We start from the raw sequence: 56,592 nt of genomic DNA on the forward strand, positions 1-56,592 counted from the left end.
GGTCGCCCAGGTAGCTGTTGCGGTCCACGTAGGCGTGGCGCATCGCCTCGATCTGATAGTGCATGCCCTGGGCCGAGTGGTAGCCCAGGTCCTTCATCGGATAGCCTTCGAGGATGTTCATGATTTCGCAGATCACCACGCCGCCGGAGCTCGGTGGCGGTGCGGAAACCACGTGGTAGCCACGGTAGTCGCACTCGATGGGCGCCAGTTCACGGGTCTTGTATTTGTCGAGGTCGGCCTGGGTGATGATGCCCTTGTTGGCCTGACTGGAGGTGACGATGGCGTCGGCCACCCAGCCTTTATAAAAACCGTCGGCGCCTTTCTCGGAGATCTCCCGCAATGTCTTGCTCAGGTCCTTTTGCACCAGTTTCTGGCCGACCTGCATCGGCTCGCCTTTGCTCAGAAAGATTGCGCCGGAATCCTTGATGTCCTTCTTGAACATGTCAGTGGCGTAGTCCAGCAGATCGACGTCCCCCTGCTCCAGCATGAAACCGTCTTCGGCCAGCTTGATGGCCGGGGCGATGATTTCCTTGCGCGGTTTGGTGCCGTACTTGGACAGCGCCAGTTCCATGCCCGAAACGGTGCCCGGCACGCCCACGGCCAGGTGGCCACGGGTGCTCAAATCGGGAACGACGTTGCCCTCCTTGTCCAGGTACATGTTGGCGGTAGCGGCCAGCGGCGCTTTTTCACGGAAGTCGAGGAAGGTCTTGCGCCCGTCCGCCAGTTGAATGGTCATGAAACCACCGCCGCCGAGGTTGCCTGCCGCGGGGTACACCACCGCCAGCGCATAGCCGACCGCGACCGCCGCATCCACGGCGTTGCCGCCGTTCTTCAGCACATCCACGCCCACATGGCTGGCCAGGTGCTGGGCCGTGACCACCATGCCGTTTTCCCCGGTAGCCGGGGCCACGGAGGCGGCATGGGCGGTCAGGCAGCTGAGCGCCAACGAGGTCGCAATCAGCGATTTGGCAAAAGGTTCGTACTTCATGAGTCGGTCTCTTCTTGTCATTAAACGGGGAAACGTTTCAAAAGCCGTTGCCAAGTATGGTCGGGATTACGTATTGCGCCTCCCCGTCGAGGCAGTATCCTTAACGCCTGTTCAGCAATTTTGCGCGAGCCCTGGCATGACCTATACCTGCACCACCGTGGCCTCCCCCGTGGGCCAGTTGAAGCTGGTCGCGAACGGTTCACGACTGGCGGCCATCCTCTGGGAAAACGACAAACCCGGCCGGGTGCGCCTGGGACCGATGAGCGAAGCGCCGGACAACCCGATCCTGGTGCGCACGGCTGCGCAGTTGCGCGAATATTTTTCCGGCACCCGCGATCGCTTCGAACTGGATCTGGATTTTGCCGGCACGGAATTTCAGAAGAAGGTCTGGGCGACGCTGTTGACCATCCCGTTCGGCGAAACCCGCAGCTACAGCCAGATCGCCGAACAGATCGGTAACCCGACGGCGGTCAGGGCGGTGGGTGCGGCGAATGGCAAGAACCCGATTTCGATCGTGGCGCCGTGTCACCGGGTGATTGGCGCGTCGGGGAAGTTGACCGGGTTCGCCGGTGGGCTTGAGGCGAAGGAGAAGTTGCTCACCCTTGAAGGCGGGCAATGGCCCGGCACCGCGCGTCTGCCAGGCTTTTAACCCTGTAGGAGATTGCGTTTAATTGAAGAGGTTTTTCATCGCCGCATACTGCAACAGCATGATGGTCTTGGCGTCGCAGATTTCGCCGCGATAAAACGCTTCGAGCGCGTCCTCGAACGCCCACTCCAGCACTTCCAGCTCTTCGGTTTCCGCCTCCAGCCCGCCACCGTCGCTGACTTTCGACTTCGCATCATATTCGGCAATGAAGAAGTGCAATTTTTCCGTCACCGAACCGGGGCTCATGTACGCCTCGAACACCTTCTGCACATGGTGCACGCGATACCCCGTCTCTTCCTCCGCTTCATCGCGGATCCGGTCTTCAGGCGCTGCGCCTTCGAGCAGCCCCGCAGCCACTTCGATCAACAGCCCATCGTGACCGTTGACGAACACCGGCAGGCGAAACTGCCGGGTCAGTACCACGGTCCTCTTTTCGCGGTTGTACAAGAGAATCGCCGCGCCATTGCCACGGTCGTAGACTTCCCGCGTCTGGCGTTGCCACTCGCCGTTGTTGCGGCGGTAATCGAAGGTGATTTTCTTGAGCAGGTACCAGTCGTGGGACAACACCTGAGACTCTAGGATGTTGACCCGCTCGGCTGTGTTCGACATGACAACGCGTCCTGTTATTGGTCTGAGGGTCCATATATTAAGTGAAAACGGACAGCCTTTGCCCCCTCAGGCAAGTTGCGCGTTGGCGACGGTTCAACTTTTCCGGGGATGGAACAATCGCTGCAACCGGGATAGGCTGCGGCTTCAATGCCATATGGATATAGCCATGAACCTGCGTATCGAACTGTCGCATAACCCCACGGATGAACAACGCCAGGCCATCCTCAAACCGCTGCGCGCCTACAACGGCTCGAAGGCTGAAGGTAACGTGCCTGAGCACATCGCCTTGCTGGTGCGCGACGACAACGACGAGATCCTCGGCGGCCTGCATGGCCGATTGTTTTACCAGTGGCTGTACATCGACTTGCTGGTGGTGCCGGAGCAGGCGCGGGGACAGGGCCTTGGTTCGAAATTGATGCAGATGGCCGAAGACCTGGCGCGGGAGCGGAAATGTGTCGGGCTGTGGCTCGACACCTTTGAATTCCAGGCACCTGAGTTCTACAGGAAATGCGGCTACAGCGAGATCGGGCACATTGCCGATTACCCGCCGGGGCACAAGCACTTCTTCTTCCAGAAGCGCCTGAATTACTGACCAGCACACAAACCAATGTGGGAGCGGGCTTGCTCGCGAAAGCGTCAGGTCAGTCAACATCAATACTGACTGAACAGCCGTCTTCGCGAGCAAGCCCGCTCCCACAGGGGACTTGCGTTAGCCATCAGATCACAGACAAGTCGCCAACGCCGCCAACCGGCGCTTGGCCACGAAATCGTCCTTCTGTGCGTAGTAGCTCAACACCGTGCCCGAGGCATCGGTGGTCACGTCGACGAAAGACTCCGCGGAACGGGTGTAAACCGTCGTACCGCCCTTCTCCCCCGGCTCCAAATACGCAGCGGCATCGACACCGAACACGGCCTCGTCCTGCCAGGAAAACTGCACGCACTGGGCGACGTCTTTTCCCGGTTTTTCCGAGTTCAGGGTCTTGTACGGGGCCTTGGTGCGGGCATCGTTCATCGCCGAGCCGGCGCATCCCGCCAGCAACGTCACGGCCAGCGCCGCCATCAGAATTCGCATTGCATTCACTCATCAGGAAAAAGCGGACTTTATCACCCCGGCAGCCCGTATCGTTCTGCTTTACTGCATTTATACCGCGACAGCGCGCAACGATTCGCGCACCCTGTCGCGCCAATAACGCCCCATCGCACCTCTGACTGGAAACCCGATGACACCTAATGCCGAGTTCTACAAACCGAGCACTGAATATGCCGACAAGCTGATCAGCCAGATCGGTCAGACGCCTTCCTGGATTGCCAAGCGAATCGGCGTCACCGACAAGCGGATTCGCTACATCCTCGACGGCGAAAGAACCGTCAAAGGCGAAACCACGCCGATCCAGATGACCTACACCGAACAGTTTGCCCTCGAATGCCTGGCGGCAGCGGCCAAGGCCGGCAAGAAGCAATCCTCGTAATCCGTTCTCAAGGAGCGACCATGGCGGCAACCGAACTGCAGCATGAGCAAGCACTGAAGCGGTTTCTCGATGCGCGCCCCGAGTTGCGCGAAGAACTCGACCACCTCAACCCGCTGCTGGCTCAGGCCAAGGGCGAAACGGCGGAACAGTATCGCGAGGAACGGTTGCACGAAGCGTTTGAAGCTGAAGCAGAACGCCAGCAGTTGTTCGCCTGGGAACTGACGTTGCAGTTAACCACCGCCACACCCCAGGAGTACGAAGCGCAGCGCCTGGAAGTGCACCGGGAAGTGGCGGAAATGGCCGGCATGGACTGGCTGGAATATTGCGAGTTGAATGGGATAAAACCCTAAGCACAGTTCAAGGATGCCGTCGCCGATGCTGCCTAATACCGCCAGGACCCACGCCAGCCCCGGTCACTTGCACACGCAGAAATGGCGCGGGCGCATCGGCCTGAGCCTGGTGGCCATGCTCTCGGTCCTCGCCGGCATGACCGACGCCATCGGTTTCATGGCCAGCGGTGACTTCGTCTCGTTCATGAGCGGCAATACCACGCGGATGGCGGTCGCCATCAGTGCTGGCGACCTTGGGTTGACCCTGCGCCTGGTGATCCTCGTCGCCACCTTCATCGTCGGCAACGCGCTGGGCATCATCGTTAGTCGACTAGGTGGCCGCCGGGCCCTGCCGCTAATGTTGTGCATCGCCACCCTGCTGTGCGCCGCCGCGGCCTGGCCTTATGACGAGCAGCTGCCAGCACTGCTGGCGGCGATCATCGCAATGGGCATGCTCAACGCTGCGGTGGAAGAAGTGAACGGCCTGCCGGTTGGCCTGACTTACGTCACCGGCGCCCTGTCGCGTTTCGGCCGCGGGCTGGGTCGCTGGATGCTCGGCGAGCGCCGTAGCGGCTGGCGCGTGCAACTGATCCCCTGGACCGGCATGTTCGCCGGCGCGGTACTCGGTGCCTTGCTGGAACACCACCTGGGACTCAAGGCGTTGTTTGCCAGTGGCCTGCTGGCTGCCGGACTCGCGGTGTTGTCGTTGAAGATCCCGCGGCGCTGGCAGTTAGGGTATATGCCGCGTTGAGCTTGGCGGTGCCTATGCGGGCCTCATCGCGAGCAAGCTCGCTCCCACAGGGGATCGGTGTCGAATACAAAATTGAAATCCACCACGAAACAATTGTGGGAGCGAGCTTGCTCGCGATGGGGCCAGCATAGACAACATCACTTTAGCCGCCCCGCCGATAAAGCTTTATCATGGCCGCAGTTTCGCTGATCGAGTGCACCATGAAGTTCGCCATCGCCGTATTTTCCGCCGCTCACGCGCCCTCCTCGCGCCGCGCCCTGCTGTTCGCCCAGGCCGCGCTAGCTGACGGGCACGAGATTGTCCGGCTGTTTTTCTACCAGGATGGCGTCTACAACGCGTCCGCCAGCGTGGTCACTCCCCAGGATGAACTGGACTTGCCCAAACAGTGGCGTGCCTTTGTCAGCGACCATCAACTCGATGGCGTGGTGTGCATCGCCGCTGCCCTGCGGCGTGGTGTGTTGAACGAGGAAGAAGCCAGACGCTATCAGCGCGAGGCGGTAGCCGTCGGTGCGCCGTGGGAATTGTCCGGCCTCGGCCAATTGCATGACGCTGCGCAGGATGCCGACCGTCTGATCTGTTTCGGAGGCGCATGACATGGCCAAATCCATATTAATCATCAGCCGCCAGTCGCCATGGTCCGGCCCAGGCGCGCGGGAAGCGCTGGATATCGTGCTGGCCGGGGGCGCCTTCGACCTGCCGATCGGCCTGTTGTTTCTCGATGACGGCGTGTTCCAGCTGGCCGCCGGTCTGAACGCCAAGGCCCTGCAACAGAAGGACCTGAGCGCCAACCTGCAAGCCCTGCCGATGTTCGGTGTCGAGGAACTGTTTGCCTGCGGCGACAGCATTACCCAGCGCGGCCTGGACCCGAGCGGCCTGTCGCTGGAAGAAGCCCAGGTGTTGGCCGCCCACGAAATCACCGCCCTCATTGACCGTTACGATCAGGTGATCACCCTCTGATGTCGACTTTGCATGTGTTGTCTCAATCCCCGTTCGGCGACGAACGCCTGACCAGTTGCCTGCGCGTGATCGGCGCCAACGATGGGTTGCTGTTGTCCGGAGATGCAGCCTATGCGTTGCAGCCAGGCACCGCGCCGTTCACGGCGCTCAGCGCACGCGGCCTGAAGCTGTTCGTCCTGGCTGAAGATGCCCAGGCCCGGGCGCTTGCGGTTCCAGACTGGGCCAAAGCCATCGATTACCCGGCCTTCGTCGAACTGTCGATTCACTACGACAAGGTCAACAGTTGGCTATGAATGCATTGACGGTCGGTGCCCGCGCCATCGAACTGGACAAGGACGGTTTCCTGGTCGAACTGAGTGACTGGTCTGCGGATGTGGCCAGTGCCCTGGCGGCTGCCGAAGACATCGAGTTGACGCCCGAACACTGGGAAGTCCTCGAACTGCTGCGCAGTTTCTACGCCGAATTCCAGCTGTCACCGGCCACCCGCCCGTTGATCAAGTACACCGCCCTGAAACTCGGCCCGGAAAAAGGCAACAGCCTGCACCTGAACCGACTGTTCAAAGGCACTCCCGCCAAACTCGCCGCGAAACTGGCGGGCCTGCCCAAACCGACGAATTGCTTATGACCGACTACCCAGCACTGACACTCGAAACGCCCGCCGAGCATCCGTTCGCCCAGTTCGTGCGGATCCTTGGCAAAGGCAAGCGCGGCGCCCGTGACCTGACCCGGGTCGAGGCCCGCGAGGCCATGGGCATGGTGTTCGATGAAAAAGTCGAGGAAACCCAACTCGGCGCATTCCTGATGCTGTTGCGGCACAAGGAAGAAAGCGCGGAAGAGATGGCGGGCTTCACCGAGGCCTTGCGTGAGCGTCTGAATCCTCCGACGCTGGCGGTGGATCTGGACTGGCCGACCTACGCCGGCAAGAAACGCCATCTGCCGTGGTATCTGTTGGCGGCCAAGTGCCTGGCGCAAAACGGCGTGCGGATTTTCATGCACGGCGGCGGCGCCCACACGGCCGGTCGCCTGTACAGCGAACAACTGCTGGGCGAACTGAACATCCCGCTGTGCCGCAACTGGCAACAGGTGGGTTCGGCGCTGGATAACGGCTGCCTGGCCTTCATGCCATTGATGGACTGGGCGCCACAGCTGCAACGCATGATCGACCTGCGCAATACCCTGGGTCTGCGCTCGCCGATCCACTCCCTGGCGCGGATTCTCAATCCGCTGGGCGCCCGTTGCGGCCTGCAGAGCATTTTCCACCCGGGTTATCAGGCGGTGCATCGCGATGCCAGCGGCCTGCTGGGTGACACCACCATCGTGATCAAGGGCGATGGCGGCGAGATCGAGATCAACCCGGACGCCGACAGCCACCTGTACGGCACCACCGGCGGCGAGAGCTGGGACGAGGAATGGCCGCAGTTGTCGGCGCAGCGTCACGTCAAACCAGCCTCGCTTGAGCCTGAACATTTGAAAGCGGTCTGGCGTGGCGATGTGGTCGACAGCTACCCGCAAATGGCCCTGATCTCGACCATGGCCCTGGCCCTGCGTGGCCTCGGACAGAGCCGCGATCAGGCCTTCGAAACCGCTGAAAAATACTGGGCTGCGCGGGACAAATCGATTTAACCGATCATTCGCGCCCGATCTTTGCGCTTTTTGTTCGAACTCATCGGAATAGACTCGACTCCATCGATTATGGGTTTCGGGAGTCTTGAACATGGGTTTGTTAGTGGATGGCCGCTGGCAGGACAAGTGGTACGAAAGCAGCAAGGACGGCGCGTTCCAACGTGAACAGGCGCAGCGTCGCAACTGGTTGACCGCTGACGGCAAGCCGGGACCGACCGGCGTCGGTGGTTTTGCGGCCGAGCCCGGGCGCTATCACCTGTACGTGTCCCTGGCCTGTCCGTGGGCCCATCGCACGCTGATCCTGCGCAAACTCAAAGGCCTCGAAAAGCTGATCGACGTCTCGGTGGTCAGCTGGTTGATGCTGGAAAACGGCTGGACCTTCGACCAGCACCTCGGCTCGACCGGCGACAAGCTCGATCACTTCGACTTCATGCACCAGCGCTACACCGCCGACACCGCCGACTACACCGGCCGCGTCACCGTACCGGTGCTGTGGGACAAACAACAGAATCGCATCGTCAACAATGAATCATCGGAAATCATCCGCATGCTCAATGGCGCCTTCGACGATCTGACCGGCAATGACCTGGACTTCTACCCGGCGCCGCTGCGCGGAGAGATCGATGCGTTGAACGAGCGGATTTATCCGGCGGTGAACAATGGCGTGTACCGCGCCGGGTTTGCCACCTCGCAACAGGCTTATGAACAAGCCTTCGATGAGGTGTTTGCCGAACTGGACCGCCTGGAACTGCTGCTGGGCGCCAACCGCTACCTGGCTGGCGAGTACCTGACCGAAGCGGACATCCGCCTGTTCACCACGCTGATTCGCTTCGATGCGGTGTACTACGGGCACTTCAAGTGCAACCTGCGGCGCATTGCCGATTATCCGAACCTGTCGAACTGGCTGCGGGAAATTTATCAGTGGCCGGGGATTGCGGAGACGGTGGATTTCACCCACATCAAGCATCACTACTACGCCAGCCACAAGACCATCAATCCAACCGGGATTGTGCCAAAAGGTCCAGAGCAGGATTTCACCGCGTCCCATGATCGGGAGCGGTTGAGTGGGAAAGGGATTTGGCGCAGGGCCTGAGATTTGCGTAGGTTTTGAAGGCCCCATCGCTGGCAAGCCAGCTCCCACAGTGATCTATGTGATGTTGAAGACTGCAGCTTCAACACAAAACCTGTGGGAGCTGGCTTGCCAGCGATGGGGACACCCGGTTTTCAGAGTTGCCCCTGAGCCCCTTCAAACCACGCCAGTTTCTCGCGCAGTTGCACCACTTCACCCACGATCACCAATGTCGGCGCATGCACTTCATGCTCCGCCACCAGCCGTGGCAGGTCCGCCAGGGTGCCGGTAAACACCCGCTGGTTGACCGTGGTGCCCTGCTGGATCAACGCTGCCGGGGTATCGGCACCGCGACCATGCTTGATCAACTGCTCGCAGATGATCGGCAAGCCCACCAGCCCCATGTAGAACACCAGGGTTTGCGCCGGGGCCACCAGGTCAGCCCAAGGCAAATCGCTTGAGCCGTCCTTGAGGTGCCCGGTGATGAAACGCACCGACTGCGCATAATCGCGGTGGGTCAGCGGAATCCCGGCATAGGCCGCGCAACCACTGGCCGCCGTAATCCCCGGCACGACCTGGAACGGGATGCCATGGGCCGCCAGTTCTTCGATCTCCTCACCACCACGACCGAAGATGAACGGATCACCGCCCTTCAACCGCACCACACGCTTGCCCTGTTTGGCCAAATCCACCAATTGCTGGTTGATCTGATCCTGCGGCACCGCGTGATCGGCTCGTCGCTTGCCGACGTAGACCCGCTCGGCGTCGCGACGGCACAGCTCGAGAATCGCCGGTGCCACCAAACGGTCGTACAGCACCACGTCGGCTTGCTGCATCAGACGCAATGCCTTGAACGTCAGCAGATCCGGGTCACCTGGCCCGGCGCCCACCAGATAGACCTCACCGGTCGCCACTGGCGCTTCGCCATCGATTTTCGCCTGGAGCAAGCGCTCGGCTTCACCGCCCTGCCCGGCCAGCTGGCGGTCGGCAATCGGGCCCTGGAAAACATCTTCCCAGAACGCCCGACGCTGCTGCACATCCGGAAACAGGCCTTTGACCTGATGGCGAAAACGCGCCGCCAGACCGGCCAGTTGACCGTAGGTGGAAGGAATCCAGGTTTCGATCTTGGCGCGGATCAAACGTGCCAACACTGGCGCATCGCCGCCGCTGGACACTGCAATGATCAACGGAGAACGGTCGACGATCGCCGGAAAGATCACGCTGCACAGGGCTGGCGCATCCACCACGTTGACCGGCACGCAACGCCGATGGGCATCGGCGGAGACTTGTGCGTTCAGCGTTTCGTCGTCGGTGGCGGCAATGATCAGCCCGCAACCGTCCAGATCCGCCTCGGCGTAGCCACGTAGCAGGCACTCGCCACCGCTGCCGGCAACCAGTTCGCGCAGTTGCGCTTCGATTTCAGGTGCAACCACCCGCAGCAGCGCACCGGCATCGGCCAGCAGGCGGGATTTGCGCAAGGCAATCTCCCCCCCGCCGACGACCAACACACGACTGCCGCGAAGGTTGTGAAACAGCGGCAGATAGTTCATTTAGCCAATAACCTCGAGGCCACCCATGTACGGCTTGAGGACTTCAGGTACGCGGATCGAACCGTCGGCCTGCTGATAGTTCTCGAGCACCGCCACCAGGGTACGACCGACTGCAAGACCGGAGCCGTTCAGGGTGTGTACCAGTTCCGGCTTGCCGGTTTCCGGGTTGCGGAAACGCGCCTGCATGCGGCGGGCCTGGAAGTCGCCGCAGTTGGAGCACGACGAGATTTCGCGGTACTTGTCCTGGCTCGGGATCCACACTTCCAGGTCGTAGGTCTTGACCGCGCTGAAGCCCATGTCGCCGGTGCACAGCGCCAAGGTGCGGTAAGGCAGTTCCAGCAGTTGCAGGACCTTCTCGGCGTTGGCGGTCAAGCCTTCCAGCGCTTCCATCGACTTCGATGGCTCGACGATCTGCACCATTTCAACCTTGTCGAACTGGTGCTGGCGGATCATGCCGCGGGTGTCGCGGCCCGATGCGCCGGCTTCACTGCGAAAGCACGGCGTGTGAGCGACGAACTTGATCGGCAGCAGTTTCGAATCGACGATTTCGCCGGCGACGATGTTGGTCAGCGACACTTCGGCGGTCGGGATCAGGTACAGATCGGCTTCGCCTTCGCGCGCGATCTTGAACAGGTCTTCTTCGAACTTCGGCAGCTGGCCGGTGCCTTGCAGCGCCGGGGCCTGGACCAGATAAGGCGTGTAGGCCTCTTCGTAGCCGTGCTCGGTGACGTGCAGGTTGATCATGAACTGCGCCAGGGCGCGATGCAGACGAGCGATCGGGCCGCGCAGGAGGGCGAAACGGGCGCCGGACAGCTTGGCGGCGGTTTCAAAGTCCAGCCAGCCGAATTTCTCGCCCAGGGCCACGTGGTCCTGAACCGGGAAATCGAAGGCCGTCGGGGTGCCCCAGCGGCGCACTTCGACGTTGCCGTCTTCGTCTTCGCCGACCGGTACCGATTCGTGCGGCAGGTTGGGGATACCCAGCAGGATCGAGTCCAGATCGGTCTGGATCGCGTCCAGTTCGACTTTACCGGCGCTCAATTCGCCCGCCATGCGCTCGACGTCCGCCATCAGCGGCGCGATGTCTTCGCCGCGCTGCTTGGCCTGACCGATGGATTTGGAGCGCGCATTACGTTCAGCCTGCAGTGCTTCGGTGCGGGTCTGGACGGTCTTGCGCTGTTCTTCCAGCGCTTCGATGCGCGCAACATCCAGGGTATAGCCACGGGATGCCAGGCGGTCCGCTACGTCCTGAAGGTTGCTACGTAACAGTTTGGAATCGAGCATGTCGGTTTCTCGTTTATCAAAGTTTGGTCAAGGACAGGCCGGCCCAGGTGGCAAGCAGCCCGCCGAATACGCTGAGCGCCGCATAGCCCAGGGCCAGCGGCACTTGCCCGCTTTCCAGCAGGCGCACCGTATCCAGTGAAAAGGATGAAAAAGTCGTCAGCCCCCCGAGGAAGCCGACGATCAACCCGGCACGCACCTCGATGGGCACCTCCGGGCGTATCAAAAACAGACCGTATAGAACGCCGATCAGCAAACAGCCCACGATATTAACGGCCAGCGTCGCGGTATAGAAGTGCCGCGGCCAATTCGCGTTGATCCAGTTGCCCGTGGCAAAGCGCAACAACGTACCGGCCATCCCGCCGACGGAAACCGCAACGATCAAGGGAAGCACTATTTTCTCCGCTGCCTTGGGCTTAAACGGTCGAGTTTTGCCAGGTGATTGAGTTTTTCGCCGATCTTCAATTCCAGGCCTCGGGGCACAGGCTGATAGAACGGGATCGGGTCGAGTTCTTCCGGGAAATAGTCTTCGCCAGCGGCATAAGCGTCCGGCTCATCATGGGCATAACGGTACTCATCGCCGTAGCCCAGTTGCTTCATAAGCTTGGTCGGCGCATTGCGCAGGTGCAGCGGCACTTCCAGCGAACCGTGCTCGGCGGCGGCGCGCAATGCGGTCTTGAAGCCCATGTACACCGCGTTGCTTTTCGGCGCGCAGGCCAGATAGGTAATGGCCTGGGCCACCGCCAGTTCGCCTTCGGGGCTGCCGAGGCGCTCCTGCACTTCCCAGGCCGCCAGGCACAGGCTGAGGGCGCGCGGGTCGGCATTGCCGATGTCTTCGCTGGCCATGCGCACCACGCGCCGGGCCAGATACAGGGGGTCGCAACCGCCGTCGATCATCCGTGCGAACCAATACAAGGCGCCGTCGGGGTTGGAGCCGCGCACCGATTTATGCAGCGCGGAAATCTGGTCGTAGAACGCTTCGCCGCCCTTGTCGAACCGCCGGCGGGTATCACCGAGCAGGCTTTGCAGGAGGTCGGTGCCGATTTCGCTGTTGTCTTCCGCCAGGTCCGAAGCGTTTTCCAGCAGATTGAGCAAACGCCGACCATCGCCATCGGCGGCCGACAGCAGCATCTGGAAGCCTTCGTCGCTGAGGGTCAGGTTGCGCTTGCCCAGACCGCGCTCTTCGGTCAGCGCGCGGTGCACCAGTTTGCGCAGGGCCGCTTCGTCGAGGCTTTTCAGCACATAGACCCGCGCCCGTGACAGCAAGGCGTTGTTGAGCTCGAACGAGGGATTTTCCGTGGTTGCGCCGATGAAAATCAGCGTGCCGTCCTCAACGTAGGGCAGGAACGCATCCTGCTGGGACTTGTTGAAGCGATGCACTTCGTCGACGAACAGGATGGTGCGGCGGCCGTACTGAGCGGCCTGCTGCTTAGCGATTTCCACCGACTGGCGGATCTCCTTGACCCCGGCCAGCACCGCCGAGACCGTTTCGAAGTGCGCATCCGAGACTTCCGCGAGCAATCTCGCCAGGGTGGTTTTGCCCACACCCGGCGGCCCCCAGAAAATCATCGAATGCAGGGCACCCTGCTCCAGCGCCTCGCGCAGGGGCTTGCCGCGAGCGAGCACGTGTTCCTGACCGACGTACTCGTCCAGATTGGCCGCACGCAGACGGGCGGCCAAGGGCTGGGCGATGGGGGTGCTGCGAAACAGATCCATGGTTACCTAAAAAACCTCACTGCCTATCAGCCAAATCATTAAACACCGCAAGCCCCTGTGGGAGCGAGCTTGCTCCGGGCGGCGTTCCGACGATAGCGTCAGGTCAGTCGACATTGCTGTTGAATGTTATGCCGCCATCGCGAGCAAGCTCGCTCCCACAGGTTATCTGTCTTATTCCTGAATTACGTCAGCCCCTTTAGGGATATCGAACTTGAACTTGGAAGCCGGGATCGGCACGTTGGCCTTTACCCCGGTGAACAGGATATTGGTGCGTTGGCCGACGCTGTCGATCAGTTGCATATCATTGACCAGACCATTGCGGAACGACAGGCGCAGGCTGTCGAACAGGGTGTCCTTGGTTTTCGGCTTGAGGGTGAAATCGATCACGCCGCCGGCTTCCTTGGAGCTGATGTCGAAGCTCTGGCTGATCTTGGACACGTCACCGGACAACAGCAAGGCCGGGGTCTGGGTCAGGCGCTGGTCGAGGTTCTTGATGGTGGCCTGTTCCAGGTCCGGGTCCCACAGGGTGACTTTCTTGCCATCGGAGATCATGGTCTGTTCGGCCGGCGCATCGGTGTGCCAGTAGAACAGACCCGGACGCTGCAGCGACATCTCACCGGCGGTTTCCTGCAACTGGGTGCCGGTGCCATCAAGGGTCAGTTGCGAGAAGCGTGCAGTCAGGGTCTGGGATTTTTCCAGCAGTTGGGTCAGGCGTGCCACGTCCTTGTCATCGGCGTGAGCCTGGAGCGTGGTCAAGGCCAGTACCGGCAGCAACAGCATGCGGATCAGACGCATGGGAGTCCTCATAACATTCGTGGGAGTGCGGGTGGGGCCAAAGGCACCACCCTTTTCATACTCGGGTCAGTCGCGCACCGGGCCCGGGGCCAGGACTTCACGCGAACCGTTGGTGTTCATGGACGTCACGACCCCGGCCATTTCCATGGCTTCGATCATGCGCGCGGCGCGGTTGTAGCCGATCTTCAGCTTGCGCTGAACCGCGGAAATGGAGGCGCGACGGCTTTCCAGCACGAACTGCACCGCTTCGTCGTACAGCGCGTCGGCCTCGGGATCGTCTCCGTCGCCGCCACCGCTGCTGCCTTCGAAGCCGCTGCCCGCCTCTTCGACGCCATTGAGAATGTCGTCGTTGTACTCCGGCGCGCCCCGCAGTTTCCAGGCTTCCACCACGCGGTGAACCTCATCGTCGGACACGAAAGCACCGTGAACACGAATCGGCAGGCTGGTGCCCGGCGGCATGTAGAGCATGTCACCGTGGCCCAGCAGTTGTTCGGCGCCGCCCTGGTCGATGATGGTCCGCGAGTCGATCTTGCTCGATACCTGGAACGCCATGCGGGTCGGGATGTTGGCCTTGATCAGGCCGGTGATCACATCCACCGACGGACGCTGGGTCGCAAGGATCAAGTGGATACCGGCCGCACGAGCCTTTTGCGCGATACGGGCAATCAGCTCTTCAACCTTCTTGCCGACGATCATCATCATGTCGGCGAATTCGTCGACTACTACTACGATGGTTGGCAGCTTTTGCAGCAGCGGCGCTTCGTCGTGGATGCTTTCGCGCTTGTACAGCGGATCGCTCAACGGCTCGCCGGCGTCCTGGGCTTCCTTGACCTTGGCGTTGAAGCCCGACAGGTTTCGCACACCCATCTTGGCCATCAACTTGTAGCGTCGCTCCATCTCGGCAACGCTCCAGCGCAGGGCGTTGGCGGCGTCCTTCATGTCGGTGACCACCGGGCACAGCAGGTGCGGAATGCCTTCGTAGATCGACAGTTCGAGCATTTTCGGGTCGATCATGATCAGCTTGGCGTCTTCCGGGCCGGACTTGAACAGGATCGACAGGATCATCGCGTTCACACCCACCGACTTACCGGAACCGGTGGTACCGGCCACCAGCAAATGCGGCATTTTCGCAAGGTCGGTGATGACCGGCTTGCCGCCGATGTCGTGGCCCAGGGCCAGGGTGACCGGCGACTTGAAGTTGTCGTACTCGGGGGTCGACAACACCTCGGAGAAACGCACGATCTGCCGGTCTTCGTTGGGAATCTCGATACCGACCGTGGTCTTGCCCGGAATCACTTCCACCACGCGCACGCTGGTCACGGCCAGTGAGCGAGCGAGGTCTTTGGCCAGGTTGGAAATACGGCTGACCTTGACCCCGGCCGCCGGCTGGATCTCGTAACGGGTGATCACAGGGCCTGGGTGAATCGAATCCACCGTGACTTCGACGCCGAATTCCTTGAGCTTGATTTCCAGCAAGTGGCCAACCGCAGCCAGGGATTCAGGCGAGTAATTGAGCTGTTTCTTTTCCGCTGGATCGAGAATCGAGATCGGTGGCAAGGTTCCTTCCACGGCGCTGTCGACGAACAGCGGCGCCTGTTTCTCTTTCTCCACGCGCTTGCTCGGTGCGACGGGCTTTGGCGGCGCGGGCGCAATCACCGGCGGCACCTGCTTCTCGCGCTCGGACATATGCTTGCTCAGGGCTTGCTCACGCTCGATCAGACGTTCCTTGACCTTGGCCTGCTCGCGCTTGTCGGTGACGCTCGGCGCGACCACTTCATCCATACGGTCGTCGACTTCTCGCAACTGGGCAACCAGCTGTTTGCGCTCGGTACGGGCCGCCCACCAGCGATTGGCCGCGCCCTGGAACAGTTCGAACAGATCGAGGGTGATCTTGCCGGTGATGTCCATCACCTTGAACCACGACAGGTCGGTAAACACGGTCAGGCCGAACAGGAACAAGGCAATGAACAACAGCGTGCTGCCCTGGATATTCAGGGCGTTCCTGGCCAGTTCACCGAGGCTTTCCCCCAGCGCACCGCCCGCACCGGCCGGCAGACCGGTCGCGGCATGGAAATGGATATGGGCCAGGGCGGCGCCCGACAGCACCAGGAACACCAGGCCGATCAGGCGCCAGGAGAACAGCCAGCCGCTCCACTGCCACGGCTCGTGACGCTGGCGGAAGATCTGGTACGCCTTGACGGCCAGCAGCAACGGGAAGATGTAGGCGAAGTAACCCAGCACCATGAACAGGATATCGGCGCTGTAGGAGCCCGCTGGCCCGCCGAAGTTCTGCACGTCGTCGATCTTGCTGTTATGACTCCAGCCCGGATCATCCTTGCCATAGGTCAACAAGGCCATCATCAGGAACAGGCACAAGGCACCGATGGCGATCAGCGCACCTTCCTTGAGTCGGTAGTGCAAGTGCTGGCGCCAGAGCGGTACGACGGCTGGTTTAGGTGCTGCGGTGGATTTCTTCAAAACGCTTCTTTTCCTGCGCCATGGGCGCGTCCATCTGTTGAATGACTATAAAAACTGCCGAAAAACTGCCCAATCCAGGCAGGTAAAAAAGTTAACACGCGTTACCGGGACTACTTTTAACACTGCGCCCCGGTTTTTATAAACATGGCGCGCACTGAATATATGTAACACGCAGGGCATTGTACGGGTTTGTACGCACGACGCCATGCTTGAGACCCTTGGGTGTAGCATAGTCAACAGCACATGACATGCTGTTCAATTTGAGCATGCATTCTCTTTTGTGACAAAGGCTTATGAGGTGTTTTTATGAGCGAAGCGAAGCATTCACGCCTGATTATCCTGGGCTCTGGCCCCGCCGGTTACAGCGCGGCCGTTTATGCCGCCCGCGCCAACCTCAAGCCCGTTGTCATTACCGGCATACAGGCAGGTGGCCAGCTCACCACCACCGTCGAAGTCGATAACTGGCCAGGCGACGTTGAAGGCCTGACCGGACCAGTGCTGATGGATCGCATGCAAAAACATGCCGAACGCTTTGCCACCGAGATCGTTTACGACCACATCCACACTGCCAAGTTGCAACAACGGCCGTTCGAACTGATCGGCGATGGCGGCACCTACACCTGCGACGCACTGATCATTGCCACCGGCGCCAGCGCGCAATACCTGGGCCTGCCGTCGGAAGAAGCGTTTGCCGGCAAAGGGGTGTCAGCGTGTGCGACCTGTGACGGATTTTTCTATCGCAATCAGGTGGTTGCGGTGGTCGGCGGCGGTAATACGGCGGTCGAGGAAGCCTTGTACCTGTCTAACATCGCCAAGGAAGTGCACCTGGTGCATCGGCGCGACAAGCTGCGCTCGGAGAAGATCCTCCAGGACAAACTCTTCGAAAAAGCCGCCAATGGCAATATCCGCCTGCACTGGAACCAGAACCTGGACGAAGTGCTCGGCGATGCCCGTGGCGTGACCGGCGCCCGCCTGCGGGACAGCCAAACGGGTGAAACCAAAGAGCTGCCGCTGGCCGGGGTGTTTATTGCCATCGGCCACAAACCCAACACCGACCTGTTCACGGGCCAACTGGAAATGCGCGACGGGTATCTGCGGGTCAAGGGTGGCAGCGAAGGCGATGCCACCGCTACGGCGATTGCAGGTGTGTTTGCCGCCGGTGACGTGGCCGACCACGTTTATCGCCAGGCCGTTACGTCTGCCGGGGCCGGTTGCATGGCGGCACTGGACGCCGAAAAATACCTCGACGACATTCCAACCGTTTGAAGGCAAACTTTATGGCGGGCCAAAACCCGCCACTGCCTTCCCCTTCTGTAAGTCCGGATGCCATGCTGACCTGGTTACAACGCAACACCTTGCATTTCCCACCGCTGGAAAAGGCCATGCGCGACCCCAACGGGTTGCTGGCTGCCGGTGGCGATCTGTCCGCCGATCGGCTGATCTCGGCTTATCGCCACGGCTGCTTCCCATGGTTTTCCGAAGGCCAGCCGATCCTCTGGTGGTCACCGGACCCGCGCACGGTTCTGTTTCCAGACGAATTGCACGTCTCGCGCAGCCTGAACAAACTGCTGCGCCAACAACGCTACCAAGTGACCTTTGACGAGGATTTTGCGGCCGTCATCCGTGCCTGTGCCGCCCCCCGGGATTACGCAGATGGCACCTGGATCACCGAGGCCATGCAGGACGCCTACATCGAGCTGCACAGGCGCGGACACGCGCACTCGGTGGAAGTGTGGGACGGGGATGAACTGGTCGGCGGATTGTATGGCCTGGCAATGGGCCAGTTGTTTTTCGGCGAGTCCATGTTCAGCCTCGCTGACAACGCCTCGAAATTCGGTTTTGCCACACTGGTTCGGCATCTGAAAGACTCAGACTTCGTACTGATCGACTGCCAAATGCCCACCGACCACCTGCATAGCCTGGGCGCCCGGGCGATTGCGCGCCGCGAGTTTGCCGATTATCTGGTCAGGCACCTTGACCAACCCAACCATGCCACCTGGGTTTGCTGAGCGACTTTTGCGCAGGTGGCTTACACTTATTCAAAAGCATTATCCCGAGGGTTGATCATGACCGAGTTGGCGCGTTTGAAGTTCTATGCCACTCAGCCGCACTCTTGCAGTTATCTGCCCGATGAGCAGGCCACAACCCTGTTCCTCGACCCTAGTCAGCCCATGGATGTGCATGTCTACGCAGACCTGTCGGAGATGGGGTTTCGTCGCAGTGGCGATCATCTCTATCGGCCGCATTGCCAGAATTGCAATGCGTGCGTTCCGGCGCGCATTCCCGTGGGGCAGTTCACGCCCAACCGGCAACAGAAACGCATCTTCAAGCGCAACGTGGATTTGCAGGTGCGTCCCGCCAGGCCCGGCTTCAACGAAGAGTACTTCGACCTTTACCAGCGCTATATCGAACAGCGTCACGCCGATGGCGATATGTACCCGCCGAGTCGCGACCAGTTTTCGACATTCCTGGTGCGGGACCTGCCGTTTTCAAGATTTTACGAGTTCCGCCTGAACGGCCAGCTGCTGGCCGTCGCCGTCACCGATTTACTGCCGAACGGTCTTTCGGCGGTCTACACCTTCTACGAACCGGCCGAAGAGCGCCGCAGCCTTGGGCGCTATGCAATCCTCTGGCAAATCGCCGAGGCCCGGCGGCTGGGGCTGGATGCGGTCTACCTCGGCTACTGGATCAAAAACTGCAAAAAAATGAACTACAAGACTCAATATCGCCCTATTGAGTTGCTGATTAATCAGCGCTGGGTCGTTCTAAACTAGAGCCGGCCCTAAACCCCTTGGCTTAAACCCCACTTTTCGGGCACAATGCACGCCGCTTTTGCCTGGCGCAGTTGCACCGGGCCATTCATTGGACACCGAGGGCTTTACTGCATGTCGAAAGAAGACAGCTTCGAAATGGAAGGCACTGTCGTCGACACCCTGCCCAACACCATGTTTCGTGTGGAGTTGGAAAATGGGCACGTCGTAACCGCGCACATCTCCGGCAAGATGCGCAAGAACTACATCCGTATTCTTACCGGCGACAAAGTGCGCGTAGAGCTGACTCCCTATGACTTGAGCAAAGGGCGCATCACTTACCGCGCCCGCTAATCAAGTCAATACAAGACGCCCGGCTCATGCCGGGCGTTTTTGTTTGTCTGCGATTTAGCGACCACAACACAAAACCCTGTGGGAGCGAGCTTGCTCCGGGCGGCGCTCCGACGATGAGGGTGGCACATTCAACAAATGCGCAAGCTGACACGCCGCCATCGCGAGCAAGCTCGCTCCCACAGGGGCTCGGTGAATTTCTTCAAGACAACAAAAAGGCGCCTCACGGCGCCTTTTTGTTTTGCTTCTGAACGTCAGGCCATCTCGGCCGTGGTCTCGAACTCGAAGGTCAGCTCCCCGTCCTTGATGTCGATGTGCACTACACCGCCATGCTCGGCCAGTTCGCCAAAGAGAATCTCCTCCGCCAGCGGACGCTTGATCTTGTCCTGGATCAGGCGAGCCATTGGGCGAGCACCCATTGCCGCATCGTAGCCACCTTCGGCCAGCCAGTTGCGGGCTGCATCGGTGACTTCCAGCAACACACGCTTGTCTTCCAGCTGCGCCTGAAGCTCGGTAAGGAACTTGTCAACCACACTCTTGATGACCTCATGGCTGAGGCGACCAAACTGGATGATGGTGTCCAGACGGTTGCGGAATTCCGGCGTGAAGCTCTTCTTGATCACTTCCATCGCATCGGACGAGTGATCCTGATAGGTGAAACCGATCGAAGCGCGGGCTGCGGTCTCGGCACCGGCGTTGGTCGTCATGATGACGATCACGTTACGGAAATCCGCCTTGCGCCCGTTGTTATCGGTCAGCGTACCGTGGTCCATCACCTGCAACAGCAGGTTGAAGACTTCCGGATGCGCCTTCTCGATCTCATCGAGCAACAGCACGCAGTGTGGCTGCTTGGTGATGGCTTCGGTGAGCAGACCGCCCTGATCGAATCCGACATAACCCGGAGGCGCACCGATCAGACGCGATACGGTGTGGCGCTCCATGTACTCGGACATGTCGAAACGAATCAACTCGACCCCCAAAGCCTTGGCCAATTGACGCGCCGCTTCGGTTTTACCGACACCGGTAGGCCCGGCGAACAGGAACGAACCGACAGGCTTGTCAGGGGACTTGAGGCCAGCACGGGACAGCTTGATCGCGGTTGCCAGCGAGTCGATCGCGGCATCCTGACCGAATACGGTCAATTTCAGGTCACGCTCGAGGTTACGCAGCAGCTCCTTGTCGGAACTGGTGACGTGCTTTGGCGGAATCCGCGCGATTTTCGCGACGATGTCCTCGACTTGTGGCACTTCGATGCGCTTCACACGCTTCTCGACCGGTTGCAGGCGCTGGTAGGCACCCGCCTCGTCGATGACGTCGATGGCCTTGTCCGGCATATGACGGTCATTGATGTAACGCGAAGCCAGTTCGGCAGCCGCGCGCAGGGCTTCATCACTGTATTCGATATTGTGATGGCTTTCGAAACGCCCCTTCAGGCCGCGCAGAATGCCAATGGTGTCTTCCACCGAAGGCTCCGACACATCGACCTTCTGGAAGCGCCGAGCCAAAGCACGGTCCTTCTCGAAGATCCCACGAAACTCCTGGAACGTTGTGGACCCGATGCAACGGATATCACCCGAGGACAGCAGCGGCTTGAGCAGGTTCGAGGCATCCATGACGCCACCGGACGCGGCACCCGCACCAATGATGGTGTGGATCTCGTCGATGAACAGGATCGCCTGCGGACGTTTTTTCAGCTCATTGAGCAACGCCTTGAAGCGCTTCTCGAAATCGCCACGGTACTTGGTACCGGCCAGCAAGGCCCCCAGGTCGAGGGAGTAAACCACGCTGTTGGCCAGCAGGTCCGGCACCTGGTTGTCGACAATGCGCTTGGCCAGGCCTTCGGCAATCGCGGTTTTACCCACGCCCGCCTCGCCCACCAGCAGCGGATTGTTTTTGCGACGACGCGCCAGGATCTGCGCGACGCGCTCGACTTCCAGCTCACGACCTACCAACGGATCAATGCGCCCCTGGCGCGCGAGTTCGTTGAGGTTGCTGGCATAAGCATCCAGGGGATTGCCTGAGGAAGAAGACTCACCGCCCTCGTCGTCCTGCATATCTTGCTCACCTTCAGAGTGATCGCCATGCCCCGGCACCTTGGAAATGCCATGGGCGATGTAGTTGACGACATCTATACGGGCGACGCTCTGCTGTTTCAGCAGGAACACCGCCTGACTCTCTTGCTCACTGAAGATCGCGACCAGCACGTTGGCACCAGTCACTTCGCGTTTGCCCGAGCTCTGTACGTGAAACACAGCACGTTGCAGTACACGCTGGAAGCCCAGGGTTGGCTGGGTTTCGCGATCCTCATCATGCACGGGAATCAATGGCGTGGTGGAGTCGATGAACTCCTGCAGGTCATGCTTGAGTTTGTCGAGGTTCGCGCCGCACGCACGCAAAACGGTGGCGGCAGCCTCATTGTCCAATAGGGCCAGCAAGAGGTGTTCGACGGTCATGAATTCATGACGCTTCGAACGTGCCTCCTTGAAGGCAAGATTGAGGGTGACTTCGAGCTCGCGGTTTAACATAGCTTCACCTCATACCCAAGTGGTCGGCGATTAACCGTCCTTCTCGATTTCACAGAGTAGCGGATGCTGGCTTTCCCTGGCGTACTGGTTGACCTGCATGGCCTTGGTCTCGGCGATGTCACGGGTAAACACTCCACATACTGCCCGCCCTTCTGTGTGGACGGCCAGCATGACCTTGGTCGCCAGCTCGCGATTCAGGTTAAAAAACACCTCGAGCACTTCGACGACGAAATCCATCGGTGTGTAGTCATCGTTGAACAAAACCACCTTGTACATCGGCGGCGCCTGTAGTGCAGGCTTTGCCTCCTGAACAGCAATGCCTGCGGAATCGTCGTCGTGTAAATCAGGGCGATCCTGATTGAATGTTAGTCGAATCTGGCTGATTGCATGCATGGAAAGAAAGGTTCGTCAGTTGTTCAAATACAGTGGTGGGGGCGGCTATCAGCGTTTTCAACTCCGACTGCCGGGTCAGCTTGACTATCGGCAAAACGGTGTTACAACCAATAGAGCCCACAGTGGGTAAAAAAGGTCCGCGGAGTCAATCTTATTTACAGATTCGACTGCGGATGTACTGGATGATACTCCAGTGATGGAGTCTGTTGCAGAGGGAGTTGGGTATGGCTGTCGGCAAGGTGAAGTGGTTCAACAATGCCAAGGGTTACGGATTCATCAACGAGGAAGGCAAGACAGAAGATCTGTTTGCCCATTACTCAGCCATTAAAATGGATGGTTATAAAACCCTGAAAGCCGGGCAAGCTGTCGTATTCGATATCATCCAGGGCCCCAAAGGCCTGCACGCGGTCAACATCGGCAACCCGGTAGATACCTCGAAAGCCACGACACCCACAACTGAAGAAACCGTTGAGGTTTAACGCCGCAGCGTCAACCAGTCATAAAAAAACCGCCTGACTCAAATACTTGAATCAGGCGGTTTTTGTGTGCCTGCGTTTTCTTACATGTGCGAGATCAGCGCATCGCCGAAGCCGGAAGACGACACCAGCTTGGCGCCCTCCATCAGACGTTCGAAGTCATAGGTCACGGTCTTGGCGGAAATCGCGCCGTTGGTGCCCTTGATGATCAGGTCGGCCGCTTCGGTCCAGCCCATGTGGCGCAGCATCATTTCAGCGGACAAGATCAGCGAACCCGGGTTGACCTGGTCCTTGCCGGCGTACTTCGGTGCAGTACCGTGGGTGGCTTCGAACATGGCCACGGTGTCGGACAGGTTGGCACCTGGTGCGATACCGATACCGCCCACTTCCGCCGCCAGCGCGTCGGAGAGGTAGTCGCCGTTCAGGTTCAGGGTTGCGATCACATCGTACTCGGCCGGGCGCAGCAGGATCTGCTGGAGCATGGCGTCGGCGATGGCATCCTTGACGACAACGTTCTTGCCGGTTTTCGGGTTCTTGAACTGCATCCACGGACCGCCGTCGAGCAGGGTCGCGCCGAACTCTTCAGCCGCCACTTCGTAGGCCCATTCCTTGAAGGCACCTTCGGTGAACTTCATGATGTTGCCTTTGTGCACAATGGTCAGCGAATCGCGATCGTTGTCGACCACATATTGCAGGGCCTTGCGTGCCAGACGCTTGGTGCCTTGCAGGGACACCGGCTTGACGCCGATACCGCAGTTTTCGTCGAAACGGATCTTGGTAACGCCCATTTCTTCTTTCAGAAACTTGATGACCTTGGTGGCTTCCGGCGTACCGGCCTTCCACTCGATGCCCGCGTAGATGTCTTCGGAGTTCTCGCGGAAGATGGTCATGTCGACATCGCCTGGCTTCTTGACCGGGCTAGGCACGCCTTCGAACCAGCGCACCGGGCGCAGGCAGACGTACAGGTCGAGTTGCTGACGCAGGGCCACGTTCAGGGAGCGGATGCCGCCACCGACCGGGGTGGTCAGCGGGCCCTTGATGGAAACCACGTAATCCTTGACCGCGTCCAGGGTTTCCTGAGGCAGCCAGGTGTCCTGATCGTAAACCTGAGTCGCTTTCTCCCCGGCGTACACTTCCATCCAGGAAATCTTGCGCTCGCCACCGTAAGCCTTCTTAACAGCAGCATCGACAACCTTGATCATGACCGGGCTGATGTCGACACCAATGCCGTCGCCTTCGATGAAGGGGATGATCGGGTTATTAGGAACATTGAGAGAATGGTCTGCATTGACGGTGATTTTGTCGCCGACGGCTGGAACCTGAATCTTCTTGTAACCCATGCTGAACTCCATTGATTGGATTGAACATCTGGCTTGGTTCGAGCGTAACCCAGTTGAATCGGCGCGCAAACCCTATGTTCCATCCATCTGGCGCAAAGCCTTGCAACTCGTGCGCTACAAGCCTGAAAGCAAAGGGAAAAGCGCCAAAACCAAGCACGACGAATGACTCTACGCCCGACTTGCCCCTGCGACCTTTAGACCAATGGACGACATTCGTTGCGTATGAACCATCGGCAGATTGCCAGCTACCTATGTATAATGCCGCCGCTGACCACAGGGTCACGACGGAGGAAGTGCTCTACGACGAGACTTTCCGCCCGGCAGGCCGGCCTGTTATCGCAGTCCGGCTATTTGACGCCCTACTGATGCACCCAACATCACAGCAACGAAACCTCGATATTCGGCTCATGGATGACTTTGAAACGAACGCGCTTACCCGGCGCCCTCGAGTTTCTGCGCACGCTTTAGCAAAGAAGAGAGAGTTAATCCGAATATGCCCACCCGCTCGAAGATCATCTATACCTTCACCGACGAAGCTCCTGCCCTCGCCACCTATTCACTGTTGCCTATCGTAGAGGCGTTCACCGCCTCGGCTGATATCGCCGTTGAAACCCGCGATATCTCTCTTGCAGGGCGCATCCTGGCCAGCTTCCCCGAGCAACTGGGTGACAAAGCCGTAGCCGACCACCTCGCCGAACTGGGCGCCCTGGCCGTTACGCCTGAAGCCAACATCATCAAATTGCCGAACATCAGCGCCTCGGTTCCGCAACTGCAAGCCGCGATCAAAGAGCTGCAAGCTCAAGGCTTCGCACTGCCGGACTACCCTGAGACCGTTACCAGCGACGCCGACAAAGAAGCCAAGGCGCGCTACGACAAGATCAAGGGCAGCGCCGTGAACCCGGTTCTGCGTGAAGGTAACTCCGACCGCCGCGCGCCGCTGTCGGTCAAGAACTACGCACGCAAGCACCCGCACAAAATGGGCGCCTGGGCCAAGGACTCCAAGTCCCACATCGCGCACATGAGCACCGGCGATTTCTACGGCAGCGAAAAAGCTGCCCTGATCGACGCCGCTGACGCCGTGAAGATCGAACTGATCGCTCAAGACGGCACCGCCACCGTCCTGAAAGAAAAGACCAGCGTACAAGCCGGTGAGATCCTCGATTGCGCTGTATTGAGCAAAAACGCCCTGCGCAGCTTCATCGCGGCCGAAATCGAAGACGCCAAGGCACAAGGCGTGCTGCTGTCGGTTCACCTGAAAGCCACCATGATGAAGGTCTCCGACCCGATCATGTTCGGCCAGATCGTTGCCGAGTTCTATAAAGACGCACTGGCCAAGCACGCTGACGTGCTGGCACAGATCGGCTTCAACCTGAACAACGGCATCGGCGACCTGTACGCTCGAATCAAGGCATTGCCTGCCGAGCAGCAAGCGGCCATCGAAGCTGACATCCAGGCGGTCTACGCCGTTCGCCCTTCCCTGGCGATGGTCAACTCCGACAAAGGCATCACCAACCTGCACGTGCCGAGCGACGTCATCGTCGACGCCTCGATGCCGGCGATGATCCGTGACTCCGGCAAGATGTGGGGCACCGACGGCCAGCTGCACGACACCAAGGCCGTGATCCCGGATCGCTGCTACGCCACCATCTACCAGGCTGTGATCGAAGATTGCAAAGCCAACGGTGCGTTCGATCCGACCACCATGGGCAGCGTGCCGAACGTTGGCCTGATGGCGAAGAAAGCCGAAGAGTACGGCTCCCACGACAAGACCTTCCAGATCAAGGCTGACGGCGTGGTTCGCGTGACCGACAGCAAAGGCACCCTGCTGATGGAACAGGCTGTCGAGGCCGGCGACATCTTCCGCATGTGCCAGACCAAAGACGCGCCGATCCAGGACTGGGTCAAACTGGCCGTCAACCGTGCTCGCGCAAGCGCGACCCCGGCGATCTTCTGGCTGGACCCGATGCGCGCCCACGACGGCGTAGTGATCGAGAAAGTTCAGGCTTACCTGAAGGATCACGACACTGCCGGTCTGGACATCCAGATCATGGCACCGGTCGACGCCATGAAGTACACCCTGCAGCGCACCCGCGACGGCAAGGACACCATCTCGGTGACCGGCAACGTATTGCGCGACTACCTGACCGACCTGTTCCCGATCATGGAACTGGGCACCAGCGCCAAGATGCTGTCGATCGTGCCGCTGATGAACGGCGGTGGCCTGTTCGAAACCGGCGCCGGCGGTTCGGCTCCGAAGCACGTTCAGCAGTTGCTGGAAGAAAACTTCCTGCGCTGGGATTCGCTGGGTGAATTCCTGGCCCTGGCCGCGTCCCTGGAACACCTGGGCGTGACCTACAACAACCCCAAGGCGCTGGTTCTGGCCAAGACCCTGGACCAGGCCACCGGCCAGTTCCTGGACAACAACAAGTCGCCATCGCGCAAAGTCGGCAACATCGACAACCGCGGCAGCCACTTCTACCTGGCGCTGTACTGGGCTCAAGCCCTGGCTGCCCAGACCGAAGACGCTGCACTGCAAGCGCAGTTCGCGACCCTGGCCAAGACCCTGACCGAGAACGAGGCGACCATCGTTGCCGAACTCAACGCCGTTCAAGGCAAGCCAGTGGACATCGGCGGTTACTACCACGCCGACGCCGAGCTGATCAGCAAGGCCATGCGCCCAAGCGCAACCTTCAACGCGGCAGTTGCTGCGCTGGTTTAAGGTTGTAAGGGAACATCACAAACCCCGGCCCTGTGCCGGGGTTTGTGTTTTTGGCCTTAATGAACAACACAAAAACCTGTGGGAGCTGGCTTGCCTGCGATGACGGCTTATCATTCACCATTGATATTGACTGACCCACCGCTATCGCAGGCAAGCCAGCTCCCACAGGATCGGGTTTCAACATTCAAATTGAGGAAGCTTCATGGACTGGAAACCCCACATCACCGTCGCCACCATCGTCGAAGACAACGGTCGCTTCCTGATGGTCGAAGAACTCAAGCACGGGCGCATAGTGCTCAATCAACCCGCCGGTCATCTGGACCCGAACGAAACCCTGACCGAAGCCGCCGTCCGTGAAACCCTCGAGGAAACCGGTTGGGACGTCGAACCCACCGGCGTACTGGGCATTTACCTGTACACCGCACCGAGCAACGGCGTGACGTACCAGCGGGTCTGCTTCATCGCCAAACCGCTGAAACACCACGCGGAATATCAACTGGACGATGGCATCGTCGGCGCCAAGTGGTTGACCCGCGACGAATTAATCGAGCAGCGCGACAACTGGCGCAGCGAGTTGATTATCCGCTGCATCGACGACTATCTGGCAGGCCAACACTTCGGCCTCGAATTGATCCGTCCTTCTCTTTAGCCATGCAGGCCCGAGCCTGATAGAATCGCGTCCTTTTTCAAGACACTCATTGAATCCCTATGCGTGATCCAGCCCCTTCTGACACACAAAAGAAGCGCGTCATTGTCGGCATGTCCGGCGGCGTGGACTCTTCCGTTTCCGCCCTCCTGCTGATTGAGCAGGGCTATGAGGTGGAAGGCCTGTTCATGAAGAACTGGGAAGAAGACGATGGAACGGAATACTGCACCGCCATGGACGACCTGGCGGATGCTCAAGCCGTGTGCGACAAGATTGGCATCAAGCTGCACACCGCCAACTTCGCCGCCGAGTACTGGGACAACGTATTCGAGCATTTCCTCGCCGAATACAAGGCCGGACGCACGCCGAACCCGGACATCCTGTGCAACCGCGAGATCAAGTTCAAGGCGTTCCTCGACTACGCCATGATGCTTGGCGCCGACCTGATCGCCACCGGTCACTACGTGCGTCGCCGCGACATCGACGGCCGCACCGAACTGCTCAAGGGCCTGGACCCGAACAAGGACCAGAGCTACTTCCTGCACGCCGTTGGCGGCGAACAGATCGCCAAGACCCTGTTCCCGGTCGGCGAGCTGGAAAAACCGCAAGTGCGCGCCATTGCCGAGAAATACGAACTGGCGACCGCGAAGAAGAAGGATTCCACCGGGATCTGCTTTATCGGCGAGCGCCGCTTCAGCGACTTCCTCAAGCAATACCTGCCAGCGCAACCGGGCGAGATCAAGACCACCGAAGGTGAAATCATCGGCCGCCACCACGGCCTGATGTACCACACCATTGGTCAGCGTCAGGGCCTGGGCATTGGCGGGCTGAAAGATGCCAGTGACGAGCCGTGGTACGTGCTGATCAAGGACCTGGAACACAACGAGCTGATCGTCGGCCAGGGCAATGATCACCCGTGGCTGTTCTCCCGCGCCCTGCTCGCTTCCGATATCTACTGGGTCAACCCGATCGACCTGAGCCAGCCACGCAAGCTGACCGCCAAGGTTCGTTATCGCCAGAGCGACCAACCGTGCACCCTGGAAAAAACCGCCACCGGTTATCGCGCGACCTTCGATGATCCGCAACGCGCGGTCACTCCGGGCCAGTCCGTGGTGTTCTACGACGGTGAAATCTGCCTCGGCGGCGGTGTGATTGAAGTAGCCGAGCCGTGGACGAGCAAGGGCCAAGCCCTATGAACCCGATTCAGGAGCAACTGACGGCACTGGGCGGCGTGTTTCTCGCCGCAGTGCTGGTGGACAGGATTGCCAAGACCGGCCAGACCAACGAAGCCGGCCTGACCTGCATGCTCGGCAGCCTGCTGATTCGCGACCCCAAGGACACTTTGGAGGTTTACGGCGGCGACGACATCAACCTGCGTGAAGGCTACCGTGCGTTGATCGGCGCCCTCGAACGCGATCCAAGCGCCCTGCAGCGCGAGCCACTGCGTTATGCCCTGGCCATGCTCGGCCTTGAGCGTCAGCTGGCCAAGCGCAACGACATGCTCGACGTGATCGGCAAGCGCCTGCCGCAGATTCAGTCCCAGGTCGAACACTTCGGCCCGGCCCACGAAAACGTGGTCGCCGCCTGCGGCGCGCTGTACCAGGACACCCTGAGCACCCTGCGCCAACGCATCCAGGTGCACGGCGACATGCGCAACCTGCAACAACCGAGCAACGCCTCGAAAATCCGCGCCCTGCTGTTGGCCGGCATTCGTTCGGCGCGCCTGTGGCGGCAATTGGGCGGTCATCGCTGGCAGCTGGTGATCAGCCGCCGCAAATTGCTCAAAGAGCTTTACCCCTTGATGCGTAACGAATAACCCGCATCGACAGCACCGAACTCAGCAATACGCGTAATACGCCGGTCAGTTGGCGACGGACCGGCGGATTTTTTCATGTATGATACGCGCCCCATTTCGTTGCCCGACTGTCCGAGAACACCCCATGCAGCTTTCTTCGCTCACTGCGGTTTCCCCTGTTGACGGCCGCTACGCCGGCAAAACCCAGGCCCTGCGCCCAATTTTCAGCGAGTACGGCCTGATCCGTGCCCGCGTCCTGGTTGAAGTGCGCTGGCTCCAGCGCCTGGCCGCTCACCCTGCCATCAGTGAAGTGCCGGCGTTCTCCGCCGAAGCCAACGCTGCGCTCAACACCCTGGCGGAAAACTTCTCTCTGGAGCACGCCGAGCGCGTCAAAGAGATCGAGCGCACCACCAACCACGACGTCAAGGCCATCGAATACCTGCTCAAAGAGCAAGCGGCCAAGCTGCCTGAACTGGCCAAGGTCAGCGAATTCATCCACTTTGCCTGCACCAGCGAGGACATCAACAACCTGTCCCACGCCCTGATGCTGCGCGAAGGCCGTGATGACGTAATGCTGCCGCTGATGCGCCAGACCGCCAACGCCATCCGCGAACTGGCGATCCGTTTCGCCGACGTGCCGATGCTGTCGCGCACCCACGGCCAACCGGCCTCGCCGACCACCCTGGGCAAAGAGCTGGCGAACGTGGTTTACCGCCTTGAGCGCCAGATCGCCCAAGTCGCCGCCGTGCCGCTGCTGGGCAAGATCAACGGCGCTGTCGGCAACTACAACGCCCACCTGTCGGCCTACCCTGAGATCGACTGGGAAGCCAACGCCCGCGCCTTCATCGAAGACGAACTGGGCCTGGGCTTCAACCCTTACACCACGCAAATCGAACCGCACGACTACATTGCCGAGCTGTTCGACGCAATCGCCCGTTTCAACACCATCCTGATCGACTTCGACCGCGACATCTGGGGCTATATCTCCCTGGGTTATTTCAAACAGCGCACCATCGCTGGCGAAATCGGCTCGTCGACCATGCCGCACAAGGTCAACCCGATCGACTTCGAAAACTCCGAAGGCAACCTGGGTATCGCCAACGCACTTTTCCAGCACCTGGCGAGCAAACTGCCGATCTCCCGCTGGCAGCGCGACCTGACCGACTCCACCGTACTGCGCAACCTCGGTGTCGGCTTCGCCCACAGCGTGATCGCGTACGAAGCCAGCCTCAAGGGCATCAGCAAGCTTGAGCTCAACGAGCAGAAGATTGCCGCTGACCTGGACGCCTGCTGGGAAGTATTGGCCGAGCCGATCCAGACCGTGATGCGTCGCTACAACATCGAAAACCCGTACGAAAAGCTGAAAGAACTGACCCGCGGCAAGGGCATCAGCCCTGAAGCACTGCAGACTTTCATCGACGGCCTGGACATGCCAGCCGCCGCCAAGGCCGAGCTGAAATTGCTCACCCCGGCGAACTACATCGGCAACGCTGTAGAACAAGCCAAGCGCATCTGATCGACCGCTAGACCCTTTTAAGACGCCCGGCCGCGCCGGGCGTTTTTATTCCCGTCTGAAAAGTGCATTTTTTCAATAGGTTACACATGAATCCTGATATTCCTCTTCAACTTCTGGGTGGCATCACGGCACGGGAATTCCTGCGCGACTACTGGCAGAAAAAGCCGCTGTTGATCCGTCAGGCAATTCCTGATTTCGAAAGCCCGATCGACGCCGACGAACTGGCCGGCCTGGCGCTGGAAGAAGAAGTCGAATCGCGACTGATCATCGAGAATGGCGAGCGTCCGTGGGAACTGCGTCGCGGCCCGTTCGCCGAAGATGAATTCAGCAAGCTGCCTGAACGTGACTGGACCCTGCTGGTGCAAGCCGTGGATCAGTTCGTCCCGGAAGTCAGCGAATTGCTGGAAAATTTCCGCTTTCTGCCGAGCTGGCGCATCGACGACGTGATGATCAGCTACGCCGCACCGGGTGGCAGCGTTGGTCCGCACTTCGACAACTACGACGTGTTCCTGCTGCAAGGCCACGGCAAGCGCAACTGGAAGATCGGCCAGATGTGCAATACCGAGAGCCCGATGCTGGCCCACGCCGACCTGCGCATCCTCTCCGAATTCGAAGCCACCGATGAATGGGTGCTGGAACCGGGCGACATGCTCTACCTGCCACCGCGCCTGGCCCATTGCGGCGTCGCCGTCGATGAATGCATGACCTACTCGGTCGGCTTCCGCGCACCGAGCGCCGCTGAAGTACTGACCCACTTCACCGACTTCCTCAGCCAGTTCCTGTCGGACGAAGAACGCTACACCGACGCCGACGCCTTGCCGACTGCCGATCCTCACCAGATCCAGCGCGACGCACTCGACCGCCTCAAAGGTCTGCTGGCCGAGCACATGAGCGACGAGCGCCTGCTGCTGACCTGGTTCGGCCAGTTCATGACCGAGCCACGCTACCCGGAACTGGTGGTGGGCCCGGAAGACGTCGAGGAAGAGGACTTCATGTCCGCCCTGGAACAGGGCGCGATCCTGGTTCGCAACCCGAGCGCACGCCTGGCGTGGTCTGAAGTCGATGACGACCTGCTGCTGTTCGCCAGCGGCCAGAGCCGTTACCTGCCTGGCAAACTGCGCGAACTGCTGAAGATGATCTGCGCCGCCGACTCGCTGCACACCGACAACCTCGGCGACTGGCTGAGCGACGAAGACGGTCGCGGCCTGCTGTGCGAACTGGTCAAGCAAGGAAGCCTGGGGTTTGCCGATGAATAAGATTCACGTACGTGTCGCAGACTGGCAGAAGGACAACGCCGAGATCCGGCGCATTCGTGAGACGGTGTTCGTCGCCGAGCAATCCGTTCCGCCAGAATTGGAATGGGACGCCGATGACATTGATGCAGTGCACTTCCTCGCTTACGAAGGCGACTTTCCGATTGGCACCGCCCGCCTGCTGCCCGACGGCCACGTCGGCCGGGTGTCGGTACTCAAGGACTGGCGCGGCCTGAAAGTCGGCGATGCACTGATGCAAGCGGTCATCGGTGAAGCCGAAGAGCGCGGACTCAAGCAGCAGATGCTCAGCGCTCAGGTACAAGCCACAGCGTTCTATGAGCGCCTGGGCTTTCACATGGTCAGTGAGGAGTTCCTGGAAGCCGGGATTCCGCATGTAGACATGGTTCGCCATTCGGCCTGAGACCGAGGTGCTCCTTTCGCGAGCAAGCCCGCTCCCACAAGGTTCACGCTGAACCTGTGGGAGCGGGCTTGCTCGTGAAGAGGCCAGAAAGCACGCCACAAAACGCCCCGACATCACACGATGCCGGGGCGTTTTGCTGTCTACGATTCAACTAGCGCCACGCCAGGCCGACAAACTGGCAATATCAAGCTTCAGAACGCGGAGATAACGGACATGTCCCTACGCACCCTGCTCACCACCTTGCTGCTCGGTTGCAGTTTTTCGGTGATGGCAGCCACAGAAATTGTGCCCCTCAAGTACCACACCAGCGCCGACCTGCTGCCGGTGGCGCAGGATTTCGTCGGCAAGGACGGCCAGGTCAGCGCCTACGGCAATCAACTCATCGTCAACGCCGATCAGCGCAAAATCGACGAACTTAAAGCCCTTCTTTCGCAACTCGACACCGCCCCCAAGCGCCTGCTGATCACCGTCGACACCAGCGACAACAACTTCCAGGGTGACCAGGGTTATTCGGTGAACGGCGCCAAGCCAAACCAGACCCGCATCATCAATTACAGCACCGATAGCCGCGACGGCGGCGTTCAGCAAGTGCAGGCCAGCGAAGGCGCACCGGCGCTGATCCAGGTCGGCCAGAGCGTGCCGCTGACCAGTTCACAGACCGACTCCTACGGCGACCTGCGCAGCCAGACCGAATACCGCAACGTCACCCAGGGCTTCTATGTCACCGCAAACGTCACCGGTGACATCGTTCACCTGTCGATCAGTACCAACCGTGACCGCATGAGCCAGGAACGTCCCGATGTAGTGAACGTACAAAGCACCGACACAACCGTCATCGGCCACCTCGGTGAGTGGATCCTGCTGGCCGGGGTCAACGGCCAGACCCAGGCCGACAATCAGGGCCAGACCCGCAGCTACTCGACCCAGAGCCGCAACGACATGACATTGCGGGTGAAAGTCGACACCCTGGACTAAAGCACCAAAAACTGACTGACGAGTCGTATTAGACCAAAGATGTAGTGCCTGAAAAAAAGCACTACAAAACGTTTGACGAGGCAAAAAAGCGAAGGCATGATGGCCTCGCTCCCGCTAATCAGAGGCCCTGGCAAGGGCCTTCGAGGCGATGTTCGCACCTACCCCCGCGAACCGCTTCGTGTCTGTACCGCCCACAAGGTGTGTTTGACGAGGTTGTCGACTGGAACGAAGTTGTCCCGAGGGACGGAAGCGTAATAGGTAACCCGGCACTACACTGTTGTTCGCACCAAGGCCCACGACGCCTGAATGCGCCCGCAGTTCGCCTTTACCTGCTCACTTCCCCTCGAGCCGATCGTTCATCCCGTCGCCCTCCCCGCCGAATCCGACTTGACCGCTTAAGCTTCTGGTCAGCGAGCGCAGGAATTTTCCACCGCAGAACAACTTTTCATAAAGACGCGACGAGGTTTATCTCCCATGGCACTGACACGCGAACAGCAAATTGCAGCCCTCGAAAAAGACTGGGCTGAAAACCCGCGCTGGAAAGGCGTGACACGCACTTACTCCGCTGCTGACGTCGTCCGCCTGCGTGGCTCAGTTCAACCTGAGCACACCTTTGCAAAAATGGGCGCCGAGAAGCTGTGGAACCTGGTGACCCAGGGTGCCAAGCCAGCCTTCCGTCCTGAGAAAGATTTCGTCAACTGCATGGGCGCCCTGACCGGCGGCCAGGCTGTACAACAAGTCAAGGCCGGCATCCAGGCGATCTACCTGTCGGGCTGGCAAGTGGCTGCGGACAACAACTCCGCCGAATCGATGTACCCGGACCAGTCGCTGTACCCGGTGGACTCGGTGCCAACCGTGGTCAAGCGCATCAACAACTCGTTCCGTCGCGCCGACCAGATCCAGTGGAAAGCCGGCAAGAACCCGGGCGACGACGGCTACATCGACTACTTCGCTCCTATCGTTGCTGACGCTGAAGCCGGTTTCGGCGGCGTACTGAACGCCTACGAGCTGATGAAGAGCATGATCGAAGCAGGCGCCGCCGGCGTTCACTTCGAAGACCAACTGGCTTCCGTGAAGAAATGCGGCCACATGGGCGGCAAGGTACTGGTTCCTACCCAGGAAGCCGTACAGAAGCTGACCGCTGCCCGTCTGGCTGCTGACGTTGCCGGTACTCCGACCATCATCCTGGCCCGTACCGACGCTAACGCTGCTGACCTGCTGACGTCCGACTGCGACCCGTACGACCAACCATTCGTGACTGGCGAACGTACCCAGGAAGGCTTCTACAAGGTGCGCGCCGGTCTGGACCAGGCCATCGCTCGCGGCCTGGCCTACGCTCCGTACGCCGACCTGATCTGGTGCGAAACCGCCAAGCCAGACCTGGACGAGGCTCGTCGCTTCGCTGAAGCGATCAAGAAGGAATACCCGGACCAACTGCTGTCGTACAACTGCTCGCCTTCCTTCAACTGGAAGAAAAACCTGGACGACGCGACCATCGCCAAGTTCCAGCGCGAACTGTCCGCCATGGGCTACAAGCACCAGTTCATCACCCTGGCCGGCATTCACAACATGTGGCACAGCATGTTCAACCTGGCGCACGACTACGCCCGCAACGACATGACTGCCTACGTGAAGCTGCAAGAGCAGGAATTCGCTGACGCTTCCAAGGGTTACACCTTCGTGGCGCACCAGCAGGAAGTGGGCACCGGCTACTTCGACGACATGACCACCGTGATCCAAGGTGGCTCGTCCTCGGTGACCGCGCTGACCGGTTCGACCGAAGAAGAACAGTTCCACTGATCTGCTTCGCTTGAGACATCAGCCGCTGCGGGCCGAATAGAAAGCTAACCGCAGCGCTGCACATCTGACGCCCCGACTGGTTCGGGGCGTTTTTTTGCCTGGGATTCAACAAACACTGCAAAAACCCTGTGGGAGCGGGCTTGCTCGCGAAAGCGTCGGATCAGTCGACATCAATACTCAATGATGAACCGCATTCGCGAGCAAGCCCGCTCCCACAGGGGAAAGTGGTGATCTGAAAATCATTGATCCAGAGCGGTGCGACTGTCAGAAAAACCCGCTAAAACACACCCCTCCGCTACTTGCTGTAACGCCCATATAAGACAACTTCCCGAGTACCCGGCGGACAAGCAGTTTAAAAATCGCGCTAAACAATACTGATTATCATTTAGCGCAAACAATGTTCGTTACATTCCCTACAAAACATAATTGACGAAATGCCGGCTAATGCCCAAGCCGCAAGGCCTGCGGGGGTTTTGAATCGCGCTATGTCCTTATTCCTATAATAAATTTCGCTATAGGAATTTTACTTGCCGGGTGTTTAGCCATAAAATCAGCGGGATTGATTGCTGCGACATATCGTCACTGCTTTTGTTTCTTTTCAAGCTCAGAGACCTTTGCTCTCTGTTAAGGATTACCAGCATGCCCGAAGCGACAGGACTCATGGCCCACAACTGGGGCTTTGCCATTTTCCTTCTAGGCGTTGTCGGCCTCTGCGCCTTCATGCTCGGTGTTTCCAGCCTCCTCGGGTCAAAAGCCTGGGGCCGCAGCAAAAACGAACCGTTCGAGTCCGGCATGCTACCTACAGGTGGCGCCCGCTTGCGGCTCTCAGCCAAATTCTATCTGGTCGCGATGCTCTTCGTGATCTTCGATATCGAAGCCCTCTTTCTCTTTGCATGGTCTGTGTCCGTCCGCGAAAGCGGCTGGACCGGATTCGTCGAAGCTCTCGTTTTCATAGCAATTCTGTTGGCAGGCCTTGTCTACCTATTCCGAGTGGGTGCCCTTGACTGGGCTCCGGAAGCTCGGCGCAAGCGGCAAGCGAAGCTGAAACAATGAGGCTTTGGCAATGCAATACAATCTCACCAGGATCGACCCCGATGCTCCTAACGAGCAGTATCCGATTGGCCAGCGGGAAACCGTTTCCGATCCGTTAGAAGATCAAGTCCACAAAAACATTTTCATGGGCAAGCTCGAAGACGTGCTTAACGGCACGATCAACTGGGGGCGCAAGAACTCCCTGTGGCCGTATAACTTCGGTCTTTCGTGCTGCTACGTGGAAATGACCACCGCCTTCACGGCGCCCCACGACATCGCGCGCTTTGGCGCCGAGGTTATCCGGGCATCGCCGCGCCAGGCGGATTTCATGGTTATCGCCGGTACCTGCTTCATCAAGATGGCGCCGATCATTCAGCGTCTCTACGAGCAAATGCTCGAGCCTAAATGGGTCATCTCCATGGGTTCGTGCGCCAACTCCGGTGGCATGTACGACATCTACTCCGTCGTTCAAGGGGTGGACAAGTTCCTGCCCGTGGACGTCTACGTGCCTGGCTGCCCGCCCCGCCCTGAGGCTTTCCTGCAAGGCTTGATGCTGTTGCAGGAGTCGATTGGCCAGGAGCGTCGTCCACTTTCCTGGGTCGTTGGCGATCAAGGCGTGTACCGCGCCGAGATGCCTTCCGAAAAGGAAAAGCGCCGCGAACAGCGTATTCAGGTAACCAACCTGCGCAGCCCCGACGAAGTCTGATCCAGATCTGCTTCTTTAATAGAACGAGAAACTGGCTTCATTCTTTACGTTGACCGAAAGCGATAAAATAACCATGACTACAGGCAGTGCTCTGTACATCCCGCCTTACAAGGCAGACGACCAGGATGTGGTCGTCGAACTGAATAACCGTTTTGGCCCGGAGGCGTTCACCGCCCAGGCTACCCGCACCGGCATGCCGGTGCTTTGGGTTGCCCGCGCCAAACTCGTCGAAGTCCTGGGCTTCCTGCGCAACCTGCCCAAGCCGTACGTCATGCTCTATGACCTGCACGGCGTGGACGAGCGTCTGCGCACCAAGCGTCAAGGGCTGCCGAACGGCGTCGACTTCTCCGTGTTCTATCACTTGATGTCGATCGAACGTAATAGTGACGTCATGATCAAAGTCGCCTTGTCCGAGAGCGACCTCAGCTTGCCGACCGTCACCAGCATCTGGCCGAACGCCAACTGGTACGAGCGTGAAGTCTGGGACATGTTCGGCATCGACTTCAAAGGCCACCCGCATCTGTCGCGCATCATGATGCCGCCGACCTGGGAAGGTCACCCGCTGCGCAAGGACTTCCCGGCCCGTGCCACCGAGTTCGATCCGTTCAGCCTGACCCTGGCCAAGCAACAGCTCGAGGAAGAAGCCGCGCGCTTCAAGCCTGAAGACTGGGGCATGAAGCGTTCCGGCCCGAACGAGGACTACATGTTCCTCAACCTCGGCCCGAACCACCCGTCCGCGCACGGTGCGTTCCGCATCATCCTGCAGCTGGACGGTGAAGAGATCGTCGACTGCGTACCGGACGTCGGTTACCACCACCGTGGTGCCGAGAAGATGGCCGAGCGTCAGTCCTGGCACAGCTTCATCCCGTACACCGACCGTATCGACTACCTCGGCGGCGTGATGAACAACCTGCCGTACGTGCTCTCGGTCGAAAAGCTGGCCGGCATCAAGGTGCCGGAGAAGGTCGACGTCATCCGCATCATGATGGCCGAGTTCTTCCGGATCACCAGCCACCTGCTGTTCCTGGGTACCTACATCCAGGACGTCGGCGCCATGACCCCGGTGTTCTTCACCTTCACCGACCGCCAGAAGGCGTACACGGTGATCGAGGCCATTACCGGCTTCCGTCTGCACCCGGCCTGGTACCGCATCGGTGGCGTCGCCCACGACCTGCCGCGCGGTTGGGAAAAACTGGTCAAGGATTTCGTCGAGTGGATGCCAAAGCGTCTGGACGAATACCAGAAAGCCGCACTGGACAACAGCATCCTGCGCGGCCGGACCATCGGCGTCGCCGACTACAACACCAAAGAGGCCCTGGAATGGGGCGTCACCGGTTCCGGCCTGCGCGCCACTGGTTGCGATTTCGACCTGCGTAAGGCGCGCCCGTACTCCGGCTACGAGAACTTCGAGTTCGAAGTGCCGCTGGCGGCCAATGGCGATGCCTACGACCGTTGCATCGTGCGCGTCGAAGAGATGCGCCAGAGCATCAAGATCATCGACCAGTGCCTGCGCAACATGCCAGAAGGCCCGTACAAGGCGGATCACCCGCTGACCACGCCGCCTCCGAAAGAGCGCACCCTGCAGCACATCGAAACCTTGATCACGCACTTCCTGCAGGTTTCGTGGGGCCCGGTCATGCCGGCCAACGAATCCTTCCAGATGATCGAAGCGACCAAGGGCATCAACAGTTATTACCTGACGAGCGATGGCGGCACCATGAGCTACCGCACCCGGATTCGCACCCCAAGCTTCCCGCACCTGCAGCAGATCCCTTCGGTGATCAAAGGCAGCATGGTCGCGGACTTGATTGCGTACCTGGGTAGTATCGATTTCGTTATGGCCGACGTGGACCGCTAAGCATGAACAGCACGCTTATCCAGACAGACCGTTTCACCTTGAGTGAAACCGAGCGCTCGGCCATCGAGCACGAGTTGCATCACTACGAAGACCCGCGCGCGGCGTCGATCGAAGCCCTGAAGATCGTCCAGAAGGAACGTGGCTGGGTGCCGGACGGCGCCTTGTACGCCATCGGCGAGATCCTCGGTATCCCGGCCAGCGACGTTGAAGGCGTGGCGACGTTCTATAGCCAGATCTTCCGTCAGCCAGTGGGCCGTCACATCATTCGCGTCTGCGACAGCATGGTCTGCTACATCGGCGGCCACGAGTCCGTGGTCAGCGAAATCCAGAGCAAGCTGGGCATCGGCCTGGGTCAGACCACCGCCGACGGTCGTTTCACCCTGCTGCCGGTCTGCTGCCTCGGCAACTGCGACAAGGCGCCGGCGTTGATGATCGACGACGACACTTTCGGTGATGTGCAGCCAGCAGGCGTTGCCAAATTGCTCGAGGGCTACGTATGACCCTGACTTCCTTCGGTCCGGCCAACCTCATCAAGCGTTCGGCCGAGACTCACCCGCTGACCTGGCGTTTGCGTGACGACGGAGAAGCCGTCTGGCTCGACGAGTACCAGGCCAAGAACGGTTACGCCGCTGCGCGCAAGGCCTTCGCCGACATGGCTCAGGACGACATCGTCCAGACCGTGAAAGATTCCGGCCTCAAGGGTCGCGGCGGTGCAGGCTTCCCCACGGGTGTTAAGTGGGGCCTGATGCCCAAGGACGAGTCCATCAACATCCGCTACCTGCTGTGCAACGCGGATGAAATGGAGCCCAACACCTGGAAAGACCGCATGCTGATGGAGCAACTGCCCCATCTGCTGATCGAAGGCATGCTGATCAGTGCCCGCGCACTGAAAACCTACCGTGGCTACATCTTCCTGCGTGGCGAGTACACCACCGCCGCCAAGCACTTGAACCGTGCCGTGGAAGAAGCCAAGGCAGCCGGCCTGCTGGGCAAGAACATCCTGGGTTCGGGTTTTGATTTCGAGCTATTCGTCCACACCGGCGCCGGGCGTTACATCTGCGGTGAAGAAACCGCACTGATCAACTCCCTCGAAGGCCGTCGCGCCAACCCGCGCTCCAAGCCGCCCTTCCCTGCCGCCGTTGGCGTGTGGGGCAAGCCGACTTGCGTGAACAACGTCGAGACCCTGTGCAACGTGCCGGCGATCATCGCCGACGGCGTGGACTGGTACAAATCGTTGGCCCGCGAAGGCAGCGAAGACATGGGCACCAAGCTCATGGGCTTCTCCGGCAAGGTCAAGAACCCTGGTCTGTGGGAATTGCCGTTTGGCGTCACCGGTCGCGAACTGTTCGAAGACTACGCCGGCGGCATGCGCGACGGGTACAAGCTCAAGTGCTGGCAGCCTGGCGGCGCCGGTACCGGCTTCCTGTTGCCGGAACACCTGGACGCACAAATGTACGCCGGCGGCATCGCCAAAGTGGGCACCCGCATGGGTACCGGCCTGGCCATGGCGGTGGACGACAGCGTCAACATGGTGTCCCTGCTGCGCAACATGGAGCAGTTCTTCGCTCGCGAGTCCTGTGGCTTCTGCACCCCGTGCCGCGATGGCTTGCCATGGAGCGTCAAGCTCCTGATGGCCATCGAGAACGGTGAAGGCCAGCCAGGCGACATCGAGACCCTGCTGGGTCTGGTCGGCTTCCTCGGCCCAGGCAAGACCTTCTGTGCTCACGCACCGGGCGCCGTGGAGCCGTTGGGCAGCGCAATCAAATACTTCCGTCCAGAGTTCGAAGCCGGTATCGCGCCTGTCAGCGCCGCCGTCCCGCCTCTGGCAAGGCCGATCCTGGTCGGCGCGTAAACGCTTAAAAAAGGCGAAGGGTCCGTGCCCTTCGCTTTTCGTGTGATGACGCCTTTAACGGCTGTGTTGATTCACGCGGATAACAAGATTCCATTAGCCACGCCCGCTGACACCGGGCCAACGAAGAACTTTGAACCATGGCCACTATCCACGTAGACGGCAAAGAGCTCGAAGTCGACGGGGCAGACAACCTGTTACAGGCATGTCTGTCGCTAGGCCTCGATATCCCTTATTTCTGCTGGCACCCTGCCCTGGGCAGCGTTGGCGCTTGCCGCCAGTGCGCGATCAAGCAGTACACCGACGAGAACGACACCCGTGGTCGTATCGTCATGTCCTGCATGACCCCTGCCACCGACGGCACCTGGATCTCCATCGAAGATGAAGAATCCAAGGCCTTCCGTGCCAGTGTTGTTGAATGGTTGATGACCAACCACCCTCACGACTGCCCGGTCTGTGAAGAAGGCGGTCACTGCCACCTGCAAGACATGACGGTAATGACCGGCCACAACGAGCGCCGTTACCGCTTCACCAAGCGTACCCACCAGAACCAGCAACTGGGCCCGTTCATTTCCCACGAAATGAACCGCTGCATCGCTTGCTACCGCTGCGTGCGCTTCTACAAAGACTACGCCGGCGGCACCGACCTCGGTGTATTCGGCGCCCACGACAACGTGTACTTCGGTCGCGTTGAAGACGGCACCCTGGAAAGCGAGTTCTCCGGCAACCTCACCGAGGTCTGCCCGACCGGTGTGTTCACCGACAAGACTCACTCCGAACGCTACAACCGCAAGTGGGACATGCAGTTCTCGCCGAGCATCTGCCATGGCTGCTCCAGCGGTTGCAACATCTCCCCGGGCGAACGTTACGGCGAACTTCGTCGCATCGAAAACCGCTTCAACGGTTCGGTGAACCAGTACTTCCTGTGCGACCGTGGCCGTTTCGGCTATGGCTATGTCAACCGCGAAGACCGCCCGCGTCAGCCACTGCTGGCCAATGGCGCCAAGCTGAGCCTCGACGAAGCGCTGGATAAAGCCGCCGACCTGCTGCGCGGTCGCAACATCGTCGGTATCGGTTCGCCCCGCGCCAGCCTCGAAAGCAACTACGCGCTGCGCGAACTGGTCGGCGCCGAGCATTTCTACTCGGGTATCGAAGCTGCCGAGCTGGAGCGCATCCGCCTGGTCCTGCAAGTGCTCAAAGACAGCCCGCTGCCAGTGCCGAACATGCGCGACATCGAAGACCACGACGCTGTGTTCGTCCTCGGTGAAGACCTGACCCAGACTGCTGCGCGCATGGCCCTGTCCCTGCGTCAATCGGTCAAGGGCAAGGCCGAAGACATGGCCGACGCCATGCGCGTCCAGCCTTGGCTCGACGCCGCGGTGAAGAACATCGGTCAGCACGCGCTGAACCCGCTGTTCATCGCAAGCCTGGCTGAAACCAAGCTCGACGACATCGCCGAAGAATGTGTTCACGCCGCTCCAGACGACCTGGCCCGCATCGGTTTCGCCGTGGCTCACGCCCTCGACGCCAGCGCTCCAGCCGTTGAAGGCCTGGACGCTGAAGCCCTCGAACTGGCCAAGCGCATCGCCGACGCCCTGCTCGCAGCCAAGCGCCCACTGATCATCGCCGGTACGTCCCTGGGCTCCAAAGCCTTGATCGAAGCTGCCGCGAACATCGCCAAGGCCCTGAAGCTGCGCGAGAAGAACGGCTCCATCAGCCTGATCGTGCCAGAGGCCAACAGCCTCGGCCTGGCCATGCTCGGTGGCGAATCGGTCGACGCTGCGCTGCAAGCGGTGATCGAGGGTAAGGCCGACGCCATCGTCGTGCTGGAAAACGATCTGTACACCCGTACCGACAAGGCCAAGGTCGATGCTGCCCTGAGCGCCGCCAAAGTGCTGATCGTCGCCGACCATCAGAAGACTGCCACCAGCGACCGCGCACACCTGGTTCTGCCAGCCGCCAGCTTCGCTGAAGGCGACGGCACCCTGGTCAGCCAGGAAGGTCGCGCCCAGCGCTTCTTCCAGGTCTTCGATCCGAAGTACATGGATGCGAGCATCCTGGTTCACGAAGGCTGGCGCTGGCTGCATGCCCTGCGCGCGACCCTGTTGAACCAGCCGATCGACTGGACCCAACTGGACCACGCCACCGCCGCCGTCGCTTCCAGCACCTCGATCCTGAACCGCATCGTCGATGCCGCACCGTCCGCCGCGTTCCGCATCAAGGGCATGAAGCTGGCCCGTGAACCGCTGCGCTACTCCGGTCGTACCGCCATGCGCGCCGACATCAGCGTGCACGAGCCACGTACCCCGCAGGACAAGGACACCGCGTTCGCCTTCTCCATGGAAGGTTACTCGGGCTCGGCTGAGCCGCGTCAGCAAGTGCCATTCGCCTGGTCTCCGGGCTGGAACTCGCCGCAAGCCTGGAACAAGTTCCAGGACGAAGTCGGTGGTCATATCCGCGCTGGCGACCCGGGCACCCGCCTGATCGAAAGCACTGGTGACTCGCTGAACTGGTTCGCCAGTGTTCCGCGCGCGTTCAACCCGGCCCAGGGCACCTGGCAGGTTGTGCCGTTCTTCCACCTGTTCGGCAGCGAAGAGAACTCTTCGAAAGCCGCTCCGGTTCAGGAACGCATTCCAGCTGCTTATGTTGCACTGGCCAAGTCTGAAGCCGACCGTTTGGGCGTCAATGACGGTGCCATGCTGAGCCTGAATGTGGCTGGCCAGACCCTGCGTCTGCCGCTGCGCATCAATGAAGAACTGGGTGCTGGTCTGGTGGCACTGCCTGCGGGCATCGCCGGCATTCCGCCAGCGATCTTTGGCAAATCCGTTGACGGTCTGCAGGAGGCAGCTCAATGACCTTGTTCACTCCTGAAGTGATCGACGTGATCATCGCGGTCCTCAAGGCCGTGGTGATTCTGCTCGCCGTAGTGGTTTGCGGCGCCCTGCTGAGCTGGGTCGAGCGTCGTCTGCTCGCCCTCTGGCAAGACCGTTACGGTCCGAACCGCGTCGGTCCGTTCGGCGCGTTCCAGATCGCCGCCGACATGATCAAGATGTTCTTCAAGGAAGACTGGACGCCGCCGTTCGCCGACAAAGTGATCTTCACTTTGGCGCCGGTCGTGGCCATGAGCGCCTTGCTGATTGCCTTCGCGATCATCCCGATCACCCCGACCTGGGGTGTCGCGGACATCAACATCGGCATCCTGTTCTTCTTTGCAATGGCTGGCCTGTCGGTCTACGCGGTGTTGTTCGCTGGCTGGTCGAGCAACAACAAGTTCGCCCTGCTGGGCAGCTTGCGGGCCTCTGCACAAACCGTGTCGTACGAAGTGTTCATGGGCCTGTCGCTGATGGGTATCGTGATCCAGGTTGGCTCGTTCAACATGCGCGATATCGTTGAATATCAAGCGCAGAACCTGTGGTTCGTCATTCCGCAGATCTTCGGTTTCCTGACCTTCTTCATCGCTGGCGTCGCCGTGACTCACCGTCACCCGTTCGACCAGCCGGAAGCGGAACAGGAACTGGCTGACGGCTACCACATTGAATACGCCGGCATGAAATGGGGCATGTTCTTCGTCGGCGAGTACATCGGCATCGTGCTGATCTCGGCGCTGCTGGTGACCCTGTTCTTCGGTGGCTGGCACGGTCCGTTTGGCATTCTGCCGCAGATCCCGTTCATCTGGTTCGCGTTGAAAACCGCGTTCTTCATCATGTTCTTCATCCTGCTGCGCGCCTCGATTCCGCGCCCACGGTATGACCAAGTGATGGATTTCAGCTGGAAGTTCTGCCTGCCGCTGACCCTCATCAACATGCTGGTGACCGCTGCGATCGTGTTGCTCAACACGACCGCCGTCGCGGCTCAGTGAGGATAGAGAATCATGAAGTACATATTTGACATCGTGCATGGCTTCTACACCCAGCTTCGCAGCCTGGTGATGATCTTCAGCCATGCCTTCCGCAAGCGCGACACGCTGCAATATCCGGAAGAGGCGGTGTACCTGCCGCCGCGCTTTCGTGGACGTATCGTCCTGACCCGCGACCCCGACGGCGAAGAGCGTTGTGTAGCCTGCAACCTGTGCGCCGTGGCGTGCCCGGTCGGTTGCATCTCGCTGCAGAAAGCTGAAACCGAAGACGGTCGCTGGTACCCGGAGTTCTTTCGCATCAACTTCTCGCGCTGCATTTTCTGCGGCCTCTGCGAGGAAGCCTGCCCGACCACCGCGATCCAGCTGACACCGGATTTCGAGATGGCCGAGTTCAAACGTCAGGACCTGGTTTACGAGAAAGAAGATCTGCTGATCTCCGGCCCCGGCAAAAACCCTGATTACAACTTCTATCGTGTTGCAGGTATGGCGATTGCCGGGAAGCCGAAAGGCTCCGCGCAGAATGAAGCCGAACCGATCAACGTGAAGAGCTTGCTGCCTTAAGGAAGAAAGATGGAATTCGCTTTCTATTTCGCATCGGGTATCGCTGTGGTGTCCACGCTTCGCGTGATCACCAACACCAACCCTGTGCACGCCCTGCTCTACCTGATCATTTCGCTGATCGCCGTGGCGATGACGTTCTTCGCCCTAGGCGCGCCGTTCGCCGGTGTACTGGAAGTGATCGCCTACGCTGGCGCCATCATGGTGCTGTTCGTGTTCGTGGTGATGATGCTGAACCTGGGTCCGGCCTCGGCTCAGCAAGAGCGCGCCTGGCTCAAGCCCGGTATCTGGGGCGGCCCGGTCCTCCTCGCCGCGCTGCTGCTGGTGGAACTGCTGTATGTGCTGTTCTCCCACCAGACCGGTGAAGCCATCGGCCACACCACCGTAGACGCCAAGGCCGTGGGCATCAGCCTGTTCGGTCCTTACCTGCTGGTGGTCGAACTCGCCTCGATGCTGCTGCTCGCCGCAGCCGTCACGGCGTTCCACTTGGGCCGCAACGAAGCCAAGGAGCAATGACGATGCCTGCTATCCCCATGGAGCATGGTCTGGCGGTCGCCGGCATCCTGTTCTGCCTCGGTCTGGTCGGCCTGATGGTCCGCCGCAACATTCTCTTCGTGCTGATGAGCCTGGAGGTCATGATGAATGCCTCCGCCCTGGCGTTCATCGTTGCCGGTAGCCGCTGGGCGCAGCCGGATGGACAGATCATGTTCATCCTGGTGATCAGCCTGGCAGCCGCCGAGGCCAGTATTGGCCTGGCGATCCTGCTGCAACTGTATCGCCGCTTCCACACGCTCGATATCGACGCTGCCAGTGAGATGCGCGGATGAACCTTCTCTATCTGACTTTCCTTTTCCCTCTGATCGGTTTTGTGCTGCTGGCGTTCTCCCGGGGACGCCTCTCGGAAAACCTCTCGGCGCTGATAGGCGTCGGCTCCATTGGCCTGTCGGCGATCGTCGCGGCCTATGTGATCTGGCAATTCAACGTCGCCCCGCCGGAAGGCGGTCACTACACCCAGGTGTTGTGGCAATGGATGGCGGTGGAAGGCTTCACGCCGAACTTCGCCCTGTACCTGGACGGCCTGTCGCTGACCATGCTCGGTGTGGTGGTTGGCGTCGGCTTCCTGATCCACCTGTTCGCCTCCTGGTACATGCGCGGTGAAGCCGGTTACTCGCGCTTCTTCGCCTACACCAACCTGTTTATCGCCAGCATGCTGTTCCTGGTACTGGGCGATAACCTGTTGTTCCTGTACTTCGGCTGGGAAGGCGTGGGCCTGTGCTCGTACCTGTTGATCGGTTTCTACTATAGCAACCGCAACAACGGTAACGCCGCACTCAAAGCCTTCATCGTGACCCGTATCGGTGACGTGTTCATGGCCATCGGCCTGTTCATTCTGTTTGCCCAACTGGGCACCCTGAACGTTCAGGAACTGCTGGTGCTGGCTCCGCAGAAATTCCAGTCCGGTGACTTCTGGATGGTCATGGCCACCCTGATGCTGCTGGGCGGTGCTGTCGGTAAATCCGCGCAACTGCCGCTGCAAACCTGGCTGGCGGATGCGATGGCCGGCCCGACTCCGGTTTCGGCACTGATCCACGCCGCAACCATGGTAACCGCTGGCGTCTACCTGATTGCCCGTACCCACGGCCTGTTCACCCTGGCGCCGGAGATCCTGCATCTAGTAGGAATCGTCGGTGGCGTGACCCTGGTTCTGGCAGGCTTTGCAGCCCTGGTCCAGACCGACATCAAGCGTATCCTCGCCTACTCGACCATGAGCCAGATCGGCTACATGTTCCTGGCCCTGGGCGTTGGTGCCTGGGATGGCGCGATCTTCCACCTGATGACCCACGCCTTCTTCAAGGCCCTGCTGTTCCTTGCGTCCGGTTCGGTGATCGTTGCCTGCCACCACGAGCAGAACATCTTCAAGATGGGCGGTCTGTGGAAGAAACTGCCACTGGCCTACGCCAGCTTCATCGTCGGCGGCGCGGCCCTGGCGGCCCTGCCTCTGGTGACTGCGGGCTTCTACTCCAAGGACGAAATCCTCTGGGAAGCGTTCGCCAGCGGCAACAACGGTCTGCTCTATGCAGGTCTGGTCGGCGCGTTCATGACTTCGCTCTACACCTTCCGCCTGATCTTCATCGCGTTCCACGGTGAAGCGAAGACCGAAGCCCACGCCGGTCACGGCATTGCCCACTGGCTGCCACTGTCGGTGCTGATCGTATTGTCCACCGCCATCGGCGCGATGATCGTTCCACCGCTGCACGGCGTACTGCCGGAAAGCGTCGGCCATGCTGGCGGCGAAGCCAAGCACAGTCTGGAAATCGCTTCGGGCGCCATCGCTCTGGCCGGTATCCTGCTGGCCGCGCTGCTGTTCCTCGGCAAGCGTCGCTTCGTCACTGCCGTCGCCAACAGCGGCATCGGCCGCCTCCTTTCGGCCTGGTGGTTCGCTGCCTGGGGCTTCGACTGGATCTACGACAAACTGTTCGTCAAGCCTTACCTTGCGATCATCCATGTACTGCGCAAAGACCCGCTCGACCAGACCATCGGTCTGATCCCGCGCATGGCCAAAGGCGGTCACACCGCCCTGAGCCGTACCGAGACCGGTCAACTGCGTTGGTATGCCGCCTCGATGGCTGCTGGTGCCGTGCTGGTCATTGGCGCCGTCGTGCTGGTAGCGGTCTGATATGAACCTTGCGAATTTGCGAAAGGAAACGAGCCCGTCATGATTCTGCCCTGGCTAATCCTGATCCCCTTCATCGGCGGCCTGCTGTGCTGGATGGGTGAGCGCTTCGGCGCCACCCTCCCGCGCTGGATTGCGCTGATCACCATGTCCCTGCTGCTCTCCCTCGGCCTCTGGCTGTGGGCCAACGGTGACTATTCATTTGCCCCGGCGCCAGGCGCCGATCCGACCTGGGTGATTGAGTTCAAACACGTCTGGATCCAGCGTTTCGGCATCAATGTGCACCTGGCCCTCGACGGCCTGTCGCTGTTGATGATCCTGTTGACCGGTCTGCTGGGTGTCCTCTCGGTACTCTGCTCGTGGAAAGAGATCCAGCGTCACGTGGGTTTCTTCCACCTGAACCTGATGTGGATCCTGGGCGGTGTCGTCGGCGTGTTCCTCGCCCTCGACCTGTTCATGTTCTTCTTCTTCTGGGAAATGATGCTGGTGCCGATGTACTTCCTCATCGCGCTCTGGGGTCACAGTTCTTCGGACGGCAAGAAAACCCGGATCTACGCGGCGACCAAGTTCTTCATCTTCACTCAGGCTTCCGGCCTGATCATGCTGGTGGCGATCCTGGGCCTGGTTCTGGTCAACTTCAACGACACCGGCGTGATTACCTTCAACTACGCCGATCTGTTGAAAACCAAGATGTCGCTGACCACCGAGTACATTCTGATGCTCGGTTTCTTCATCGCCTTCGCGGTCAAGTTGCCGGTCGTACCGTTCCACTCCTGGCTGCCTGACGCTCACGCCCAGGCGCCGACCGCAGGTTCCGTCGACCTCGCCGGTATCTTGCTGAAGACTGCTGCGTACGGTCTGCTGCGTTTCGCCCTGCCGCTGTTCCCGAATGCGTCGGCCGAGTTTGCGCCGATCGCCATGACTCTGGGTCTGATCGGGATCTTCTACGGTGCGTTCCTGGCCTTCGCGCAAACTGACATCAAGCGTCTGATTGCCTTCTCGTCCGTTTCCCACATGGGCTTCGTTCTGATCGGCATCTACTCCGGCAGCCAACTGGCGCTGCAGGGCGCGGTGATGCAAATGCTGGCGCACGGCCTGTCGGCCGCGGCACTCTTTATCTTGAGTGGCCAGTTGTACGAACGCACCCACACCCGCGACATGCGTGAAATGGGTGGCCTGTGGTCGAAGATCGCTTACCTGCCAGCCCTCAGCCTGTTCTTCGCCGCCGCGTCGCTGGGCTTGCCGGCGACCGGTAACTTCGTCGGAGAGTTCCTGATCCTGATCGGCACCTTTGCCAGTGCCCCATGGGTCACCGTGATCGCGACGTCCGGCCTGGTGTTCGGTTCGGTCTACTCGCTGATCATGATCCACCGTGCCTTCTTCGGCCCGTCCAAATCGGACGCGGTGCTGCATGGCATGGACGGTCGCGAACTGATCATGGTAGCCGGTCTTGCGGCGTTGGTGATCTACATCGGTGTTTACCCGCAACCGTTCCTCGACACCTCTGCCGCTACGATGCATGGCGTGCAGCAGTGGATCGGCACCGCCTTCACTCAACTCGCTTCGGCCCGGTAAGAGCGCTATGGAATTCACGACTCAACACTTTATCGCGCTAGCGCCGTTGTTGATCACCAGCGCCACGATCATCGTGGTGATGCTGGCGATTGCCTGGCGCCGCAACCACTCCCAGACCTTCCTGCTGTCGGTGGCGGGTCTGAACCTGGCATTGCTGTCGATCCTGCCTGCCTTGAAAGTCGCGCCCCTGGCTGTGACTCCGTTGCTGCAGATCGACTCGTTCGCCTGCCTGTACATGGCGCTGATCCTGGTCGCCACCCTCGCTTGTGTAACCCTCGCCCACGCCTACCTCGGCGATGGCGGCACGGGCTACCCGGGCAACCGTGAAGAGCTTTACCTGCTGATCCTGATGGCCGCCGCCGGTGGCCTGGTGTTGGTCAGCGCGCAGCACCTGGCCGGGTTGTTCATCGGTCTGGAACTGCTCTCGGTACCGGTCTACGGTCTGGTGGCCTATGCCTTCTTCAACAAGCGCTCGCTGGAAGCCGGTATCAAGTACATGGTGCTGTCGGCTGCAGGTTCCGCGTTCCTGTTGTTCGGTATGGCCCTGCTCTACGCTGACTCCGGCTCCCTGAGCTTCGTCGGCATCGGTCAGGCCCTGGCGGCCACCGGCATGCCAAGCTCGCTGGCTCAACTGGGCCTGGGCATGATGCTGATCGGCCTGGCGTTCAAGCTGTCGCTGGTGCCGTTCCACCTCTGGACTCCAGACGTTTACGAAGGTGCTCCGGCGCCGGTGGCAGCGTTCCTGGCTACCGCCTCCAAAGTGGCTGTGTTCGCGGTGATGGTGCGTCTGTTCCAGATCTCGCCAGTGGCGAGCAGCGGCGTGCTGAGCAACGTGCTGACCATCATCGCCATCGCGTCGATCCTGTTCGGTAACCTACTGGCACTGACCCAGAGCAACCTCAAGCGTCTGCTGGGTTACTCGTCCATCGCTCACTTCGGCTACCTGCTGATCGCCCTGGTGGCGAGCAAGGGTCTGGCCGTGGAAGCCATCGGCGTGTACCTGGTCACCTACGTCATCACCAGCCTCGGCGCCTTCGGCGTGATCACCCTGATGTCCTCGCCATACAAAGGCCGTGACGCAGACGCCCTGTACGAATACCGCGGCCTGTTCTGGCGCCGTCCGTACCTGACCGCCGTACTGACCGTGATGATGCTGTCGCTGGCCGGTATCCCGCTGACCGCGGGCTTCATCGGCAAGTTCTACATCATCGCCACCGGCGTCGAGTCGCACCAATGGTGGCTGGTCGGCTCCCTGGTACTGGGCAGCGCCATCGGCGTCTTCTACTACCTTCGCGTGATGGTCACCCTGTTCCTGATCGAGCCAAACCTGCGTCGCGTCGACGCCCAACTGCACTGGGAACAACGCGCAGGCGGCGTGATGCTGCTGGCGATCGCGGTACTGGCGTTCTTCCTCGGCCTGTATCCACAACCGCTGCTGAACCTGGTTCAACAGTCGGGTCTGGCGGGTTGATCGCTTAGGCGACTCTCGGTAACAAACGGAAACGGCACCTTCGGGTGCCGTTTTTGCGTTTGGGGGCACATCAAAAGATCGCTGCCCCTCCCCTCTTATCGGAAGCTACCTGCAAGGCTGTGGGCAATAGCTGACATTCGACAGGGGGTATTTGCCGTTAAATTCGAAGATCGGCTATCAAGAGAGATCGAGAACCATGAAAAAAGATACTTGCTCCGAACCGCTAGAACGCGTGGACACCTTGGTCTCTGTGTACCGGCTACCTGCAGAGGAACCCTATGACCAGCGCATCGGTGCAATGAAAGAAAAACTCGTGCCTTCAGAAGACTTTGACGCACCACTACCGGACGACATACTTGAGCTTTTCGAAGGCATGCAAGGCTGAGGCTTCTGCTCCATAGGGTTGCCAAGTGCAAAGATTTGACTGTTTGGACCTGACCGGCCCACCGCTGGAAAATAATGACTCATTGAGATGCTTGTTCGGCTAGAGATAATTTGTGTCTGGTACGCCCTCATCGCGAGCAAGCTCGCTCCCACAGTGTCCGAGGATACCCTCAGATTCTGTGTACGGCACAAAACCTGTGGGAGCGAGCTTGAACGCGATGACGGTGGAACAAACACCAACAAAAACGGCACCTTCCGGTGCCGTTCGCGTTTTACAGGTCAGCCCTTACTTACGCGCCGCCTCCCAAGACTTCAGCAATTCGGCATAGCTCACGGTCTCGCCCTTAGGCTTCTCGTTCGCCAGTTTCGGCTTCGGTGCGCCCGGCTGGTCGAACCAGTACTGCGCATCGCGCTCGGGGTTCATTTTCGGGGCGCAGGTGGCTTGTGCCTTCGAGCGTTCCAGACGGGTCATGATTGCGTCCTGATCCTTGGCCAGGCCGTCGAGTGCCTGTTGCGGGGTTTTCTCGCCGCTGGCGGCTTCGGCGATGTGGCTCCACCACAGTTGTGCCAGGCGAGGATAATCAGGCACGTTGGTCCCGGTCGGGGTCCATTGCACGCGGGCCGGGCTGCGGTAGAACTCCACCAGGCCACCGAGTTTCGGCGCCAGGTCGGTCATGGCTTGCGAGTTGATGTCCGATTCGCGGATCGGCGTCAGGCCGACGATGGTTTTCTTCAGCGACACGGTTTTCGAGGTCACGAACTGCGCGTACAGCCAGGCCGCGAGTTTCTGCTTCTCAGGCGTGGATTTCATGAATGTCCAGGAGCCGGCGTCCTGATAACCGAGTTTCATGCCCTCCTCCCAATACGGACCTTTCGGCGAAGGCGCCATGCGCCATTTCGGCGTGCCGTCGGCGTTCATCACCGGCAGGCCTGGTTTGGTCATGTCGGCAGTGAACGCGGTGTACCAGAAGATCTGCTGGGCGATGTTGCCCTGGGATGGCACGGGACCTGATTCGGAGAAGGTCATTCCCGCCGCTTCCGGTGGCGCGTATTTTTTCATCCAGTCCACGTACTTGGTGGTCGCATACACGGCTGCCGGGCCGTTGGTGTCGCCTCCGCGGGTCACGCTGGAGCCGACCGGATGACAATCCTCGACGCGGATACCCCACTCGTCCACCGGCAAGCCGTTGGGTATGCCTTTATCGCCAGCGCCGGCCATGGAGAACCAGGCGTCGGTGAAACGCCAACCCAGCGACGGGTCTTTCTTGCCGTAGTCCATGTGCCCGTAGACGCGCTTGCCATCGATCTCCTTGACGTCTTCGCTGAAGAACTTGGCGATGTCTTCATAGGCCGACCAGTTCACCGGTACGCCGAGCTCGTAGCCGTACTTTTCCTTGAACTTGGCTTTGAGGTCCGCGCGTTCGAACCAGTCGGCGCGGAACCAGTACAGGTTGGCGAACTGCTGGTCGGGCAACTGATAGATCTTGCCGTCCGGCGCGGTGGTGAAGGAGATGCCGATGAAGTCCTTGATATCGAGGGTCGGCGAAGTGAAGTTCTTGCCCTCGTTGGCCATCAGGTCGGTGATCGATTCGGTCTTGCCGTAGCGGAAGTGCGTACCGATCAGGTCCGAATCGTTGACCCAGCCGTCATAGATGTTCTTGTCCGATTGCATCTGGGTCTGCAGCTTTTCCACCACGTCGCCTTCCTGCAGCAGGTCGTGGGTCAGCTTGATCCCGGTGATCTCGGTGAAGGCCTTGGCCAGCACCTTGGATTCGTACTCGTGGGTGGCAATGGTTTCCGAGACCACTTTGATGCTCATCCCGCGAAACGGCTCGGCCGCCTTGATGAACCACTTCAGCTCTTCGAGTTGTTGATCGGCCGTCAGGGTGGATGGCTTGAATTCACTGCCGATCCATTTCTTCGCGGCGTCTTCATAGGCATCGGCCCAGGCAGACGCGCTCAAACCGCTGAGTGCCAGCATCGCTGCCAATGAAATGCTATGTCGCAGCTTATTGTTTTTGTCGAACATAGAGACCTCCTGTTTAAGTTTCGGAGCAACATTGCCGAGCGATTCGACTAGCCCCAACGCATCACAGCCAACAGCCACACCAGGGACATCGCGAAGGCGACCCAGATGCTCCAGTCGGTGACGCCGATTACCAGCAAGTGCAGGTAGGCGCTGCCGAGAAGACCGATGAACAAGCGATCGCCACGGGTGGTGGCAATCGGCAGAAAACCACGCCGAAGGATGCTCGGCGAACGCAATTCCCAGGTGGTCATGACCACCAGGATCAGGGCAATCACGCTGAAGAATGCAGCCGTCGGGACGGTCCAACTCATCCATTCCATCATCAGTTCCTCATACCCGGCCCAGGGCAAAGCCCTTGGCCACGTGGTTGCGAACAAACCAGATCACCAGCATGCCCGGCAGGATGGTCAACACCCCCGCCGCCGCCAGCACGCCCCAGTCAATGCCGGATGCCGAGACAGTGCGGGTCATCACCGCTGCGATCGGTTTGGCGTTCACCGAGGTGAGGGTTCGCGCCAGCAACAGTTCGACCCAGGAAAACATGAAGCAGAAGAACGCCGTGACGCCGATGCCGGAGCCGATCAGCGGGATGAAAATCTTCACGAAGAACTTGGGAAAGCTGTAGCCATCGATGTAGGCGGTTTCGTCGATTTCCTTGGGCACGCCGGACATGAAGCCTTCGAGAATCCACACCGCCAGCGGCACGTTGAACAGGCAGTGGGCCAGGGCCACGGCGATGTGGGTATCGAACAAGCCGATCGAGGAATACAGCTGGAAGAACGGCAGCAGGAACACCGCCGGTGGCGCCATGCGGTTGGTCAGCAGCCAGAAGAACAGGTGCTTGTCACCGAGGAAGCGGTAGCGCGAGAACGCATAGGCCGCCGGCAGCGCCACGCTCAGGGAAATCACCGTGTTCAGGCTCACGTAGTACAGCGAGTTGAGGTAACCGGTGTACCAGCTCGGGTCGGTGAAGATCACCTTGTAGTTGTGGAAGGTGAAATCCTGGGGGAACAACGTCAGGCCACCGAGGATTTCGCTGTTGCTCTTGAAGGACATGTTCAGCAGCCAGTAGATCGGCACCAGCAGGAACAGGATGTAGAGCAGCAGTGGAACAAGCTTTCTCTTGCTCATGGCGGGCCTCAGCGGTTGGCGTCGGAGTGAGTCATGGCGGTGTAGAACAGCCAGGACACCAACAGGATGATCAGGAAGTACACCAGCGAGAATGCCGCTGCCGGCCCCAGGTCGAACTGCCCGATCGCCATTTGCGTCAGGGTCTGGCTCAAGAAGGTCGTGGAATTGCCCGGACCGCCGCCCGTGAGCACGAACGGCTCGGTGTAGATCATGAAACTGTCCATGAAGCGCAGCATCACGGCGATCAGCAGCACACTCTTGAGCTTGGGCAACTGAATGTGCCGGAACACCGCCCAGGCCGAGGCCCGGTCGATCCGCGCCGCCTGGTAATACACATCCGGAATCGCCCGCAGACCGGAGAAGCACAGCAGCGCCACCAGCGACGTCCAGTGCCAGACGTCCATCACCAGCACGGTGACCCAGGCGTCCATGGTGTTCGCCGCATAGTTGTAGCTGATGCCCATGGCCTTGAGGCTCGCCCCCAGCAGACCGATGTCGGCCCGACCGAAGATCTGCCAGATGGTGCCGACCACGTTCCACGGGATCAGCAACGGAATCGCCAGGATGATCAGCACCACCGACGACCAGCGGCCCTTGGTCGGCATGGTCAGGGCGATGGCGATGCCCAAGGGGATTTCGATCAGCAGCACGCAGGCCGAGTAGATGAACTGGCGCAGCAACGAGTCGTGCAGGCGCGGATCGAGCAGCACCTGCCTGTACCAGTCGGCGCCGACGAAGTAGCGGCTGGACTGGTCGAAGATGTCCTGCACCGAATAGTTGACCACGGTCATCATCGGGATCACCGCACTGAACGCCACCAGCAGGAACACCGGCAGCACCAGCCACCAGGCCTTGTTGTTCTGCACCTTGTTCATGGCTGCGCCTCTTGGTTGGCATTGGCTTCGAGCAGGAATTCATCGGCGTAGACCATCAACCACTGCGCCGGAAAACTGATGTAGGCCGTGCCTTGCGGCACCGGTTTGTCTTCGGCCAGGCGCACTTTCAGCGGCGCGCCATCGAGGTCGAGGCTCATGATCTTGTAGGTGCCCAGGTCTTCGACGTGTACGACCTTTGCCCGCAGCGCGTCATCAAAGGCTTCGTCCCACACATGGACGAACTCCGGACGAATGCCCACCTTCAGGGTTTTCCACTCCGATTCAGCAATACGCTGCTGCATGGCCTCGGACAGCGGCAGGTGAGTCGAGGCGAAACCGACGCCACCCGATTGCGGCTGCACCTCGATCAGGTTCATCCCGGGGCTGCCAATGAAGTAGCCGACAAAGGTGTGGCTCGGGCGCTCGAACAATTCCCTTGGCGTGCCGAACTGCACGATCTGCCCGCCGTACATCACCGCAATCTTGTCGGCGAAGGTCGAGGCCTCCAGCTGATCGTGGGTGACGTAGACCATGGTGATGTTGAACTGCTCGTGGATCTGCTTGAGCTTGCGCCGCAGTTTCCACTTCAGGTGCGGGTCGATCACCGTCAGCGGCTCGTCGAACAGGATCGCCGACACGTCGTCGCGTACCAGCCCGCGGCCCATGGAAACTTTCTGTTTTTCGTCGGCGGTGAGGTTGCGCGCCTTTTTGCTCAGCAGGTTCTGCAGGTCGAGGACTTCGGCGATTTCCTGCACCTTGCTATGAACCCTGGCCTCGGCCATGCCCTGATTGCGCAGCGGGAAGGCCAGGTTGTCGAACACCGTCATGGTGTCGTAGACCACCGGGAACTGGAAAACCTGGGCGATGTTGCGCTTTTCCGGGGTCAGGTTGTTGACCGCTTTACCGTCGAACAGCACGTGGCCCTGGGACGGGCTGAGCAGTCCGGAAATGATATTGAGCAAGGTCGATTTGCCGCAGCCCGATGGACCGAGCAAGGCATAGGCGCCGCCCTGCTCCCAGATGTGGTCCATCTCGCGGATCGCGTAGTCCTCCGGTCCCGCCGGGGTCTTGGTGTAGCTGTGGGCGAGGTTCTGCAAACGGATTTCGGCCATCAGGCAACCCTCGTGACACGCCGGCCCGGCGCCTGGACCAGCCGCCCCTGCGTATCGAACACAAACAGTTTATGGGTCGGGATGTAGATGCGTATCGGCGCATCGACGTCGTATTCGTGGACACCCGGCAAGTGCAGCACCAGCAGGAAGTGCTCGTTGCGCACGTGCAGGAAGGTTTCCGAGCCGCTGATTTCCGCGACTTCGACGGTCACCGCCAATTCCAGGTCATCGTCGTTGCTCGGCACCAGCGAGATATGGCTGGGC

General features: G+C 60.1%; 58 protein-coding genes (2 of these 58 only partly in view). 40 read left to right on the forward strand and 18 right to left on the reverse strand.

What is annotated here, in order from left to right:
* Positions 1-988: the 5' portion of a gamma-glutamyltransferase gene (ggt, locus tag AC3IT9_RS19010; protein ID WP_489270718.1), read on the reverse strand. It extends 740 nt beyond the left edge of the window; 988 of the gene's 1,728 nt are visible here — the first part of the coding sequence; it begins with the start codon at positions 986-988; its stop codon lies off the left edge, out of view.
* Positions 989-1,124: 136 nt separating this feature from the next.
* On the opposite strand from ggt, the gene AC3IT9_RS19015 reads away from it, so the two are divergent.
* Positions 1,125-1,637: a methylated-DNA--[protein]-cysteine S-methyltransferase gene (locus tag AC3IT9_RS19015; RefSeq protein ID WP_150758916.1), complete on the forward strand. Its 513-nt coding sequence runs from the start codon at positions 1,125-1,127 to the stop codon at positions 1,635-1,637.
* 18 nt (positions 1,638-1,655) lie between these two features.
* Here AC3IT9_RS19015 and AC3IT9_RS19020 read toward each other — a convergent pair whose 3' ends face one another.
* Entirely contained in the window at positions 1,656-2,243 is a 588-nt protein-coding gene (locus tag AC3IT9_RS19020; protein ID WP_150725957.1) for an NUDIX domain-containing protein, read from the reverse strand.
* A 166-nt stretch (positions 2,244-2,409) separates the two neighbouring features.
* Here AC3IT9_RS19020 and AC3IT9_RS19025 point away from each other — a divergent pair, with 166 nt between their 5' ends.
* Positions 2,410-2,835 carry a GNAT family N-acetyltransferase gene (locus AC3IT9_RS19025; protein ID WP_489270719.1) on the forward strand — a complete coding sequence of 142 codons (426 nt, stop codon included), beginning with the start codon at positions 2,410-2,412 and terminating at the stop codon, positions 2,833-2,835.
* A gap of 129 nt (positions 2,836-2,964) precedes the next feature.
* Here the strand turns inward: AC3IT9_RS19025 and AC3IT9_RS19030 are convergent, their stop codons facing one another.
* Positions 2,965-3,315: a hypothetical protein gene (locus tag AC3IT9_RS19030; RefSeq protein ID WP_150758918.1), complete on the reverse strand. Its 351-nt coding sequence runs from the start codon at positions 3,313-3,315 to the stop codon at positions 2,965-2,967.
* 148 nt (positions 3,316-3,463) lie between these two features.
* Between AC3IT9_RS19030 and AC3IT9_RS19035 the strand changes: the two genes are divergently transcribed.
* The 9 genes from AC3IT9_RS19035 (at position 3,464) to AC3IT9_RS19075 (ending at position 8,465) form a co-directional block, all read left to right on the forward strand.
* Positions 3,464-3,712: a hypothetical protein gene (locus AC3IT9_RS19035; RefSeq protein WP_008049352.1), complete on the forward strand. Its 249-nt coding sequence runs from the start codon at positions 3,464-3,466 to the stop codon at positions 3,710-3,712.
* A gap of 20 nt (positions 3,713-3,732) precedes the next feature.
* A complete protein-coding gene (locus AC3IT9_RS19040; RefSeq protein ID WP_150725954.1) occupies positions 3,733-4,062 on the forward strand; it encodes a DUF6388 family protein in 330 nt (109 codons plus the stop codon).
* Between the two features lie 25 nt (positions 4,063-4,087).
* Positions 4,088-4,792 (forward strand): YoaK family protein, encoded by a 705-nt coding sequence (locus AC3IT9_RS19045; protein ID WP_489270720.1) that lies wholly within the window; start codon positions 4,088-4,090, stop codon positions 4,790-4,792.
* A 200-nt stretch (positions 4,793-4,992) separates the two neighbouring features.
* On the forward strand, positions 4,993-5,385 hold the full coding sequence (tusD, locus tag AC3IT9_RS19050) for a sulfurtransferase complex subunit TusD (protein WP_489273531.1): 393 nt from the start codon (positions 4,993-4,995) through the stop codon (positions 5,383-5,385).
* Between the two features lies 1 nt (position 5,386).
* Positions 5,387-5,749 (forward strand): sulfurtransferase complex subunit TusC, encoded by a 363-nt coding sequence (gene tusC, locus AC3IT9_RS19055; RefSeq protein WP_489270721.1) that lies wholly within the window; start codon positions 5,387-5,389, stop codon positions 5,747-5,749.
* Positions 5,749-6,042 (forward strand): sulfurtransferase complex subunit TusB, encoded by a 294-nt coding sequence (gene tusB / locus AC3IT9_RS19060; protein ID WP_489270722.1) that lies wholly within the window; start codon positions 5,749-5,751, stop codon positions 6,040-6,042. The genes tusC and tusB overlap by 1 nt, the downstream gene beginning before the upstream one ends.
* Positions 6,039-6,374 (forward strand): TusE/DsrC/DsvC family sulfur relay protein, encoded by a 336-nt coding sequence (locus AC3IT9_RS19065; protein WP_046037873.1) that lies wholly within the window; start codon positions 6,039-6,041, stop codon positions 6,372-6,374. Before tusB ends, AC3IT9_RS19065 begins: the two co-directional genes overlap by 4 nt.
* The gene (locus AC3IT9_RS19070; RefSeq protein ID WP_489270723.1) at positions 6,371-7,372 is read left to right on the forward strand and encodes a glycosyl transferase family protein; all 1,002 of its coding nucleotides are present in this window, start codon (positions 6,371-6,373) and stop codon (positions 7,370-7,372) included. The genes AC3IT9_RS19065 and AC3IT9_RS19070 overlap by 4 nt, the downstream gene beginning before the upstream one ends.
* Positions 7,373-7,463: 91 nt before the next feature.
* Entirely contained in the window at positions 7,464-8,465 is a 1,002-nt protein-coding gene (locus AC3IT9_RS19075; RefSeq protein ID WP_489270725.1) for a glutathione S-transferase family protein, read from the forward strand.
* 131 nt (positions 8,466-8,596) lie between these two features.
* Here AC3IT9_RS19075 and cysG read toward each other — a convergent pair whose 3' ends face one another.
* From cysG to AC3IT9_RS19105, 6 genes are all read right to left on the reverse strand, one after another.
* Positions 8,597-9,991, reverse strand: coding sequence for a siroheme synthase CysG (gene cysG, locus AC3IT9_RS19080; protein WP_489270727.1), 1,395 nt, complete (start codon positions 9,989-9,991; stop codon positions 8,597-8,599).
* On the reverse strand, positions 9,992-11,272 hold the full coding sequence (serS, locus tag AC3IT9_RS19085) for a serine--tRNA ligase (RefSeq protein WP_057714175.1): 1,281 nt from the start codon (positions 11,270-11,272) through the stop codon (positions 9,992-9,994). It lies immediately after the preceding gene.
* A gap of 16 nt (positions 11,273-11,288) precedes the next feature.
* Complete coding sequence (gene crcB / locus AC3IT9_RS19090) at positions 11,289-11,663, reverse strand: fluoride efflux transporter CrcB (protein WP_056723806.1); 375 nt, start codon at positions 11,661-11,663, stop codon at positions 11,289-11,291.
* Complete coding sequence (locus AC3IT9_RS19095) at positions 11,663-12,985, reverse strand: replication-associated recombination protein A (RefSeq protein WP_150755581.1); 1,323 nt, start codon at positions 12,983-12,985, stop codon at positions 11,663-11,665. The genes crcB and AC3IT9_RS19095 overlap by 1 nt, the downstream gene beginning before the upstream one ends.
* Before the next feature lie 171 nt (positions 12,986-13,156).
* Entirely contained in the window at positions 13,157-13,780 is a 624-nt protein-coding gene (gene lolA / locus AC3IT9_RS19100; protein ID WP_489270728.1) for an outer membrane lipoprotein periplasmic chaperone LolA, read from the reverse strand.
* 66 nt (positions 13,781-13,846) lie between these two features.
* Positions 13,847-16,258 carry a DNA translocase FtsK gene (locus AC3IT9_RS19105; protein ID WP_150755579.1) on the reverse strand — a complete coding sequence of 804 codons (2,412 nt, stop codon included), beginning with the start codon at positions 16,256-16,258 and terminating at the stop codon, positions 13,847-13,849.
* A gap of 306 nt (positions 16,259-16,564) precedes the next feature.
* Between AC3IT9_RS19105 and trxB the strand changes: the two genes are divergently transcribed.
* The 4 genes from trxB (at position 16,565) to infA (ending at position 19,362) form a co-directional block, all read left to right on the forward strand.
* Positions 16,565-17,524, forward strand: a complete 960-nt coding sequence (trxB, locus tag AC3IT9_RS19110) for a thioredoxin-disulfide reductase (protein ID WP_489270729.1) — start codon at positions 16,565-16,567, stop codon at positions 17,522-17,524.
* Positions 17,525-17,586: 62 nt separating this feature from the next.
* Positions 17,587-18,267 (forward strand): leucyl/phenylalanyl-tRNA--protein transferase, encoded by a 681-nt coding sequence (gene aat, locus AC3IT9_RS19115; RefSeq protein ID WP_489270730.1) that lies wholly within the window; start codon positions 17,587-17,589, stop codon positions 18,265-18,267.
* 57 nt (positions 18,268-18,324) lie between these two features.
* Positions 18,325-19,032: an arginyltransferase gene (locus AC3IT9_RS19120; protein ID WP_046037862.1), complete on the forward strand. Its 708-nt coding sequence runs from the start codon at positions 18,325-18,327 to the stop codon at positions 19,030-19,032.
* Between the two features lie 111 nt (positions 19,033-19,143).
* On the forward strand, positions 19,144-19,362 hold the full coding sequence (gene infA, locus AC3IT9_RS19125) for a translation initiation factor IF-1 (RefSeq protein ID WP_002553999.1): 219 nt from the start codon (positions 19,144-19,146) through the stop codon (positions 19,360-19,362).
* Positions 19,363-19,613: 251 nt separating this feature from the next.
* On the opposite strand, the gene clpA is transcribed toward infA, so the two are convergent.
* The gene (gene clpA, locus AC3IT9_RS19130) at positions 19,614-21,884 is read right to left on the reverse strand and encodes an ATP-dependent Clp protease ATP-binding subunit ClpA (RefSeq protein WP_056723817.1); all 2,271 of its coding nucleotides are present in this window, start codon (positions 21,882-21,884) and stop codon (positions 19,614-19,616) included.
* Between the two features lie 30 nt (positions 21,885-21,914).
* Positions 21,915-22,277, reverse strand: coding sequence for an ATP-dependent Clp protease adapter ClpS (gene clpS / locus AC3IT9_RS19135; RefSeq protein ID WP_015094394.1), 363 nt, complete (start codon positions 22,275-22,277; stop codon positions 21,915-21,917).
* A gap of 224 nt (positions 22,278-22,501) precedes the next feature.
* On the opposite strand from clpS, the gene cspD reads away from it, so the two are divergent.
* Positions 22,502-22,756, forward strand: a complete 255-nt coding sequence (cspD, locus tag AC3IT9_RS19140) for a cold shock domain-containing protein CspD (protein ID WP_095943725.1) — start codon at positions 22,502-22,504, stop codon at positions 22,754-22,756.
* 80 nt (positions 22,757-22,836) lie between these two features.
* Here the strand turns inward: cspD and icd are convergent, their stop codons facing one another.
* Positions 22,837-24,093 carry an NADP-dependent isocitrate dehydrogenase gene (gene icd / locus AC3IT9_RS19145; protein WP_057399856.1) on the reverse strand — a complete coding sequence of 419 codons (1,257 nt, stop codon included), beginning with the start codon at positions 24,091-24,093 and terminating at the stop codon, positions 22,837-22,839.
* Here icd and AC3IT9_RS19150 point away from each other — a divergent pair.
* The 24 genes from AC3IT9_RS19150 to AC3IT9_RS19265 all read left to right on the forward strand — a co-directional run bounded on the left by AC3IT9_RS19150 (position 24,092) and on the right by AC3IT9_RS19265 (position 51,182).
* Positions 24,092-24,259, forward strand: coding sequence for a hypothetical protein (locus AC3IT9_RS19150; RefSeq protein ID WP_191628038.1), 168 nt, complete (start codon positions 24,092-24,094; stop codon positions 24,257-24,259). The two genes, icd and AC3IT9_RS19150, sit on opposite strands and share 2 nt — an antisense overlap.
* Positions 24,260-24,586: 327 nt before the next feature.
* Entirely contained in the window at positions 24,587-26,812 is a 2,226-nt protein-coding gene (locus AC3IT9_RS19155; RefSeq protein ID WP_489270731.1) for an NADP-dependent isocitrate dehydrogenase, read from the forward strand.
* 202 nt (positions 26,813-27,014) lie between these two features.
* On the forward strand, positions 27,015-27,461 hold the full coding sequence (locus AC3IT9_RS19160; RefSeq protein WP_150755574.1) for an NUDIX hydrolase: 447 nt from the start codon (positions 27,015-27,017) through the stop codon (positions 27,459-27,461).
* Between the two features lie 59 nt (positions 27,462-27,520).
* Positions 27,521-28,654 (forward strand): tRNA 2-thiouridine(34) synthase MnmA, encoded by a 1,134-nt coding sequence (mnmA, locus tag AC3IT9_RS19165; RefSeq protein ID WP_007972086.1) that lies wholly within the window; start codon positions 27,521-27,523, stop codon positions 28,652-28,654.
* On the forward strand, positions 28,651-29,274 hold the full coding sequence (gene hflD, locus AC3IT9_RS19170; protein WP_008053455.1) for a high frequency lysogenization protein HflD: 624 nt from the start codon (positions 28,651-28,653) through the stop codon (positions 29,272-29,274). Before mnmA ends, hflD begins: the two co-directional genes overlap by 4 nt.
* A gap of 124 nt (positions 29,275-29,398) precedes the next feature.
* A complete protein-coding gene (gene purB / locus AC3IT9_RS19175; RefSeq protein ID WP_223504481.1) occupies positions 29,399-30,769 on the forward strand; it encodes an adenylosuccinate lyase in 1,371 nt (456 codons plus the stop codon).
* Between the two features lie 86 nt (positions 30,770-30,855).
* Entirely contained in the window at positions 30,856-32,025 is a 1,170-nt protein-coding gene (locus tag AC3IT9_RS19180) for a ribosomal protein uL16 3-hydroxylase (RefSeq protein ID WP_150725939.1), read from the forward strand.
* On the forward strand, positions 32,018-32,443 hold the full coding sequence (locus tag AC3IT9_RS19185) for a GNAT family N-acetyltransferase (protein WP_032829897.1): 426 nt from the start codon (positions 32,018-32,020) through the stop codon (positions 32,441-32,443). Before AC3IT9_RS19180 ends, AC3IT9_RS19185 begins: the two co-directional genes overlap by 8 nt.
* 213 nt (positions 32,444-32,656) lie before the next feature.
* Complete coding sequence (locus AC3IT9_RS19190) at positions 32,657-33,418, forward strand: secretin N-terminal domain-containing protein (RefSeq protein ID WP_489270732.1); 762 nt, start codon at positions 32,657-32,659, stop codon at positions 33,416-33,418.
* Between the two features lie 474 nt (positions 33,419-33,892).
* Complete coding sequence (gene aceA, locus AC3IT9_RS19195; protein WP_034146910.1) at positions 33,893-35,218, forward strand: isocitrate lyase; 1,326 nt, start codon at positions 33,893-33,895, stop codon at positions 35,216-35,218.
* Between the two features lie 639 nt (positions 35,219-35,857).
* The gene (locus AC3IT9_RS19200) at positions 35,858-36,271 is read left to right on the forward strand and encodes an NADH-quinone oxidoreductase subunit A (protein ID WP_003223812.1); all 414 of its coding nucleotides are present in this window, start codon (positions 35,858-35,860) and stop codon (positions 36,269-36,271) included.
* A gap of 10 nt (positions 36,272-36,281) precedes the next feature.
* Entirely contained in the window at positions 36,282-36,956 is a 675-nt protein-coding gene (locus AC3IT9_RS19205; protein ID WP_007970441.1) for a NuoB/complex I 20 kDa subunit family protein, read from the forward strand.
* A gap of 73 nt (positions 36,957-37,029) precedes the next feature.
* Positions 37,030-38,814: an NADH-quinone oxidoreductase subunit C/D gene (nuoC, locus tag AC3IT9_RS19210; protein WP_223444752.1), complete on the forward strand. Its 1,785-nt coding sequence runs from the start codon at positions 37,030-37,032 to the stop codon at positions 38,812-38,814.
* Positions 38,815-38,816: 2 nt separating this feature from the next.
* Positions 38,817-39,314, forward strand: coding sequence for an NADH-quinone oxidoreductase subunit NuoE (gene nuoE / locus AC3IT9_RS19215; protein WP_008020715.1), 498 nt, complete (start codon positions 38,817-38,819; stop codon positions 39,312-39,314).
* Positions 39,311-40,666: an NADH-quinone oxidoreductase subunit NuoF gene (gene nuoF, locus AC3IT9_RS19220; protein ID WP_150725934.1), complete on the forward strand. Its 1,356-nt coding sequence runs from the start codon at positions 39,311-39,313 to the stop codon at positions 40,664-40,666. The genes nuoE and nuoF overlap by 4 nt, the downstream gene beginning before the upstream one ends.
* Before the next feature lie 137 nt (positions 40,667-40,803).
* Complete coding sequence (nuoG, locus tag AC3IT9_RS19225; RefSeq protein WP_489270735.1) at positions 40,804-43,518, forward strand: NADH-quinone oxidoreductase subunit NuoG; 2,715 nt, start codon at positions 40,804-40,806, stop codon at positions 43,516-43,518.
* A complete protein-coding gene (nuoH, locus tag AC3IT9_RS19230) occupies positions 43,515-44,522 on the forward strand; it encodes an NADH-quinone oxidoreductase subunit NuoH (RefSeq protein WP_489270736.1) in 1,008 nt (335 codons plus the stop codon). Before nuoG ends, nuoH begins: the two co-directional genes overlap by 4 nt.
* 12 nt (positions 44,523-44,534) lie before the next feature.
* Entirely contained in the window at positions 44,535-45,080 is a 546-nt protein-coding gene (nuoI, locus tag AC3IT9_RS19235) for an NADH-quinone oxidoreductase subunit NuoI (protein WP_219098071.1), read from the forward strand.
* Between the two features lie 9 nt (positions 45,081-45,089).
* Positions 45,090-45,593 (forward strand): NADH-quinone oxidoreductase subunit J, encoded by a 504-nt coding sequence (nuoJ, locus tag AC3IT9_RS19240; protein ID WP_046037836.1) that lies wholly within the window; start codon positions 45,090-45,092, stop codon positions 45,591-45,593.
* A gap of 2 nt (positions 45,594-45,595) precedes the next feature.
* The gene (gene nuoK, locus AC3IT9_RS19245; protein ID WP_007946416.1) at positions 45,596-45,904 is read left to right on the forward strand and encodes an NADH-quinone oxidoreductase subunit NuoK; all 309 of its coding nucleotides are present in this window, start codon (positions 45,596-45,598) and stop codon (positions 45,902-45,904) included.
* The gene (gene nuoL, locus AC3IT9_RS19250; protein ID WP_150755569.1) at positions 45,901-47,754 is read left to right on the forward strand and encodes an NADH-quinone oxidoreductase subunit L; all 1,854 of its coding nucleotides are present in this window, start codon (positions 45,901-45,903) and stop codon (positions 47,752-47,754) included. The genes nuoK and nuoL overlap by 4 nt, the downstream gene beginning before the upstream one ends.
* Positions 47,755-47,793: 39 nt before the next feature.
* Complete coding sequence (nuoM, locus tag AC3IT9_RS19255; RefSeq protein WP_150725929.1) at positions 47,794-49,326, forward strand: NADH-quinone oxidoreductase subunit M; 1,533 nt, start codon at positions 47,794-47,796, stop codon at positions 49,324-49,326.
* Between the two features lie 7 nt (positions 49,327-49,333).
* Complete coding sequence (gene nuoN, locus AC3IT9_RS19260; RefSeq protein ID WP_150725928.1) at positions 49,334-50,797, forward strand: NADH-quinone oxidoreductase subunit NuoN; 1,464 nt, start codon at positions 49,334-49,336, stop codon at positions 50,795-50,797.
* Positions 50,798-50,993: 196 nt separating this feature from the next.
* Complete coding sequence (locus AC3IT9_RS19265) at positions 50,994-51,182, forward strand: hypothetical protein (protein ID WP_150725927.1); 189 nt, start codon at positions 50,994-50,996, stop codon at positions 51,180-51,182.
* A 285-nt stretch (positions 51,183-51,467) separates the two neighbouring features.
* On the opposite strand, the gene AC3IT9_RS19270 is transcribed toward AC3IT9_RS19265, so the two are convergent.
* The 6 genes in view from AC3IT9_RS19270 to AC3IT9_RS19295 are tightly spaced (at most 47 nt apart) and all read right to left on the reverse strand, a layout consistent with a single transcriptional unit that may run on beyond the window.
* Complete coding sequence (locus tag AC3IT9_RS19270; RefSeq protein ID WP_423504042.1) at positions 51,468-53,210, reverse strand: ABC transporter substrate-binding protein; 1,743 nt, start codon at positions 53,208-53,210, stop codon at positions 51,468-51,470.
* A gap of 47 nt (positions 53,211-53,257) precedes the next feature.
* Entirely contained in the window at positions 53,258-53,530 is a 273-nt protein-coding gene (locus AC3IT9_RS19275; RefSeq protein ID WP_095943787.1) for a DUF2160 domain-containing protein, read from the reverse strand.
* A gap of 10 nt (positions 53,531-53,540) precedes the next feature.
* Positions 53,541-54,341: a carbohydrate ABC transporter permease gene (locus AC3IT9_RS19280; protein WP_046037828.1), complete on the reverse strand. Its 801-nt coding sequence runs from the start codon at positions 54,339-54,341 to the stop codon at positions 53,541-53,543.
* Between the two features lie 8 nt (positions 54,342-54,349).
* Positions 54,350-55,216, reverse strand: a complete 867-nt coding sequence (locus tag AC3IT9_RS19285) for a carbohydrate ABC transporter permease (protein ID WP_150725924.1) — start codon at positions 55,214-55,216, stop codon at positions 54,350-54,352.
* Positions 55,213-56,328 (reverse strand): ABC transporter ATP-binding protein, encoded by a 1,116-nt coding sequence (locus tag AC3IT9_RS19290; protein WP_150758932.1) that lies wholly within the window; start codon positions 56,326-56,328, stop codon positions 55,213-55,215. Before AC3IT9_RS19290 ends, AC3IT9_RS19285 begins: the two co-directional genes overlap by 4 nt.
* On the reverse strand, positions 56,328-56,592 hold the end of the coding sequence (locus tag AC3IT9_RS19295) for an ABC transporter ATP-binding protein (protein WP_150725922.1). It continues 830 nt past the right edge of the window; the window shows 265 of its 1,095 coding nt (coding positions 831-1,095); its start codon lies off the right edge, out of view — the gene reads right to left on this strand; it ends in the stop codon at positions 56,328-56,330. Before AC3IT9_RS19295 ends, AC3IT9_RS19290 begins: the two co-directional genes overlap by 1 nt.

The organism is Pseudomonas sp. KH_046_1 (assembly GCF_057839025.1).

Coding starts and splice junctions, on each gene's coding strand:
- AC3IT9_RS19015 (WP_150758916.1), top strand. CDS start 1,125: ATGACCTATACCTGCACCACCGTGGCCTCCCCCGTGGGCCAGTTGAAG.
- AC3IT9_RS19020 (WP_150725957.1), bottom strand. CDS start 2,243: ATGTCGAACACAGCCGAGCGGGTCAACATCCTAGAGTCTCAGGTGTTG.
- AC3IT9_RS19025 (WP_489270719.1), top strand. CDS start 2,410: ATGAACCTGCGTATCGAACTGTCGCATAACCCCACGGATGAACAACGC.
- AC3IT9_RS19030 (WP_150758918.1), bottom strand. CDS start 3,315: ATGCGAATTCTGATGGCGGCGCTGGCCGTGACGTTGCTGGCGGGATGC.
- AC3IT9_RS19035 (WP_008049352.1), top strand. CDS start 3,464: ATGACACCTAATGCCGAGTTCTACAAACCGAGCACTGAATATGCCGAC.
- AC3IT9_RS19040 (WP_150725954.1), top strand. CDS start 3,733: ATGGCGGCAACCGAACTGCAGCATGAGCAAGCACTGAAGCGGTTTCTC.
- AC3IT9_RS19045 (WP_489270720.1), top strand. CDS start 4,088: ATGCTGCCTAATACCGCCAGGACCCACGCCAGCCCCGGTCACTTGCAC.
- tusD (WP_489273531.1), top strand. CDS start 4,993: ATGAAGTTCGCCATCGCCGTATTTTCCGCCGCTCACGCGCCCTCCTCG.
- tusC (WP_489270721.1), top strand. CDS start 5,387: ATGGCCAAATCCATATTAATCATCAGCCGCCAGTCGCCATGGTCCGGC.
- tusB (WP_489270722.1), top strand. CDS start 5,749: ATGTCGACTTTGCATGTGTTGTCTCAATCCCCGTTCGGCGACGAACGC.
- AC3IT9_RS19065 (WP_046037873.1), top strand. CDS start 6,039: ATGAATGCATTGACGGTCGGTGCCCGCGCCATCGAACTGGACAAGGAC.
- AC3IT9_RS19070 (WP_489270723.1), top strand. CDS start 6,371: ATGACCGACTACCCAGCACTGACACTCGAAACGCCCGCCGAGCATCCG.
- AC3IT9_RS19075 (WP_489270725.1), top strand. CDS start 7,464: ATGGGTTTGTTAGTGGATGGCCGCTGGCAGGACAAGTGGTACGAAAGC.
- cysG (WP_489270727.1), bottom strand. CDS start 9,991: ATGAACTATCTGCCGCTGTTTCACAACCTTCGCGGCAGTCGTGTGTTG.
- serS (WP_057714175.1), bottom strand. CDS start 11,272: ATGCTCGATTCCAAACTGTTACGTAGCAACCTTCAGGACGTAGCGGAC.
- AC3IT9_RS19095 (WP_150755581.1), bottom strand. CDS start 12,985: ATGGATCTGTTTCGCAGCACCCCCATCGCCCAGCCCTTGGCCGCCCGT.
- lolA (WP_489270728.1), bottom strand. CDS start 13,780: ATGCGTCTGATCCGCATGCTGTTGCTGCCGGTACTGGCCTTGACCACG.
- trxB (WP_489270729.1), top strand. CDS start 16,565: ATGAGCGAAGCGAAGCATTCACGCCTGATTATCCTGGGCTCTGGCCCC.
- aat (WP_489270730.1), top strand. CDS start 17,587: ATGCTGACCTGGTTACAACGCAACACCTTGCATTTCCCACCGCTGGAA.
- AC3IT9_RS19120 (WP_046037862.1), top strand. CDS start 18,325: ATGACCGAGTTGGCGCGTTTGAAGTTCTATGCCACTCAGCCGCACTCT.
- infA (WP_002553999.1), top strand. CDS start 19,144: ATGTCGAAAGAAGACAGCTTCGAAATGGAAGGCACTGTCGTCGACACC.
- clpA (WP_056723817.1), bottom strand. CDS start 21,884: ATGTTAAACCGCGAGCTCGAAGTCACCCTCAATCTTGCCTTCAAGGAG.
- clpS (WP_015094394.1), bottom strand. CDS start 22,277: ATGCATGCAATCAGCCAGATTCGACTAACATTCAATCAGGATCGCCCT.
- cspD (WP_095943725.1), top strand. CDS start 22,502: ATGGCTGTCGGCAAGGTGAAGTGGTTCAACAATGCCAAGGGTTACGGA.
- AC3IT9_RS19150 (WP_191628038.1), top strand. CDS start 24,092: ATGCTGAACTCCATTGATTGGATTGAACATCTGGCTTGGTTCGAGCGT.
- icd (WP_057399856.1), bottom strand. CDS start 24,093: ATGGGTTACAAGAAGATTCAGGTTCCAGCCGTCGGCGACAAAATCACC.
- AC3IT9_RS19155 (WP_489270731.1), top strand. CDS start 24,587: ATGCCCACCCGCTCGAAGATCATCTATACCTTCACCGACGAAGCTCCT.
- AC3IT9_RS19160 (WP_150755574.1), top strand. CDS start 27,015: ATGGACTGGAAACCCCACATCACCGTCGCCACCATCGTCGAAGACAAC.
- mnmA (WP_007972086.1), top strand. CDS start 27,521: ATGCGTGATCCAGCCCCTTCTGACACACAAAAGAAGCGCGTCATTGTC.
- hflD (WP_008053455.1), top strand. CDS start 28,651: ATGAACCCGATTCAGGAGCAACTGACGGCACTGGGCGGCGTGTTTCTC.
- purB (WP_223504481.1), top strand. CDS start 29,399: ATGCAGCTTTCTTCGCTCACTGCGGTTTCCCCTGTTGACGGCCGCTAC.
- AC3IT9_RS19180 (WP_150725939.1), top strand. CDS start 30,856: ATGAATCCTGATATTCCTCTTCAACTTCTGGGTGGCATCACGGCACGG.
- AC3IT9_RS19185 (WP_032829897.1), top strand. CDS start 32,018: ATGAATAAGATTCACGTACGTGTCGCAGACTGGCAGAAGGACAACGCC.
- AC3IT9_RS19190 (WP_489270732.1), top strand. CDS start 32,657: ATGTCCCTACGCACCCTGCTCACCACCTTGCTGCTCGGTTGCAGTTTT.
- aceA (WP_034146910.1), top strand. CDS start 33,893: ATGGCACTGACACGCGAACAGCAAATTGCAGCCCTCGAAAAAGACTGG.
- AC3IT9_RS19200 (WP_003223812.1), top strand. CDS start 35,858: ATGCCCGAAGCGACAGGACTCATGGCCCACAACTGGGGCTTTGCCATT.
- AC3IT9_RS19205 (WP_007970441.1), top strand. CDS start 36,282: ATGCAATACAATCTCACCAGGATCGACCCCGATGCTCCTAACGAGCAG.
- nuoC (WP_223444752.1), top strand. CDS start 37,030: ATGACTACAGGCAGTGCTCTGTACATCCCGCCTTACAAGGCAGACGAC.
- nuoE (WP_008020715.1), top strand. CDS start 38,817: ATGAACAGCACGCTTATCCAGACAGACCGTTTCACCTTGAGTGAAACC.
- nuoF (WP_150725934.1), top strand. CDS start 39,311: ATGACCCTGACTTCCTTCGGTCCGGCCAACCTCATCAAGCGTTCGGCC.
- nuoG (WP_489270735.1), top strand. CDS start 40,804: ATGGCCACTATCCACGTAGACGGCAAAGAGCTCGAAGTCGACGGGGCA.
- nuoH (WP_489270736.1), top strand. CDS start 43,515: ATGACCTTGTTCACTCCTGAAGTGATCGACGTGATCATCGCGGTCCTC.
- nuoI (WP_219098071.1), top strand. CDS start 44,535: ATGAAGTACATATTTGACATCGTGCATGGCTTCTACACCCAGCTTCGC.
- nuoJ (WP_046037836.1), top strand. CDS start 45,090: ATGGAATTCGCTTTCTATTTCGCATCGGGTATCGCTGTGGTGTCCACG.
- nuoK (WP_007946416.1), top strand. CDS start 45,596: ATGCCTGCTATCCCCATGGAGCATGGTCTGGCGGTCGCCGGCATCCTG.
- nuoL (WP_150755569.1), top strand. CDS start 45,901: ATGAACCTTCTCTATCTGACTTTCCTTTTCCCTCTGATCGGTTTTGTG.
- nuoM (WP_150725929.1), top strand. CDS start 47,794: ATGATTCTGCCCTGGCTAATCCTGATCCCCTTCATCGGCGGCCTGCTG.
- nuoN (WP_150725928.1), top strand. CDS start 49,334: ATGGAATTCACGACTCAACACTTTATCGCGCTAGCGCCGTTGTTGATC.
- AC3IT9_RS19265 (WP_150725927.1), top strand. CDS start 50,994: ATGAAAAAAGATACTTGCTCCGAACCGCTAGAACGCGTGGACACCTTG.
- AC3IT9_RS19270 (WP_423504042.1), bottom strand. CDS start 53,210: ATGTTCGACAAAAACAATAAGCTGCGACATAGCATTTCATTGGCAGCG.
- AC3IT9_RS19275 (WP_095943787.1), bottom strand. CDS start 53,530: ATGGAATGGATGAGTTGGACCGTCCCGACGGCTGCATTCTTCAGCGTG.
- AC3IT9_RS19280 (WP_046037828.1), bottom strand. CDS start 54,341: ATGAGCAAGAGAAAGCTTGTTCCACTGCTGCTCTACATCCTGTTCCTG.
- AC3IT9_RS19285 (WP_150725924.1), bottom strand. CDS start 55,216: ATGAACAAGGTGCAGAACAACAAGGCCTGGTGGCTGGTGCTGCCGGTG.
- AC3IT9_RS19290 (WP_150758932.1), bottom strand. CDS start 56,328: ATGGCCGAAATCCGTTTGCAGAACCTCGCCCACAGCTACACCAAGACC.